63 protein-coding genes, 1 pseudogene and 1 riboswitch (2 of these 65 running past the window's edge) are annotated in these 57,671 nt (G+C 33.2%); of the genes and pseudogenes, 58 read left to right on the forward strand and 6 right to left on the reverse strand.

Features of this window, described 5'->3' with window-relative positions:
• The 16 genes from secY to LQ679_RS03585 form a co-directional block, all read left to right on the forward strand.
• A protein-coding gene (gene secY, locus LQ679_RS03510) for a preprotein translocase subunit SecY (RefSeq protein WP_239740465.1) crosses the window boundary here: on the forward strand, window positions 1-666 show its 3' portion. It extends 636 nt beyond the left edge of the window; only the last 666 of its 1,302 coding nucleotides appear in the window; its start codon lies off the left edge, out of view; its stop codon occupies window positions 664-666.
• Between the two features lie 18 nt (window positions 667-684).
• Window positions 685-1,332, forward strand: coding sequence for an adenylate kinase (locus LQ679_RS03515; RefSeq protein WP_025906780.1), 648 nt, complete (start codon window positions 685-687; stop codon window positions 1,330-1,332).
• Between the two features lie 307 nt (window positions 1,333-1,639).
• Complete coding sequence (gene infA, locus LQ679_RS03520) at window positions 1,640-1,858, forward strand: translation initiation factor IF-1 (protein ID WP_001118443.1); 219 nt, start codon at window positions 1,640-1,642, stop codon at window positions 1,856-1,858.
• 32 nt (window positions 1,859-1,890) lie between these two features.
• A complete protein-coding gene (rpmJ, locus tag LQ679_RS03525; protein WP_003156543.1) occupies window positions 1,891-2,004 on the forward strand; it encodes a 50S ribosomal protein L36 in 114 nt (37 codons plus the stop codon).
• Between the two features lie 20 nt (window positions 2,005-2,024).
• Window positions 2,025-2,390, forward strand: a complete 366-nt coding sequence (gene rpsM / locus LQ679_RS03530) for a 30S ribosomal protein S13 (RefSeq protein ID WP_037589013.1) — start codon at window positions 2,025-2,027, stop codon at window positions 2,388-2,390.
• A 22-nt stretch (window positions 2,391-2,412) separates the two neighbouring features.
• Window positions 2,413-2,802 carry a 30S ribosomal protein S11 gene (gene rpsK, locus LQ679_RS03535; RefSeq protein ID WP_025906484.1) on the forward strand — a complete coding sequence of 130 codons (390 nt, stop codon included), beginning with the start codon at window positions 2,413-2,415 and terminating at the stop codon, window positions 2,800-2,802.
• An 82-nt stretch (window positions 2,803-2,884) separates the two neighbouring features.
• On the forward strand, window positions 2,885-3,829 hold the full coding sequence (locus tag LQ679_RS03540; RefSeq protein WP_025906483.1) for a DNA-directed RNA polymerase subunit alpha: 945 nt from the start codon (window positions 2,885-2,887) through the stop codon (window positions 3,827-3,829).
• A 16-nt stretch (window positions 3,830-3,845) separates the two neighbouring features.
• Window positions 3,846-4,211 (forward strand): 50S ribosomal protein L17, encoded by a 366-nt coding sequence (rplQ, locus tag LQ679_RS03545; RefSeq protein ID WP_037589012.1) that lies wholly within the window; start codon window positions 3,846-3,848, stop codon window positions 4,209-4,211.
• 329 nt (window positions 4,212-4,540) lie between these two features.
• A complete protein-coding gene (locus tag LQ679_RS03550; RefSeq protein WP_239762129.1) occupies window positions 4,541-5,347 on the forward strand; it encodes an energy-coupling factor transporter ATPase in 807 nt (268 codons plus the stop codon).
• Window positions 5,344-6,207 (forward strand): energy-coupling factor transporter ATPase, encoded by an 864-nt coding sequence (locus LQ679_RS03555; protein ID WP_159315442.1) that lies wholly within the window; start codon window positions 5,344-5,346, stop codon window positions 6,205-6,207. Before LQ679_RS03550 ends, LQ679_RS03555 begins: the two co-directional genes overlap by 4 nt.
• On the forward strand, window positions 6,200-6,997 hold the full coding sequence (locus LQ679_RS03560) for an energy-coupling factor transporter transmembrane component T family protein (RefSeq protein WP_196307503.1): 798 nt from the start codon (window positions 6,200-6,202) through the stop codon (window positions 6,995-6,997). The genes LQ679_RS03555 and LQ679_RS03560 overlap by 8 nt, the downstream gene beginning before the upstream one ends.
• Before the next feature lie 10 nt (window positions 6,998-7,007).
• Window positions 7,008-7,811, forward strand: coding sequence for a tRNA pseudouridine(38-40) synthase TruA (truA, locus tag LQ679_RS03565; protein WP_239762093.1), 804 nt, complete (start codon window positions 7,008-7,010; stop codon window positions 7,809-7,811).
• 209 nt (window positions 7,812-8,020) lie between these two features.
• Window positions 8,021-8,458: a 50S ribosomal protein L13 gene (gene rplM / locus LQ679_RS03570; RefSeq protein ID WP_025906474.1), complete on the forward strand. Its 438-nt coding sequence runs from the start codon at window positions 8,021-8,023 to the stop codon at window positions 8,456-8,458.
• Between the two features lie 19 nt (window positions 8,459-8,477).
• Entirely contained in the window at window positions 8,478-8,870 is a 393-nt protein-coding gene (gene rpsI / locus LQ679_RS03575; RefSeq protein WP_025906473.1) for a 30S ribosomal protein S9, read from the forward strand.
• A gap of 209 nt (window positions 8,871-9,079) precedes the next feature.
• Complete coding sequence (locus LQ679_RS03580; RefSeq protein ID WP_239762094.1) at window positions 9,080-10,183, forward strand: ImmA/IrrE family metallo-endopeptidase; 1,104 nt, start codon at window positions 9,080-9,082, stop codon at window positions 10,181-10,183.
• Window positions 10,184-10,286: 103 nt separating this feature from the next.
• Entirely contained in the window at window positions 10,287-10,964 is a 678-nt protein-coding gene (locus LQ679_RS03585; protein WP_239762095.1) for a YjjG family noncanonical pyrimidine nucleotidase, read from the forward strand.
• Window positions 10,965-11,002: 38 nt separating this feature from the next.
• Here LQ679_RS03585 and LQ679_RS14880 read toward each other — a convergent pair whose 3' ends face one another.
• Window positions 11,003-12,727, reverse strand: coding sequence for an ABC transporter ATP-binding protein (locus LQ679_RS14880; protein ID WP_239762096.1), 1,725 nt, complete (start codon window positions 12,725-12,727; stop codon window positions 11,003-11,005).
• A gap of 313 nt (window positions 12,728-13,040) precedes the next feature.
• Between LQ679_RS14880 and LQ679_RS03595 the strand changes: the two genes are divergently transcribed.
• The 4 genes from LQ679_RS03595 to LQ679_RS03610 all read left to right on the forward strand — a co-directional run bounded on the left by LQ679_RS03595 (window position 13,041) and on the right by LQ679_RS03610 (window position 14,671).
• On the forward strand, window positions 13,041-13,520 hold the full coding sequence (locus LQ679_RS03595) for a hypothetical protein (RefSeq protein ID WP_204258949.1): 480 nt from the start codon (window positions 13,041-13,043) through the stop codon (window positions 13,518-13,520).
• A 10-nt stretch (window positions 13,521-13,530) separates the two neighbouring features.
• On the forward strand, window positions 13,531-13,740 hold the full coding sequence (locus LQ679_RS03600) for a helix-turn-helix domain-containing protein (RefSeq protein WP_025906456.1): 210 nt from the start codon (window positions 13,531-13,533) through the stop codon (window positions 13,738-13,740).
• Window positions 13,741-13,820: 80 nt separating this feature from the next.
• Window positions 13,821-14,192, forward strand: a complete 372-nt coding sequence (locus tag LQ679_RS03605; protein WP_239762130.1) for a VOC family protein — start codon at window positions 13,821-13,823, stop codon at window positions 14,190-14,192.
• 17 nt (window positions 14,193-14,209) lie between these two features.
• A complete protein-coding gene (locus tag LQ679_RS03610; protein WP_126477234.1) occupies window positions 14,210-14,671 on the forward strand; it encodes a DinB family protein in 462 nt (153 codons plus the stop codon).
• Window positions 14,672-14,694: 23 nt separating this feature from the next.
• Here LQ679_RS03610 and LQ679_RS03615 read toward each other — a convergent pair whose 3' ends face one another.
• The gene (locus LQ679_RS03615) at window positions 14,695-14,838 is read right to left on the reverse strand and encodes a hypothetical protein (RefSeq protein WP_167739975.1); all 144 of its coding nucleotides are present in this window, start codon (window positions 14,836-14,838) and stop codon (window positions 14,695-14,697) included.
• Window positions 14,839-14,925: 87 nt separating this feature from the next.
• Between LQ679_RS03615 and LQ679_RS03620 the strand changes: the two genes are divergently transcribed.
• The 3 genes from LQ679_RS03620 to LQ679_RS03630 are packed head-to-tail and all read left to right on the forward strand — an operon-like array spanning window position 14,926 to window position 16,612.
• Entirely contained in the window at window positions 14,926-15,129 is a 204-nt protein-coding gene (locus LQ679_RS03620) for a DUF1272 domain-containing protein (protein ID WP_037589002.1), read from the forward strand.
• A 19-nt stretch (window positions 15,130-15,148) separates the two neighbouring features.
• Window positions 15,149-15,589, forward strand: a complete 441-nt coding sequence (locus LQ679_RS03625) for a GNAT family N-acetyltransferase (RefSeq protein ID WP_191836470.1) — start codon at window positions 15,149-15,151, stop codon at window positions 15,587-15,589.
• Window positions 15,590-15,607: 18 nt separating this feature from the next.
• On the forward strand, window positions 15,608-16,612 hold the full coding sequence (locus LQ679_RS03630; RefSeq protein WP_239762097.1) for a zinc-binding alcohol dehydrogenase family protein: 1,005 nt from the start codon (window positions 15,608-15,610) through the stop codon (window positions 16,610-16,612).
• A 202-nt stretch (window positions 16,613-16,814) separates the two neighbouring features.
• On the opposite strand, the gene LQ679_RS03635 is transcribed toward LQ679_RS03630, so the two are convergent.
• Both LQ679_RS03635 and LQ679_RS03640 read right to left on the reverse strand, forming a co-directional pair.
• The gene (locus LQ679_RS03635) at window positions 16,815-18,251 is read right to left on the reverse strand and encodes a YhgE/Pip domain-containing protein (RefSeq protein ID WP_025906449.1); all 1,437 of its coding nucleotides are present in this window, start codon (window positions 18,249-18,251) and stop codon (window positions 16,815-16,817) included.
• Window positions 18,244-18,702 carry a MarR family winged helix-turn-helix transcriptional regulator gene (locus LQ679_RS03640; RefSeq protein WP_025906446.1) on the reverse strand — a complete coding sequence of 153 codons (459 nt, stop codon included), beginning with the start codon at window positions 18,700-18,702 and terminating at the stop codon, window positions 18,244-18,246. Before LQ679_RS03640 ends, LQ679_RS03635 begins: the two co-directional genes overlap by 8 nt.
• A gap of 249 nt (window positions 18,703-18,951) precedes the next feature.
• On the opposite strand from LQ679_RS03640, the gene LQ679_RS03645 reads away from it, so the two are divergent.
• The 28 genes and pseudogenes from LQ679_RS03645 (at window position 18,952) to LQ679_RS03780 (ending at window position 48,955) form a co-directional block, all read left to right on the forward strand.
• Window positions 18,952-20,052 carry an ABC transporter ATP-binding protein gene (locus tag LQ679_RS03645; RefSeq protein ID WP_058611907.1) on the forward strand — a complete coding sequence of 367 codons (1,101 nt, stop codon included), beginning with the start codon at window positions 18,952-18,954 and terminating at the stop codon, window positions 20,050-20,052.
• 41 nt (window positions 20,053-20,093) lie between these two features.
• Window positions 20,094-21,347 carry an extracellular solute-binding protein gene (locus tag LQ679_RS03650; protein ID WP_037588998.1) on the forward strand — a complete coding sequence of 418 codons (1,254 nt, stop codon included), beginning with the start codon at window positions 20,094-20,096 and terminating at the stop codon, window positions 21,345-21,347.
• A gap of 8 nt (window positions 21,348-21,355) precedes the next feature.
• Window positions 21,356-22,624: a sugar ABC transporter permease gene (locus tag LQ679_RS03655; protein WP_107609238.1), complete on the forward strand. Its 1,269-nt coding sequence runs from the start codon at window positions 21,356-21,358 to the stop codon at window positions 22,622-22,624.
• Window positions 22,624-23,466 carry a sugar ABC transporter permease gene (locus LQ679_RS03660; protein WP_025906438.1) on the forward strand — a complete coding sequence of 281 codons (843 nt, stop codon included), beginning with the start codon at window positions 22,624-22,626 and terminating at the stop codon, window positions 23,464-23,466. The genes LQ679_RS03655 and LQ679_RS03660 overlap by 1 nt, the downstream gene beginning before the upstream one ends.
• 15 nt (window positions 23,467-23,481) lie before the next feature.
• On the forward strand, window positions 23,482-24,486 hold the full coding sequence (locus LQ679_RS03665; RefSeq protein WP_037588996.1) for a LacI family DNA-binding transcriptional regulator: 1,005 nt from the start codon (window positions 23,482-23,484) through the stop codon (window positions 24,484-24,486).
• A 14-nt stretch (window positions 24,487-24,500) separates the two neighbouring features.
• Window positions 24,501-26,156, forward strand: a complete 1,656-nt coding sequence (locus LQ679_RS03670) for an alpha-glucosidase (RefSeq protein WP_239762132.1) — start codon at window positions 24,501-24,503, stop codon at window positions 26,154-26,156.
• A 294-nt stretch (window positions 26,157-26,450) separates the two neighbouring features.
• On the forward strand, window positions 26,451-27,416 hold the full coding sequence (gene dhaK / locus LQ679_RS03675) for a dihydroxyacetone kinase subunit DhaK (protein WP_075578131.1): 966 nt from the start codon (window positions 26,451-26,453) through the stop codon (window positions 27,414-27,416).
• A gap of 12 nt (window positions 27,417-27,428) precedes the next feature.
• A complete protein-coding gene (gene dhaL, locus LQ679_RS03680; RefSeq protein WP_239762098.1) occupies window positions 27,429-28,004 on the forward strand; it encodes a dihydroxyacetone kinase subunit DhaL in 576 nt (191 codons plus the stop codon).
• A 2-nt stretch (window positions 28,005-28,006) separates the two neighbouring features.
• Window positions 28,007-28,375 carry a dihydroxyacetone kinase phosphoryl donor subunit DhaM gene (gene dhaM, locus LQ679_RS03685; RefSeq protein ID WP_025906428.1) on the forward strand — a complete coding sequence of 123 codons (369 nt, stop codon included), beginning with the start codon at window positions 28,007-28,009 and terminating at the stop codon, window positions 28,373-28,375.
• 79 nt (window positions 28,376-28,454) lie between these two features.
• Window positions 28,455-29,159, forward strand: a complete 705-nt coding sequence (locus tag LQ679_RS03690; protein WP_025906426.1) for a FadR/GntR family transcriptional regulator — start codon at window positions 28,455-28,457, stop codon at window positions 29,157-29,159.
• 417 nt (window positions 29,160-29,576) lie between these two features.
• A pseudogene (locus LQ679_RS03695) lies at window positions 29,577-31,112 on the forward strand (AbgT family transporter).
• A 173-nt stretch (window positions 31,113-31,285) separates the two neighbouring features.
• On the forward strand, window positions 31,286-32,227 hold the full coding sequence (manA, locus tag LQ679_RS03700) for a mannose-6-phosphate isomerase, class I (RefSeq protein ID WP_025906422.1): 942 nt from the start codon (window positions 31,286-31,288) through the stop codon (window positions 32,225-32,227).
• Window positions 32,228-32,242: 15 nt separating this feature from the next.
• Window positions 32,243-32,473, forward strand: coding sequence for a hypothetical protein (locus LQ679_RS03705; protein WP_159315429.1), 231 nt, complete (start codon window positions 32,243-32,245; stop codon window positions 32,471-32,473).
• Between the two features lie 554 nt (window positions 32,474-33,027).
• The gene (locus LQ679_RS03710; RefSeq protein WP_126477241.1) at window positions 33,028-34,044 is read left to right on the forward strand and encodes a LysM peptidoglycan-binding domain-containing protein; all 1,017 of its coding nucleotides are present in this window, start codon (window positions 33,028-33,030) and stop codon (window positions 34,042-34,044) included.
• Window positions 34,045-34,258: 214 nt separating this feature from the next.
• Entirely contained in the window at window positions 34,259-35,629 is a 1,371-nt protein-coding gene (locus LQ679_RS03715; RefSeq protein WP_126477242.1) for an EVE domain-containing protein, read from the forward strand.
• Window positions 35,630-35,769: 140 nt separating this feature from the next.
• Window positions 35,770-37,143, forward strand: a complete 1,374-nt coding sequence (locus tag LQ679_RS03720; RefSeq protein ID WP_239762099.1) for an alanine/glycine:cation symporter family protein — start codon at window positions 35,770-35,772, stop codon at window positions 37,141-37,143.
• 242 nt (window positions 37,144-37,385) lie between these two features.
• Window positions 37,386-37,745 carry a transcriptional regulator, SarA/Rot family gene (locus LQ679_RS03725; protein WP_037588985.1) on the forward strand — a complete coding sequence of 120 codons (360 nt, stop codon included), beginning with the start codon at window positions 37,386-37,388 and terminating at the stop codon, window positions 37,743-37,745.
• A 127-nt stretch (window positions 37,746-37,872) separates the two neighbouring features.
• Window positions 37,873-39,297, forward strand: a complete 1,425-nt coding sequence (nhaC, locus tag LQ679_RS03730; protein ID WP_126477244.1) for a Na+/H+ antiporter NhaC — start codon at window positions 37,873-37,875, stop codon at window positions 39,295-39,297.
• Window positions 39,298-39,459: 162 nt separating this feature from the next.
• Window positions 39,460-39,867 (forward strand): thiol-disulfide oxidoreductase DCC family protein, encoded by a 408-nt coding sequence (locus LQ679_RS03735; RefSeq protein WP_239762100.1) that lies wholly within the window; start codon window positions 39,460-39,462, stop codon window positions 39,865-39,867.
• 66 nt (window positions 39,868-39,933) lie between these two features.
• Window positions 39,934-40,899, forward strand: coding sequence for a LacI family DNA-binding transcriptional regulator (locus LQ679_RS03740; RefSeq protein WP_025906408.1), 966 nt, complete (start codon window positions 39,934-39,936; stop codon window positions 40,897-40,899).
• Between the two features lies 1 nt (window position 40,900).
• Window positions 40,901-41,782 carry a ribokinase gene (gene rbsK / locus LQ679_RS03745; RefSeq protein WP_239762101.1) on the forward strand — a complete coding sequence of 294 codons (882 nt, stop codon included), beginning with the start codon at window positions 40,901-40,903 and terminating at the stop codon, window positions 41,780-41,782.
• Window positions 41,775-42,164, forward strand: a complete 390-nt coding sequence (gene rbsD, locus LQ679_RS03750) for a D-ribose pyranase (RefSeq protein ID WP_204188446.1) — start codon at window positions 41,775-41,777, stop codon at window positions 42,162-42,164. The genes rbsK and rbsD overlap by 8 nt, the downstream gene beginning before the upstream one ends.
• 11 nt (window positions 42,165-42,175) lie before the next feature.
• The gene (locus tag LQ679_RS03755) at window positions 42,176-43,672 is read left to right on the forward strand and encodes a sugar ABC transporter ATP-binding protein (RefSeq protein ID WP_204188447.1); all 1,497 of its coding nucleotides are present in this window, start codon (window positions 42,176-42,178) and stop codon (window positions 43,670-43,672) included.
• Entirely contained in the window at window positions 43,653-44,591 is a 939-nt protein-coding gene (locus LQ679_RS03760) for an ABC transporter permease subunit (RefSeq protein ID WP_037588979.1), read from the forward strand. The genes LQ679_RS03755 and LQ679_RS03760 overlap by 20 nt, the downstream gene beginning before the upstream one ends.
• Before the next feature lie 24 nt (window positions 44,592-44,615).
• Entirely contained in the window at window positions 44,616-45,530 is a 915-nt protein-coding gene (locus LQ679_RS03765; protein WP_191836466.1) for a D-ribose ABC transporter substrate-binding protein, read from the forward strand.
• Window positions 45,531-45,715: 185 nt separating this feature from the next.
• Complete coding sequence (locus LQ679_RS03770) at window positions 45,716-46,159, forward strand: Dps family protein (protein ID WP_025906400.1); 444 nt, start codon at window positions 45,716-45,718, stop codon at window positions 46,157-46,159.
• Window positions 46,160-46,299: 140 nt separating this feature from the next.
• The gene (locus LQ679_RS03775; RefSeq protein WP_025906398.1) at window positions 46,300-47,709 is read left to right on the forward strand and encodes an FAD-binding oxidoreductase; all 1,410 of its coding nucleotides are present in this window, start codon (window positions 46,300-46,302) and stop codon (window positions 47,707-47,709) included.
• Window positions 47,699-48,955 (forward strand): (Fe-S)-binding protein, encoded by a 1,257-nt coding sequence (locus LQ679_RS03780; RefSeq protein WP_239762102.1) that lies wholly within the window; start codon window positions 47,699-47,701, stop codon window positions 48,953-48,955. The genes LQ679_RS03775 and LQ679_RS03780 overlap by 11 nt, the downstream gene beginning before the upstream one ends.
• Window positions 48,956-49,223: 268 nt before the next feature.
• On the opposite strand, the gene deoD is transcribed toward LQ679_RS03780, so the two are convergent.
• Window positions 49,224-49,934 carry a purine-nucleoside phosphorylase gene (gene deoD, locus LQ679_RS03785; protein ID WP_025906394.1) on the reverse strand — a complete coding sequence of 237 codons (711 nt, stop codon included), beginning with the start codon at window positions 49,932-49,934 and terminating at the stop codon, window positions 49,224-49,226.
• A 112-nt stretch (window positions 49,935-50,046) separates the two neighbouring features.
• Between deoD and LQ679_RS03790 the strand changes: the two genes are divergently transcribed.
• The 5 genes from LQ679_RS03790 (at window position 50,047) to LQ679_RS03810 (ending at window position 54,659) form a co-directional block, all read left to right on the forward strand.
• Window positions 50,047-50,982, forward strand: a complete 936-nt coding sequence (locus LQ679_RS03790) for a sugar-binding transcriptional regulator (protein ID WP_126477248.1) — start codon at window positions 50,047-50,049, stop codon at window positions 50,980-50,982.
• An 84-nt stretch (window positions 50,983-51,066) separates the two neighbouring features.
• On the forward strand, window positions 51,067-51,729 hold the full coding sequence (deoC, locus tag LQ679_RS03795; protein ID WP_159315422.1) for a deoxyribose-phosphate aldolase: 663 nt from the start codon (window positions 51,067-51,069) through the stop codon (window positions 51,727-51,729).
• An 82-nt stretch (window positions 51,730-51,811) separates the two neighbouring features.
• On the forward strand, window positions 51,812-53,113 hold the full coding sequence (locus LQ679_RS03800) for a pyrimidine-nucleoside phosphorylase (protein ID WP_037589816.1): 1,302 nt from the start codon (window positions 51,812-51,814) through the stop codon (window positions 53,111-53,113).
• Window positions 53,114-53,124: 11 nt separating this feature from the next.
• Window positions 53,125-54,309 carry a phosphopentomutase gene (gene deoB / locus LQ679_RS03805; protein ID WP_239762103.1) on the forward strand — a complete coding sequence of 395 codons (1,185 nt, stop codon included), beginning with the start codon at window positions 53,125-53,127 and terminating at the stop codon, window positions 54,307-54,309.
• On the forward strand, window positions 54,309-54,659 hold the full coding sequence (locus LQ679_RS03810) for a DoxX family protein (protein ID WP_025906386.1): 351 nt from the start codon (window positions 54,309-54,311) through the stop codon (window positions 54,657-54,659). Before deoB ends, LQ679_RS03810 begins: the two co-directional genes overlap by 1 nt.
• A 723-nt stretch (window positions 54,660-55,382) precedes the next feature.
• On the opposite strand, the gene LQ679_RS03815 is transcribed toward LQ679_RS03810, so the two are convergent.
• Complete coding sequence (locus LQ679_RS03815; protein ID WP_025904442.1) at window positions 55,383-55,850, reverse strand: S-ribosylhomocysteine lyase; 468 nt, start codon at window positions 55,848-55,850, stop codon at window positions 55,383-55,385.
• Window positions 55,851-55,987: 137 nt separating this feature from the next.
• Between LQ679_RS03815 and LQ679_RS03820 the strand changes: the two genes are divergently transcribed.
• Both LQ679_RS03820 and LQ679_RS03825 read left to right on the forward strand, forming a co-directional pair.
• The gene (locus LQ679_RS03820) at window positions 55,988-56,530 is read left to right on the forward strand and encodes a GrpB family protein (RefSeq protein WP_025904443.1); all 543 of its coding nucleotides are present in this window, start codon (window positions 55,988-55,990) and stop codon (window positions 56,528-56,530) included.
• 43 nt (window positions 56,531-56,573) lie between these two features.
• A riboswitch (SAM riboswitch) is annotated at window positions 56,574-56,673 on the forward strand.
• Window positions 56,674-56,732: 59 nt separating this feature from the next.
• Window positions 56,733-57,671: the 5' portion of a M20 family metallopeptidase gene (locus tag LQ679_RS03825; protein ID WP_037589813.1), read on the forward strand. The gene runs 249 nt beyond the window's last position; only the first 939 of its 1,188 coding nucleotides appear in the window; the start codon lies at window positions 56,733-56,735; its stop codon lies beyond the right edge, outside the window.

Raw genomic sequence — 57,671 nt, forward strand, 5'->3', positions numbered from 1 at the left:
GCTTGGTTAAAAGCGATTGGTTTATTCGTAGGTATGATTTTACTAACTGTTGGTGCAGTTTATGTACTACAAGCAATTCGTAAAATTCCTATTCAATATGCTAAACGCCAAACTCAAGGTGCAGGTGGTTCATTATCTGCAAACGCAACATACTTACCTTTAAAAGTTAACTCAGCAGGTGTAATTCCTGTAATCTTTGCGATGGCATTCTTCATGCTTCCGAAGACATTAACATTGTTCTTCCCGGATCAAGAATGGGCGCAAACAATTACAAATTATGCTGATCCATCACATAATATTGGTATGATTGTATATGTTATTTTAATTATAGCTTTCGCATACTTTTATGCATTTGTTCAGGTTAATCCTGATAAGATGGCTGAAAACTTACAAAAACAAGGTAGTTATGTACCAGGTATTAGACCTGGAGATCAAACTAAAAAATACATTACTAAAGTGCTTTATCGTTTAACGTTTGTGGGATCAATTTTCTTAGCTGTAATTTCTATTATTCCGATTTTAGCAATTAAGTTAATGAATTTACCTCAAGCAATACAAGTTGGTGGTACTAGCTTACTAATCGTTATCGGTGTTGCAATTGAAACAATGAAAACTTTAGAAGCTCAACTCAATCAACGTGAATATAGAGGCTTTAGAAGACGATAAGCAAGTAGGAGGGTTTTTATGAACATCATTTTAATGGGTTTACCTGGAGCAGGTAAAGGTACTCAAGCGAGTGAAATTGTTAAGAAATACCCTATTCCTCATATCTCAACTGGTGATATGTTCCGTAAAGCGATCAAAGAAGAGACTGACCTTGGTAAAGAGGCTAAATCTTATATGGATCGCGGGGAACTTGTACCAGATGAAGTGACTATAGGTATCGTTAGAGAAAGACTAGCTGAAGAAGATGCGAAAAAAGGATTTTTACTAGATGGTTTTCCTCGTACAGTTGAACAAGCTGATGCATTAAATGAAATTTTAAGTGACTTAGATCGTAAAGTAGATGCTGTTATCAACATCGAAGTTGCGGAAGAAGAACTTATGAATCGTTTAACTGGTAGAAGAATTTGTGAAGTATGTGGAACAACTTATCATTTAGTATTTAATCCACCAAAAGTTGAAGGTGTTTGTGATCTTGATGGTGGTAAATTATATCAACGTGAAGATGATAACCCTGAAACAGTAGCAAATCGTTTAAGTGTTAATGTTAAACAAACTAAACCACTTTTAGATTTCTATGAAAATCAAGGTGTCCTTAAAAACATCGATGGTTCTAGACAAATTGATAATGTTACTGAAGATGTTATTCAAATTCTTGAATCATTATAGTAATGACGCTTTCACCCCGAATTCGCCTAACTTTAGGTGATTCTTGAACGCGTGAATGCGTTCAATTTTAAGAATCAAGATAGTATTTAGGTTTTTGAAATACAATCGGAGTGATTACAAGAAGCGATAAGTATTTGAAGTGTTGTCGAATGCAAATCTTAAGTATTAAATCATCCCAATTTTATAAACCTGTGCTTATTCTATGTGATTTAATCACCTAAAGTATGTCTCTAATTTTGGACCAGGTTTTAAAACATGAAATACTTTTGTATTTCACTAGAATGAATAGAAAAAGGGGGAAATGATCATGGCTAAACAAGATGTAATCGAATTAGAAGGTACAGTATTAGATACTTTACCAAACGCTATGTTTAAAGTAGAATTAGAAAATGGACATGAAATTTTAGCACACGTTAGTGGTAAAATACGTATGAACTATATTAGAATTCTACCTGGCGACAAAGTAACAGTTGAAATGTCTCCGTATGACCTAACACGCGGAAGAATCACTTATCGTTATAAATAATCGTCACTCCAAATACAAGGAGGTATACAAAGATGAAAGTAAGACCATCAGTAAAACCAATTTGCGAAAAATGTAAAGTTATTCGTCGTAAAGGTAAAGTAATGGTGATTTGTGAAAATCCAAAACACAAACAAAAACAAGGCTAATAAAAGAGAGGTGTAAATAAATGGCTCGTATTGCAGGTATTGACGTACCACGTGAGAAACGCGTAGTAATCTCGTTAACTTACGTATATGGTATCGGAAAAACAACAGCACAAAAAATTCTTAAAGAAGCAAACGTATCTGAAGACACACGTGTTCGTGATTTAACTGATGACGAATTAGGTCGTATCCGTGAAGTTGTAGATGGCTACAAAGTTGAAGGTGACCTTCGTCGTGAGAAAAACTTAAACATTAAACGTTTAATGGAAATCGCTTCATACCGTGGAATTCGCCACCGTCGTGGTTTACCAGTTCGTGGTCAAAACACTAAGAACAATGCGCGTACGCGTAAAGGACCAGTTAAAACAGTAGCGAACAAGAAAAAATAATAAGTAAAGGAGGCACATATAAATGGCACGTAAACAAGTTTCTCGTAAACGTAGAGTTAAAAAGAATATTGAAAGTGGTGTAGCTCACATCCGTTCAACATTCAACAATACAATCGTAACGATCACTGATGATTTCGGTAATGCATTATCATGGTCTTCAGCAGGTGCGTTAGGATTTAAAGGTTCTAAAAAATCAACACCTTTTGCAGCTCAAATGGCTTCAGAAACAGCTTCAAAAGCTGCTATGGAACACGGTTTGAAAACTGTAGAAGTAACAGTTAAAGGTCCTGGCCCAGGTCGTGAATCAGCGATCCGTGCGTTACAATCAGCTGGATTAGAAATCACAGCAATCAAAGACGTAACACCAGTTCCTCATAACGGATGTCGTCCACCAAAACGTCGTCGTGTATAATTTTTGTTAGTTCTAATGTTCAAGAGTCACTGGATAGAAATTAATAAAGTTTAATCGACGTTTATAAGGAGGATATATTTAAATGATTGAAATCGAAAAACCTAGAATTGAAACAATAGAAGTTAGTGATGATTCTACATTCGGTAAGTTCGTTGTTGAACCGCTAGAACGTGGTTATGGTACAACACTAGGCAACTCCTTACGTCGTATCCTATTATCTTCATTACCAGGTGCGGCAGTTAAAAATATCGAAATTGAAGGTGTACTTCACGAATTCTCAGCAGTTGAAAATGTAGTTGAGGATGTTACTACTATCATTATGAACATCAAGAAATTAGCTATAAAAATCTACTCTGAAGAAGACAAAACACTTGAAATCGATATTAAAGATGAAGGTGAAGTTACTGCGAAAGATATCATGCATGACAGTGATGTTGAAATTTTAAATCCAGATTTAAAAATTGCAACAGTTTCTAAAGGTGGACACCTTAAGATGCGCTTAATTGCTAATAAAGGTCGCGGATATGCTTTAGCTGAACAAAATAACACAAGTGATTTGCCAATTGGTGTCATTCCAATCGACTCACTTTATTCTCCAGTAAATCGTGTGAACTATACAGTTGAAAATACACGTGTAGGGCAAAGTAGTGATTATGATAAATTAACAATCGATGTTTGGACAGATGGTTCATTATCTCCTCAAGAAGCTGTTTCTTTAGGTGCTAAAATCATGACTGAACACTTAAACATTTTTGTTAATTTAACAGATGAAGCACAAAATGCTGAAATCATGATTGAAAAAGAAGAAGATCAAAAAGAAAAAGTACTTGAAATGTCTATCGAAGAATTAGACTTATCAGTACGTTCTTATAACTGTCTAAAACGTGCAGGTATTAATTCTGTACAAGAATTAGCAGACAAATCTGAGGCAGATATGATGAAAGTTCGAAACTTAGGTCGTAAGTCTCTTGAAGAAGTTAAATATAAATTAGAAGATCTTGGTCTTGGTTTAAGAAAAGAAGACTAATAAAGGAGGTTAATTCATGGGTTACAGAAAATTAGGTCGTACTTCTGATCAACGTAAAGCAATGTTACGTGACTTAGCTACTCAACTTATCGTTTCTGAACGTATCGAGACTACAGAAGCTCGTGCTAAAGAACTTCGTAAAGTTGTTGATAACTTAATTACTTTAGGTAAAAAAGGTGATCTAGCTTCACGTCGTAGAGCTGCTCAAACGATTCGTGACGTTAAAATCTTAGAAGATGACAAAACAATTACTGCATTACAAAAATTATTCAATGATGTTGCGCCACGCTATGAAGAGCGTCAAGGTGGATATACTCGTATCATGAAAGTTGGTCCACGTCGCGGTGACGGTGCTGAATCAGTAATTATTGAATTAGTATAATCTATTCTTTATTGGAGTGACGAAAGTCACTTCAATCATTTCTATATAAATACAATTTATTTAACACACACAAAGCAAATGAGTGCAATGATAATGTTTACCACACATAGATATTGTCTAGCTCAGAGTACTCCACCACATTTGAATGACTTATCGCGTGAACTCGTCTATGGTGGAGTGCGCGCTTTTTTATTTTAAATCCGTTTATACGGATTTTTTTTATTGCATTTTATTTTATAATAGGTAATATGTTTAAAGTAATAAATGCTTACAATTTCGTATGTATACTGTAAAATATATAGTAATTAACTTGTTGAAGGATGAATGTTATAGTGCAGGAAAATTTGATAAGGTTCTCGAACGTTACATTTAAATATGATGAAAATGAGCCAGCTGCACTTCGCGATGTTTCGTTTAATATACAAAAAGGCAAGTGGACATCCATTGTCGGACATAACGGTTCTGGAAAGTCTACAATTGCTAAATTAATGATGGGTATTAACCAAAATTATGAAGGTGAAATTGTAGTTGATGGCATCTTACTGTCGAACGATACAATTGATGAAGTGAGAAGACATGTCGGTATTGTATTTCAAAATCCTGATAATCAATTTATTGGTTCAACTGTAGAGTATGATGTAGCATTTGGTATGGAAAATCAAAGTATAGACTATCACGTTATGCATGAGGTAGTTGATGAGGTATTAACAGAAGTTGGCATGTCAGACATGAAGACATTCGAACCAAGTCATCTTTCAGGTGGACAGAAACAACGTGTCGCGATTGCAGGCATATTAGCGATGTCACCAGATATTATGATTTTAGATGAAGCGACAGCGATGCTTGATCCTGAAGGTAAAGAAAGTATTATGAACTTAATTAAATCTATTCAAAGTGAACACCACTTAACAGTTATCTCCATTACACATGATTTAGAAGAAGCTGTTAATGCTGATGAGATTATTGTGATGAATAAAGGTGAAGTTTATAAACAAGACATACCTGAAGAAATATTTAAGCAAGGTGCTTATTTAACTGAAATTGGTTTAGACTTACCTTTTGCTATGAGAATGAACTACTTGCTCAATCATAATTATGAATATACAACATTCGAACAGTTGGTGAATCGAATATGAAAATAGCGTTTGATAAAGTCACTTATGACTACAGTATAAAGACACCATATCAATATAGAGCTTTAAATCAAGTTTCGACGACATTCACAGAATCTAAATTTTATGCCATTGTTGGCCAAACAGGTTCTGGTAAATCAACATTAATTCAGCACTTAAATGCTATATTAAAGCCGACAGAGGGACAATTAACAATCGGTGATACGAATATTACGAAGAAGACGAAATCAAAGAAATTAGCGCCAGTGCGTAAAAAAGTAGGTATCGTCTTTCAATTTGCAGAACATCAATTATTTGAAGATACAGTTGAAAAAGATATTATTTTTGGACCGCTTAATTACGGTATGGATAAAGAAGCAGCTATTCAAAAAGCAGAATCTCTAATGGATTTGTTAAACATGGATCGTAGCTTATTAAAGAAATCGCCATTTGAGCTCTCAGGCGGTCAGAAACGACGTATAGCCATTGCAGGTGTATTAGCTATGGAACCTGAAATACTTGTCCTTGATGAGCCTACAGTGGGCTTAGATCCGAAAGGGCAGCATGATATGATGGAACTCTTCAATGACATCCATGAAAATCTCGGTATTACGGTTATATTAATTTCACACCAAATGGATATCGTACTTAAATATGCGGATGAAGTTAAAGTCATTAAAGCTGGTGAAATCGTTGCAGAAGATAAGCCAGTTAATATTTTTACAAATGAAGAACTTCTGAATCAAACGCATCTTGAACCACCTAATATTATTAAACTTCAACAAGCAGTTGAAGCTAAATATAATATGAAGTTTGATCAAATCGCGACGAGTGAAGAAATGTTTAAAGATATGTATGAAAAGCAGGTGAAGCCTCATGACTGATAAGTTAATAATCGGGCGATACATACCTGGTAATACAATTATCCATCGATTAGATTCACGCATGAAAATGCTATATGTATTTATATTTATGATATTAATATTCTTTTGTAATTCATGGGCATCTTATGGCTTTATGGTGTTAACCGTGTTAATTATTATGTATTTAGCACAAATAAGATTTTGGTTCTTAATTAAAGGACTCACACCTGTTATGCTACTGTTTATTTTTACGTTCATCATGCATTTAATTGTGACGAAAGGTGGACCAGTCATCATTGATTTAAAGCTATTCACAATTGAACAAAATGGTGTTATACAAGGTGCATTTATTGTTCTAAGACTTGCACTTTTAGTGATGATTTCAACAATCATGACGTTAACAACAAGTCCGATAAGCTTAACAGATGCAATAGAATCGATGTTGAGACCGTTAAAAAAGGTTAAGTTCCCAGTACATGAACTTGCAATGATGATGTCTATATCACTTAGATTTATCCCAACATTAATGGATGAATTAGATAGAATCATAAAAGCCCAAACATCAAGAGGATCTGACGTTACGGCAGGTAGTATATTTAATAGATTAAAGGCCATTATTCCACTACTCATTCCGATGTTTATATCGGCGTTTAAACGTGCAGATGATTTAGCAGTGGCTATGGAAGCTAGAGGTTATAATGCTTCAAATCAACGAACAACCTATCGTAAATTAAAATGGAAACTAAGAGATAGTATTGGATTCGCAACAATTATTGTTGTTGCGATAGCATTATATTTATTAAGGAATTGAGGTGCAGACTTTGAGAATGTTAGTGAAAATTTCATATCACGGTGGACAGTTTATGGGATTTCAAATTCAACATCATGAACGAACTGTGCAATATGAATTTGAGAGAATTCTAAAAAGAATGCATCAAACATTTGTAAGAATACATCCTTCAAGCAGAACTGATAAAGGCGTGCATGCAATAGAGCAGTATTTTCATTTTGATACACCATTAAATATTAAACCAGATAAATGGGAATATGCTTTTAATTCAGCATTGCCTAAAGATATACACGTACAAAGTGTAGAACAAATTGATGAAGACTTTCACTGTAGATATGATTGTGTCGGTAAGAAATATCGTTATAAAGTTTATATCGATCCAGAAAGACATGTATTCGAACATGACACAAAAGTACAGCAAAAGAAACCCGTTGATATTGATTTGATGAATCAAGCTGCACAACATTTTATAGGTACACATGACTTTACAAGTTTCTGTTCACAAAAGACTGAAGTACAAAATAAAGAACGTACCATTTATCAAAGTGAAGTCGTTGAAACAGATGACGGATTTGAATTTATCGTTACAGGATCAGGCTTTCTATACAATATGGTAAGAGTCATGGTCGCTTATTTAATACTCGTCGGTGAAGGGAAGAGAAGCGGTGATGATATTCATCAGCTTCTAAAAGACAAAGATCGAAATAAAGTACCACATACAGCACCAGCACATGGGCTATATTTAGAAAAAATTTACTTAGATAAAGCAGAACTTATTGAAGAGTTCGGAAATGATATCAAAATATATAATAAAAAGTCTTCAGAAAATGTTTAAAACCAATTGACAAAAAGACAAATAAATTATATTATAGACAACGGTATTGTTTTATATCACCACCACGATAAGCCCCGGAATCTTATTGTGTTTTAAGATATAGAAGCAGGAATCAGACTAAGGAAATAAGATGTATATATGAAGCTTTGGTACAGGTTAATATATACATCTTAACCCAGAACTTTTTTAAAATTTAGGAGGACACTATAATGCGTCAAACATTTATGGCTAATGAAGCAAACATCGATCGCAAATGGTACGTTGTTGATGCTGAAGGACAAACGTTAGGTCGTTTATCATCAGAAATCGCATCAATCTTACGCGGTAAACATAAAGTAACTTACACACCACACGTTGATACAGGAGATAACGTTATCATCATTAACGCTGAAAAAATCTACTTATCAGGTAATAAAGAACAAGATAAAATTTACTACCGTCACTCAAATCACCCAGGTGGATTAAAATCAGTATCTGCTGGTGAATTAAAAGAGAAAAACCCAGTTCGTTTATTAGAAACATCTATCAAAGGTATGTTACCTAAGAGCAAACTTGGTGAAAAACAAGGTAAAAAATTATTCGTATATGCTGGTGCAGAGCATCCACATGCTGCACAACAACCTGAAAACTACGAGTTACGTGGTTAATTAAGAGGAGGATACTACATTGGCACAAGTTGAATATAAAGGCACAGGTCGTCGTAAACATTCAGTAGCACGTGTACGTTTAGTACCTGGTGAAGGTAACGTAACAATTAACAAACGTGACGTACGTGACTACTTACCATTTGAATCATTAATTTTAGATTTAAACCAACCATTTGATGTAACTGAAACAAAAGGTAACTACGATGTTTTAGTAAACGTTCAAGGTGGAGGTTTCACTGGACAAGCACAAGCTATCCGTCACGGAATTGCACGTGCATTGTTAGAAGCAGATCCAGAATACCGTGGATCATTAAAACGCGCTGGATTACTTACACGTGACCCACGTATGAAAGAACGTAAGAAACCTGGTCTTAAAGGTGCTCGTCGTTCACCACAATTCTCAAAACGTTAATATGCCAAAGTTGTTGCGAACTTGTTCGCTTACAAATTTGGTACGCAAATTGCATATGCAATTTGTGTTCAACAAAATATGCGTTTCAACACTTCTCGAACAACTTCGAGGAGTGTTTTTTGTATGTGGAAATATATGTGGTGGTATAATATATTTAATATAAATAGAGAACTTAATATATTTAATGATAACTAAAAGGGGGGATCGTGATGAGTACAGAATTGGCAGTAAATAATAAAGTTCTATCTCGATACATTCATAATTCTAATACACCTATTGACGCTATAGCTAAACGTATTAAAAGTATAAATCTCATTCTCGATGGTAAGAAAAATCCTACTTTTAATCAGTTATCTACTATTTCAAAAATGATAAATGTACCAGTTGGCTTATTAATTTTAGATGATTATATTGAACCATATGAAGAAAAATTAGATTTTAGGACAATTAATTCATCTGATATTGAAGAGATGAGTAGTGAACTTAAAGATACGATTAAAGAAATGAGAGTTAAGCAAGATTTCTTGAAAGATGAAGTAGAAAATCATTTAGATTTTATAAACAAATTTAGTATCAATGATAATTATCAACATGTAGCAGAAGAGATTAGAAAATATTTAAATATAAATATTAATTACTTTGAAAATATCGATGATAATCCGTTTACTTATTTCCGTAATAAAATAAGTCAGATTGGTGTTTTTATTTTCTTGAATGGTAAGTATAAAGACAATACTCATAGAAATTTGAATATTAATGAATTCAGAGGATTTGTTTTAGCTGATCAAAAAGCACCTATTATTTTTATTAATCAAAAAGATTCTAAAAAAGGACAACTATTCACACTTGTTCATGAGCTTGTCCATTTATTTATAGGCTATGATGAAATATATAATATTAAAGAAATTAATCATAATAAATTTGATAAAGTAGAAGCCTTTGTAAATAAAGTTACAGCTGAAATATTAGTACCAAGTAAAATATTTGAGAATATAGGTAATAAGCCGGTAGATGAATTATTAAAAATTTTTCCGGTTAGCGAATATGTCCTTATAAGAAGACAATATGATTTTAACTTTATTACACATAATGAATATAAAGAACAGGTTAAAGTATTAGAAGAAAAATATAAAGAAATCAAAAATATTGATAGAAATAAAGGTGGAAACTATAAAAATAACTTGAACTTTAGGATGGATAAAAACTTTTTTAATTATGTTGAAAATGCAGTTAAGTCAGATAAAATTTCGTATACTGATGCTTTTAAAATATTAGGAGTAGGATATAAAGGTTATAAAATATTAGAGAACTAACTCTAAATAATGCATTACACTTCTCGAACAACTTCGAGGAGTGTTTTTTTAGGTAATGGTATAATATATTCCATAACCTTACAGACTAAAAGGGGACTTTTCGATGTATAAACATATTTTATTTGATTTGGACAATACTTTATTAGATTTTAATGCTGGTGAAAGGGAAGCGATTAGAGCGGTTTTTGAATCTGAGGGTATTGTGTTTAATGATTTGAATTTTAAACAGTATCAGGATATTAATAAGCGTTTATGGTTAGAGCTTGAGCAGGGCAAGGTTTCTAAGGATGATGTGTTAACGACTCGCTTTAAGGAGTTTTTTGAGTCATTTGATTTAAATGTTGATGCGCGTGCTAAAGAGGCTATTTTTAGAAAGACGTTGAATGATAATCATGAGCTGGTTGATGGTGCGAAAGATATATTAAGTTATTTGAAAGAAGCGGGTTATCATCTTTATAGTGCTTCTAATGGTGTTTATGAAACTCAGATGAAACGCTTGAATGATGCAGGTATTTTTGAATATTTTGATGATCATTTTATTTCAGAGAAAATTGGATTTGAAAAGCCTCATAAACAATTTTTTGAGCATTGTTTAAGTGGTGTTAAAGACGATGATGTGTCACATTATTTAATGATAGGAGATACGTTAACATCTGATATTGTTGGTGCGTATGAATATGGTATTGATTCATGTTACTTTGACCATCAAAATCTTTGTAACGGGGATATTGCGACATATGTTATAAATCATTTAGAAGCGTTAAAGGATATATTGAAATAAGCTGAGACGTATTGTCTCAGCTTTTATTGTGCTTATATTTAGTTCTCTTCGTTGATATACATTCTATAATAGAATCCTTGTTTCTCTATTAGTGTGTCGTGATTACCAGATTCTATAATGCCTTCTTTTGTTAGGACGTATATGTTATCTGCATTTCGGATTGTTGATAATCGATGGGCGATAACGATAGTTGTCCGATTGAGTGTCAGTTGTTCTAATGATTGTTGAACAACTTTCTCACTTAAATTATCTAAAGCACTTGTGGCTTCATCTAAGATGACGACTTCTGGATTTTTTAGAAACATTCTTGCGATACTAAGTCTTTGCTTTTGACCGCCAGAAAGTTTAGCACCTTTTTCACCAATTTGTGTGTGATAACCATTTGGCAGTTGTTGAATAAATTCATGTGCATTGGCTAATTTAGATGCATGAATGATTTCATCCATTGAAGCTTCAGGATTACCATATTTAATATTCTCGTAAACGGTACTTGAGAATATATAGACATCTTGTTGAACGATACCTATTTTTTGTCTAAGTTCTTCAAGAGGGATCGTTCTAATATCTTGATGATTAATCGTTATGGATCCTGATGTGACATCGTAAAATCTTGGTAGCAGATTGGCGATGGTTGATTTACCTGAACCTGATGGGCCAACTATCGCAATATATGCACCGGGTTCGATTGTTAAATTTAAATTATGGATAATATATTCTTGGTCATATTGAAAGTAAACATAATCAAATTGAATAGCACCATTTGAATGTTGTGTTTGTTGTTGGTGAGTATTCTCTGAAGTTATATCCGGTTTAAGTTGCATTAATTTAAAGAAGCGGTTAAAACCTGAAATACCTTCATTATATTGAACAGACAGCTTAACAAGTACTTCAATAGGTGTTGCGATATTACCTACATACAGTACGAATGCTAACAAATCCCCAATAGAAATTTCTTTTTTCATAATTAGTAATGCACCGAGTACAATGATGATGACAGGCATTGCTTGAATGATGGACCCTATAATCTCATTATATAGAGCTTCATATTTATGAACTTTCTTTTTGATTTCAATCGCTTTTTTATTAAGTGATTTATACTGATTACTTTCAAATGATTCATTCGTAAAAGATTTTGTAACTTTGATTCCTGATATTGTATTTTCTAAAAATCCATGAATTTCAGCATTGGTAGCTTTATCTTGTTCATAGATAGAAGAGAGCTTTTTGATGTAGTACCAATAAACCACAATCATAATAGGAATAAATAGCATCATCACAATTGTTAATTCTACATTGATATACAAGAGAATGACGACAGCACCTATAAAACGAATAATGTACATTAAGATATCTTCAGGACCGTGATGATATAACTCTGATAAGTTCTCAAGATCACCCGTTAATCTCGACATTAAGCCACCCGTACTATTTCGGTCAAAAAAGTGATGAGGTTGGCTTTGAATATGTTCATATAACTCTTCGCTCATATCTTTCTCCATCTTTGCACCCATAACATGACCATAATAATCTATAAAAATATGGCACAAAAATTGAATCAATATGAGCAATACCATAGCAGCACCTAGTAAGTAAATTTCTTTAACATGCGCTACAGAGAAATGTTGAATTAAATTCTCTGTGATATAACGAATAATCAATGGTATTACAAGCGTAATAACCGTAACAAGTAATGAACAAATTAAAGTTAAACCGAAAATTCGTTTATAAGGTCTGTAGTATGATATGAATTTTTTAAATTTCACAATAATAGCTCCTTAAGTTTTATTGGTGTCGTTTACCAATAAACTTAATACATTTCACTTAAAGGTAAACGACCTCAGTGGCAGTAGTTAAAAGGATACGATTATTATTTTTTCTCATGGTAATCTTCCTCTCTAGTGTAAAATTACAGTAAAGACTGTTACTGAGAGTATAAGTTAAAATCCAATAAAACACAACGTGGATGAGAATTACTTGATATAACTCTTTTTTTATCGAAAAACAATAATTTTTATTGATAAACAATAAAAAGAATGTTAAACTTTTATTGAAAAACGATAAAAGGGAGAGGTTTCGATGAGTAAAATTAGCAAAACTGAAAAACGTACTTATATGATTACGATAATTACTATGATCATTAATATTTTAATGCTGGGTCTTGTTCTTGTACGTTTCTTTTTCAAAGTACCTGTAAGTACAGCATTTGATTTAAGAGATGGCGTATTCTATTACTTAATATGCTTTACTATTCAATCGTTGTTAACAGTAGTTTTCTTTATATTCGTATTAAGTTTTATAAAAAATATCAATGAAAAAGATTTCTTTAATTCTGGGAATTACAATAAAATATTCTATTCTTCAATCATTATTATGATATATGCTACGTTAAATACTATGAAAAACAATATTGGGGTGGATGTAACATATAAAGAGTTATTAAATACTGCACCATTTACAACGGTATTGTTGTTGAATATTTCTTTAATGATGTTAAATTTCCTTACGATTTATAATGAATCTAAATCAATAAAAAAAGAAAATGATTTGACTGTTTAAGGGTGACAAGATGATAAAAATTAAATTAGATGAAATTTTAAAAGAAAGACATGTTTCTCTGACTGAACTTGCTCAAGAGGTAGATATTACGATCGCAAATTTATCTATTTTAAAGACTGGAAAAGCAAAAGCTGTTAGATTTAGTACACTAGAAGCAATATGTGAATACTTGGATTGTCAGCCTGGTGACATCATGGTTTATGAAAAGGATGCAGAGTGAAATTAAACTTTGTTATTTTTGCACTTGAATCATATATAGCGTATTCTAAATGTAATAAATGAATGAAGGTGATATATATGATTGAAAAGTTACATCAAGTCATGTTATATGTTGATGATCAAGAAAAAGCTGTTGAATTTTGGAAAGATGTAATGAACTTTGTTGTGAAGTCTGAAGAAGAGTTGCCTGAAGGTTTCAAGTCTGTAGAAATTGCACCTAGTGAAGATGCTGAAACGTCATTTGTATTATTTGATAAAGCTTTTATTGAAAAGTACAGTCCTGAAGTGAGTTTAGAAACACCTTCTTTAATGTTTAAAGCTTCGAATTTTGATGAATTATATAAGTCGTTAAAAGAACAAGGATTAACTGGTCATGATATTATAGAAATGCCTGAGGGTAGAGTATTTAATTTTCATGATAAGCAAGGTAATTATTTTGCAATTACTGAGTAAAAACGGAGGGAATTGAAATGATAGAAACGCAGTTCCGAATTTCTTATAGTATGTTATCTGATGTTGTCAAAGATATAGATGAGAAACAAGCGGATTTTCAACTGGAGTTAGCGAACAATAATATTAAATGGCAACTTGGTCACGTAATTGTGGCAAATGAATCATTTGTCTTTGGTACAAGTGAAGAAGGTAATATACTCGGTGAAAAGTTAGGTAAATCATTCTCACCAGGTACTTCACCACAAGATTTTACAGGTGTAGAACCAACTTTCCAAGAATTAAAAGGCATATTAAATCAACAACTAGAAAGAATATTAAATGCACTTGATGAACAAATGGACAAATCAAGAAAAGCACCGATAGCGAATATGGATACTTTTGCAGAAACAATTTCATTTGGCATATTGCATACGAATTATCATACTGGTCAAATTAAGTTGATGAAATCAATGTTAGATAAATTAGATCAAGGCGTATAAAAATATAGAGAGAAAAGAAACGATTATGTTTCTTTTCTCTCTTTTTCATTAGAACAGTCAAAGCATAATAATGTTTTGTCTTCTTGCACGACACCTTCTATAAAGCCACTATTACAATAAATATCTGTTTGGCATTTGGCACATTTACCTACGAATTCTTTTTCCATAGAATCACACCTTAAAATTCATTTTATGTACTTAAAAGTGATATGATAATTATGTATATACTAACATATTTTTATGGAGTGATAGAAATGGCTTTAGAGATGAAACCAAATTGCGAAAAATGCGGATATGAATTTCATAAGAAAAGTAATGCTTTTATATGTGTTCAAGAAACAACATACTGTAGAGAATGTGCGGAAAATTTATATTATGTATGTCCAGAATGTAATGGAGAACTTGTCGTTCGTCCGAAAGCAAAAGCTGATACTAAAACTGTAATGGGAGACCGTTAAGGATAAATGAGGTGATGGATTGAATATTCGAAGATTACAACTCAATGAGATAGAGAAAGTTGTTGCTGTATTTGATGACTATCGTGTTCATTTTGGACAACAATCAGATATAAAGATGACGTATGAATTTATATATAGAAATGTTTCTCGTGAAGATGCTGTTATATTTATAGCTGAAGCGAATGAGCAAGTGATAGGATTTGTACAGCTATACAAGATGTTGTCATCAATGAAAATGTCAAACCTACTTATTATTAATGATTTATTTTTAACAGCAGATGCGAGAGGTCAACGAATTGGTGAGCAATTAATGAACCAAGCATTTACTTATGGGAAAGAAAATGGATATGAGACAATATATTTAGAAACCGAAAAATCAAATAAAGCTGGTAATCGTTTATATCAAAAATTAGGCATGCAAATCGATGATGAACATAACTATTATCATAAACATTTATAAACAAGAGGTGACTTTTAGATGAAAGCAATTGGGTTTAGTAACAGTTTTGATTTGAAAGTATCAAATGAATTTGAAGAAAGAGATATACCAGTTCCAGAAGCTAAAGGAAGAAATCTTTTAGTGAATGTGAAAGCAGCGAGTATAAATCCTATAGATACGAAATCAAGAAATACATCAGATGGAGAATTTAAAATATTAGGGTATGATGCAGTAGGTGTTGTAGAAGCGGTTGGAGAAGAAGTAGAATTGTTCCACGTAGGTGATGAAGTATATTATTCTGGTACAAATACGAAGCAAGGATCGAATGCAGAGTATCAATTAGTTGATGAACGACTTGTGGGCATTAAACCAGAACACTTATCTTTCGTTGAATCAGCAGCTTTACCTTTAACTGCACTAACGTCATTTGAAGCATTATTAGAAGGCCTTAATATTTCATCTAACCCTGAAGATAATAAAGATAAGAAGTTACTAATTATTAATGGTGCAGGTGGTGTAGGTTCTGTAGCTACTCAAATTGCGAAACATTTGGGCCTAACAGTAATCACGACAGCTTCACGTAAAGAAACAAGAAGATGGTCAGAGAAAATGGGTGCTGACATCGTACTCAATCATAAACACCACTTACCAGATGAATTAAGAGCACATAAAATTAATCAAGTAGATTATATCTTTAATACACATAGTAGTGATGCATACTTTAATGTAATGGCAGAAATGATAAAGCCAAGAGGAAAAATCGTAGCACTTGTTAATTTTATGGATAAAGTAGATTTAAATTTATTAAAAGATAAAAGTGTGACATTCTCATTTGAATTTATGTTTACTAGACCAAAATATGAAACAGACGACATGATCGCACATCATGAATATTTGAGAAAGTTAACATATTTATTGGATAGAGGTACGATTAAAACGACAGTAAATAAGACACTAAAAGGATTAAGTGTAGAAACAATTACAGAGGCACATCGTTTAATAGAAGAAGGAAAAAGTATTGGTAAAATAGTTATAGAATATTAACAGTACTAATAGAAATGACGTTACGAACACTTCTGGTCAAATTTGTTCATAACGGGGGAGTTAATTACAAAAGTCGGCGGAAGTGTAACTATGGGGGTCTATAGTAACAAAAGTCGGCGGAAGTGTAACTAACGGCGCCGTCTCCAAATAAAATAATCTACAAAAAAGCACAACCTCACGCGAGGTTGTGCTTTTCTACATCTTAATAGTCGTTTTCGTTTGCGATACGTCTTAAGTGTGGATATTTAGAACGTATTACATATACAAGTAATGTTAGTGCTGCGAATACAATTGCGATAAGTCCTATAATAAGCATTGATTGTCCATAAGTTACGTCGCTTGTGAAGTTAAAGATATTTTCTCTTAATGCTTTAATTACATAACTCATTGGAGAGAATGGGTGTAAGTCTTGGAAGAACTTACCTGATAATTCTATTGGGAATGTACCTTCACTTGATCCTAATTGTAAGATCAATAGTATAATCGCTAAGAATTTACCGATATTACCTAATACAACTGTAAGGAATGTCACAATCATATATGCTGCAATACTCCATAAGATAAGTGTTAAAGTGAAGTGTCCTGGATTAGCGATATCAATTTCAAATCCGTATAAACATAGTACTGCTAGTGCTAATGCTGATCCTAAAGCTTGCATCATGAATATTGCAAACTTACTTAACCACCATTTGAATCCTGTAGAATCACCAATTCTTTTATCGATAGGGTAAACTGCTGAGAATGCAACTGCACCTACATATAAACTTAATGATAGGATATATGGTGCAAAGCTTTGACCATAGTTATTAACTTCTGTTAAATCATCTTCGTTTGATACGACTGGATTATTGATTGCTTTAACATTTTTATCTTCAAAGTATTTATCATCTGATTGTTTAATAGCTTTATCAATATTTGCTTTTAATTTGTCATTATTAGCTTGTAAATCACTTAAACCTTGAGATACTTTCATACTGCCTTGTAAAAGTTGTTGTCCTTCTGCGCCAGCCATTGGAGCAAGTTGTTCTAATCCAGATTCAACTTGTTTATTACCATCAATGAGTTGAGATTCTGCATCTGACATTTGTCCAAGTGCTTTAGAAGTATCTTTATAACCATCAGTTAATTTATTCATTCCTTTAAATGATTCTGAAATATATTTCTCACGAACAGATTCACTTAAATTATCTTCAACAGCTGTAATAGCTTTAGATGCGATTTGTGAACCAGTGTAACTATAACCAGGGTTCGTTTTGACATTTAAGTCGATTTTTTTAGGATTTTTGTCTAACATAGAACCTGCATTTTTAGTGGTTTCAGCTGGTATTGAAATGACAGCATAAGATTCACCATGTTCTAAATGTTTGTCTGCAGTTTCTTGAGAAACAAATTCCCATTTAAATTTATCATTGTCTTTTAATTTATCTACTACGTCTTTACCGATATCTGCCTTTTCACCATTGATTTTTCCACCGTTATCACTATTCACTACAGATATCTTTAATGAATCCGTCTTTCCGTATGGATCCCATAAAGAACCTACAAATACTGAACTATAAATAAGTGGAATAAGCATAATTGCTATAAGTGATACGAGTAGAAACTTATGTGTCCATAAATTTTTTATATCATCAAACATGATTAACATTGTCCTTTCCTGTTATAAGTTTATTTGCTTTCTCTAATTGTTTAACAAACGTTATAATTTCTTCGTCTGAAAAGTGAGAAGACAGTTTACGATTAAATGTTTCGTAAATAACATCTTCAGTACGCTTTACAAGTTCTAAACCTTTATCTGTAAGCAAAACAGATTTCTCTCTCTTATCTTCGCCTTGCTGAATAGCAATGAGGTCTAGATGCTTCAATTTATTAATTCTGTTTGATATTGCAGTCTTAAAGACACCTTGTTTAGAGGCAATAAAACTGTATGTGCATCTAGGAAAATCTTTAATAATTTTTAAAGTTTGATATTGTTCTTTAGAAACAACTTCATCTAACCCAGAATTATTTAAAATCTTTGCAACTTCACTGTGTATATTAATGATGGATTCTTGGAATAGGTTAAAAGCTTTTTTTAATTCTTCTTCCATGATTAGTACACCTCCTGTACTTAATACAAAGAGTATAGTACACCCTATGTACTATAATTGCAAGAGGTTTAACTCAAAAAAGATACAATCGTTTGCATGTAAAGGCTTTCTTTTGAAAATATATGGCTTATATTGTCGTAAATTATTAATGCAATCGTTTGCATAAAATTGTTGACTTTTTAACTTTTTACACATATGATAAATCTATATTAAATTTTGAAAGCGATTACAATTATGGAGGGTTTATCTATGGCTGAAATGAAATTAGAGAATATAAAGAAGACTTACGACAAAGGTAATACTGTAGTACATGATTTTAACTTACATATTAAAGATAAAGAGTTTATTGTTTTCGTTGGTCCATCAGGGTGTGGAAAGTCAACAACTTTGAGAATGATCGCAGGATTAGAAGACATTACATCAGGAAATTTTTTTATTGATGATCGAAGAATGAATGATGTCGCACCAAAAGATAGAGATATCGCAATGGTCTTTCAAAATTATGCTTTATACCCACATATGACAGTATATGACAATATGGCATTTGGACTTAAACTACGAAAAATGAATAAAAAAGAAATAGATAAAAGGGTTCAATACGCAGCTGAAATTCTTGGATTGAAGGAATATTTGCCAAGAAAACCTAAAGCTTTATCAGGTGGTCAAAGACAAAGGGTTGCATTAGGTCGAGCAATTGTAAGGGATGCGAAAGTATTCTTAATGGACGAACCTTTATCTAATTTAGACGCGAAATTAAGAGTTCAAATGAGAACAGAAATATTAAAGTTGCATGAACGATTACAAACTACAACGATTTATGTCACACATGACCAAACAGAAGCTTTAACGATGGCAACACGTATTGTTGTCTTAAAAGATGGCGATATTATGCAAATAGGTACACCACGTGAAGTATATGACGCACCAGAAAATGAATTTGTTGCACAATTCATTGGATCACCTGCAATGAATATTTTTGACGCAAAAGTTAATAAAGACGAGTTAGTGATTGGCAATCAAGTGATTAAATTAAATGAAAGTAAAGCACGCATGTTAAATCATAACGGCTATGATGGCAAGACGATACGATTCGGTATTCGACCAGAAGACATTCATGATGAACCTGTATTTATCAATGCTAATAAGGATGTAACTTTCAAGACTAAAGTACTTGTTAGTGAATTATTAGGTTCTGAAATTATGATTCACGGATTATTTAACGATGAAGAAATATGCGCCAAGTTAGATGCTAGAACAGTTATTCATCCAAATGATGAAATTGAGCTTGCTTTAGATTTAAATAAATGTCACTTCTTTGATAAAGAAACTGGAGAGAAAATTAAAAATTAATTGATTGAGTGAATTAACAATTAATGAAAGAAGGGGATTAGATGAAACATTTACTAAAAATTTGCTCAATATTACTCGTGACATTATTGCTTGCAAGTTGTGGTCCTAATCGAACACAAGAAGATATTGATAAAGCACTTAATGATGATGAAAAAACAGCCAAACCTAAGTCACTTACGATGTGGGTAGATGGCGATAGACAAATGGCTTTTTACAAGAAAGTAACGGAAGATTATACAAAAAAGACAGGTATTAAAGTCATTCTTAAAAATACAGCTCAAGATGATCAAGTAGATAACTTATCACTTGATGGTCCTTCAGGTAATGGACCTGACTTATTCTTCCAACCGCATGACCGTGCAGGAGATGCTTATTTACAAGGATTAGCGGCAGAAATTGATTTTACAGATGAAGAATTAAAAGGTTATTCCAAAGAAGCATTACAAGCTTTAAATTATGAAGGTAAACAGTTAGCATTACCCGTTATCGTAGAATCAACAGCTGTTGTCTATAACAAGAAACTCGTTAAGACACCACCAAAGACGATGGATGATGTTGAAAAAATCGCAAAAGATGTAACGGACAAAGATAAAAAGCAATATGGATTTATGTTTGATGCAAAAAACTTCTACTTTAATTATCCATTTTTATTCTCACAAGGCGGATACATATTTAAAGAAGAAAAAGATGGATTTAATACAAATGATGTTGCTGTAAATGATCCATCTGTCGTGAAAAATGGAGAGAGATTACAATCTTGGTATGACAAAGGTTATATTACGAAGTCAGCTAATCAAGATGTTATTGTAGGACTGTTTAAAGAAGGTAAAGTAGGCATGTTTGTAACAGGTCCTTGGCAAACGAATGAGTTTAAAGAAGCACTTGGCGATGATTTCGGAACTGCAACTTTCCCAACTGATAATGGTAAAGAAATGAAACCATTCTTAGGGGTAAGAGGTTGGTTTATATCCGAATATAGCGAAGAGAAGTACTGGGCTAAAAACTTAATGCTGTATTTAACAAATAAAGATAATATGCAGAAATATACAGATGAAATGCAAGAAATTACAGGTCGTACAGACGTTTCTTCTAAAAATGAATTATTAAAGCCATATGAAGAACAAGCTCAAAATGCCATTCCAATGCCAAACATTCCAGAGATGAGTCAAGTATGGGATCCGATGGGAAATGCAGCGACATTTATGTCCAACGGTAAAGACCCTAAAGAAGCACTTGATGAAGCGAAAAATGGTATTGATGAACAAGTAGAAATTATGAATGCATCTAAAAAATAAAAGAAGGTGTGAAAATGAGAAATCCAAAATTAGCAGCCATACTATCGATTATTCCAGGTATTGGCCAATTCTATAATAAAAGATATATAAAAGGTAGTATATTTATCGTATTTTTTATTAGTTTCATTTCAGTATTTTATCAATTTATGAATATTGGATTCTGGGGATTATTCACTTTAGGTACAGTGCCTAAACTAGATGATTCAAGGGTTCTATTAGCACAAGGTATCATTTCGTTATTATTAATTGCATTTGCGATCACTTTATATGTCGTAAATATCATAGATGCTTATCGTAATGCAGATCAATATAATAAAGGATTTGAAATTAAAGATCGTAAAGGTCGAATGACGGCAACATGGGATAAGACTTTCCCATATTTATTAATATCACCGGGTATCTTTTTATTAATCTTTGTTGTCGTATTTCCACTTTTATTCATGTGTTTTTTAGCTTTTACAAATTACAATTTGTATAATGCACCACCTAGACATTTATTAGAATGGGTAGGATTTGATAACTTTAAGTCTTTAGTTACAGTACCTATTTGGAAGACAACATTCTTTAACGTATTAACTTGGACGATTGTTTGGACTTTAGTAGCAACTACTTTACAAATCGCGTTAGCGTTATTACTCGCTATTATTGTTAATCATCCACTTATTAGATTTAAAAAGCTTATTAGAACAGTATTAATCTTACCTTGGGCAGTTCCATCGTTCGTGACAATATTAATCTTTGCGGCCATTTTTAATGATGATTTTGGTTCGATTAATAATGATATCCTACAACCATTATTCGGCATTGCACCAGCTTGGTTAAATGATCCATTCTGGGCAAAGGTTGCTTTAATCTTAATTCAAGTTTGGCTTGGATTCCCATTCGTATTTGCTTTATTCACAGGTGTTCTGCAAAGTATTTCATCAGATTGGTACGAAGCGGCAGATATGGACGGCGCATCAAGTTGGCAAAAATTTAGAAATATTACGTTTCCACATATTTTATTTGCGACTGCACCATTACTAATTATGCAATACGCAGGAAACTTTAATAACTTTAATTTAATTTACTTATTTAATAAAGGTGGTCCACCTGTTTCTGGTCAGAATGCAGGTAGTACAGATATCTTAATTTCATGGGTTTATCGATTAACATTTGATATGCAAAATTATAATATGGCTGCAACGATTTCATTAATTATTGGTGTGTTTATTGCCATTATTGCATTCTTACAATTTAGAAAGACAAGTACTTTTAAAGATGAGGGGGATATTTAATGAATAAGAAGAATAAAAATATATTAAGAGCGATTATCATGTATGGCATTTTGATTATTATGTTTATTATCATTATTTATCCATTACTGTGGACTTTAGGGTTATCACTGAACTCAGGTTCCAATCTTTATGGTTCTTCGATGATACCGAAAGATGCATCTTTGAAAAATTATATTTATTTACTAACTGATCCTTCAAGTGACTACCTTACTTGGTATAAGAATACTTTAATCGTGGCGACGGCTAATGCATTATTTTCAGTGATCTTTGTTGGTTTAACTTCATATGCATTTTCAAGATATCGTTTTGTCGGTAGAAAATACGGACTGATTGCATTTTTAATTTTACAAATGTTCCCTGTATTGATGGCAATGGTAGCAATTTATATCTTATTAAATACAATAGGCTTATTAGATTCACTATTCGGTCTTACGTTAATTTATATAGGTGGTTCCATTCCGATGAATGCTTTCTTAGTAAAAGGATATTTCGATACAATTCCTAAAGAATTAGATGAATCTGCTAAAATAGATGGTGCAGGACATATGAGAATATTTTTCACAATTATGTTACCGTTAGCTAAACCGATTCTAGCAGTTGTTGCATTATTTAATTTTATGGGACCATTTATGGACTTTATTTTGCCAAGAATTTTATTAAGAAGTCCTGAAAAATACACACTAGCAGTCGGATTATTTAATTTTATAAATGATAAATTCGGAAACAACTTTACAGTATTTGCTGCCGGGGCAATGATGATTGCAATACCAATTTCTATCGTATTCTTATTATTACAAAGATACTTAGTGACTGGTTTAACGGCAGGTGCTACAAAAGGATAATAAAGGAGTGATCTCGTGGTTACAATAAAAGATGTTGCGAAAGAAGCAAATGTTGCACCATCAACAGTATCAAGAGTGATTAGTGGGCATAAAAGTATAAGTGAAAAGACATCAAAGAAAGTAAAAGCTGTGATGAAGCAATTGGGCTATCAACCTAATATTGCCGCGAGAACACTTGTAACACAAAAATCTAAAACGATTGGTTTAATTTTAAAATCAGCTTCTAAAGAAATGACGCAAAATCCATTCTTTACAGATGTTCTGATGGGGATATCAATAGCCTGTAAACAAAGAGAATATTCAACGATTATGACAACGTCTGTTGAACAAGCTGACTTATTAGTTGAAGTAGAAAATCTCATTAAATCTAAATCGATAGATGGCTTTATTATGCTTTATTCAAAAGAGAATGATCCGGTTACACAACTACTCAAAAAATATCAATTTCCGTTTGTTGTTGTAGGTAAACAACTAGGCGAAAGAGAAATTATTCATATCGACAATGATAATGTCGAAGCAAGTCAAATGATTACAGAATTTATGATTGATAAAGGGCATGAGCATTTAGCTTTTATAGCTGAACCAGATTCATATGCTGTTGCATTAGACAGGGTAGAAGGCTTTAAGAAAGCTTGCGATAAACATGGTATTAACCAATATGACATTTACCATGCAAATCCTAACAGAGATGAAATATTAGCAATCATTAAAGAAATGAAAGAAAGTGCGACTTTTCCTACAGCGATTATTACATCAGATAGCATGATCAATATTAATTTATTAAGTGCATTATATGAACTTAATATAAGAGTGCCAGATGAAGTGATGACAGCAACTTTTAATGATTCATTTATTAATACTTTTGCATCACCACCTCAAACGGTCGTGAATATTTATCCTGAACATTTAGGTGAGGAAGCGGGTATAGCTTTAATTAAACTGATTGAGAATCCTAATATTTTAAGAAAAAATACGATTATTCCAACAGATATAATAGAGAGAAAATCAACGATAAAATAAGAGGTGACTGAATGATGGAGGAACGAATTTGGTGGAAAGAAGCGGTATGTTATCAAGTTTATCCTAGAAGTTTTAATGATTCTAACAATGATGGTATTGGTGACATAAACGGTATTAGAGAAAAGTTAGATTACTTGAAAGATCTAGGTATAGATGTGATTTGGGTTTCACCAATATTTAAATCACCTAATGATGATAATGGCTATGATATTAGTGATTATCAAGATATTATGGATGAGTTTGGAACGATGGAAGACTTTGAATTACTTTTAAAAGAGACACACGATAAAGGTATGAAACTCATATTGGATTTAGTCATCAATCATACATCAGATGAACATCCATGGTTTATCGAGTCTAAATCGAGTAAAGACAATCCTAAAAGAGATTGGTACATATGGCAAGAAGGAAAAGACGGCAAAGAACCTAATAACTGGGGAAGTATTTTCAACGGTTCAGCTTGGGAAAAAACTGAAGAAACTGATGAATACTACTTGCATATTTTCAGTAAAAAACAACCAGATTTAAATTGGGAGAATGAAGCGGTTCGCTCTGAATTATATAAAATGATTAACTGGTGGTTTGATAAAGGCATCGATGGTTTCCGCGTAGATGCGATTACACATATTCAAAAATCATTTGAAGATGGCGACATACCAGTCGAACCAGGTGATGAGCAGTATAAAGCAGCATTTGAACGTTATACGAATAGACCAGGTATATTAAATCATTTACGTGAATTGAGAGATGAAACATTCAATAAATATGACATTATGACAGTAGGAGAAGCAAATGGTGTCAGTACTGATGATGCGAATGATTGGGTAGGCTTTGATAATGGTATATTTAATATGATTTTTCAGTTCGAACATTTAGGATTATGGAATACAGAAGATAGTGGATTTGATGTTATTCAATATAAAAATATCATGTCTAAATGGCAAGACCAACTTGAAGGAGTTGGCTGGAATGCGCTATTTATCGAAAATCATGATCAACCAAGGCTCGTTTCAACTTGGGGAGATGATGAGCAGTATTGGTATGAAAGTGCAACAAGTCATGCGACAAATTATTTCTTACAAAAAGGGACACCGTTTATTTATCAAGGACAAGAAATAGGGATGACGAACTATCCGTTTGAATCATTAGAAGATTTTAATGATGTTTCAGTTAAAAATGAAATTAAATTGAAAGAACAAAATGGCGAAGATACATCATCTTTATTAAATAATTTGAGTAAAGTAAATAGAGACAATTCTCGTACAATGATGCAGTGGGATAATCGTGCGTATGCAGGATTTTCAACAACAGAACCATGGTTCCACGTAAATCCAAATTACAAAACGATCAACGTAGCAGATCAGTTAGAAGATGAACATTCTGTATTAAATTATTATAAGCGTTTGATTCAATTGAAAAAAGATTACGACGTGTTTAATTACGGTAAATACGAACTAGTCGATAAAGATCATAAACAAATTTATAGTTATAAGCGCATATTAGATAACGAAGAAGTCATTATTATGAGTAACTTAACAGGCGAAAAAGCTAGTATCACATATCCAGTCAATTTAGAAAAAAGTAAGTTATTATTACACAACTATATAACGATAGAAGATACAAACATATTAGAACCATTTGAAACAAGAGTATATCGAATAGAAGAATAATAAGTTGAAATCCGAGACAACAGGTTTTGTCTCGGATTTTTTATTTGTGTGTGGGAATGTAACGACCATAATTTGGAATAGTGGTAATAAAAAAGCACCCTTGTTAGGGACATTTCTCGGAATTCTGTCCGTAAGCGCCCTTGTTAGGGACATTATTCAGAATTCTGTCCCCAAGCGCCACATACAAGCTCATTCCCAAATTATCATTTCTTATTAACTCATATTGTTAACGCTTACCTATCTAAACGTTTTATAATGGAATAGAAAACATAGAATTCAACGGGAGGTCATTATATGAAGAAATTAATGAATGAAAAAACAAACTTTGTAGCGGATATGCTTAAGGGAATCGAAGTGATGGATAACTCAGTTGAAATTATTAGCGACAATGTTGTCGTTCGTAAAAATGTTAAAAAGAGTGGTGTTGCTTTAGTTTCTGGTGGTGGATCTGGTCACGAACCTGCACATGCTGGTTATGTTGCTGAAGGTATGTTAGATGCAGCTGTATGTGGTGAAGTCTTCACTTCTCCTACACCAGATAAAATTCTCGAAGCGATTAAACATGTCGCGACTGATGAAGGTGTCTTATTAATCATTAAGAACTATGCCGGAGATGTTATGAACTTTGAAATGGCGCAAGAGATGGCAGAAATGGAAGGTATTTCTTGCCAATCCGTTATCGTACGTGATGATATTTCTATTGAAAATGAACAAGATAGAAGAGGTGTAGCGGGTACAGTTCTTGTACATAAGTATGCCGGCTATCTATCTGATAATGGATATAACTTAGCAGCTATTAAAGAAAAAGTAGAATCATTTATTGAAAATATTAGAACGATTGGAATGGCCATTTATCCTTGTTTAGTACCAACAACTGGTCAATACGGATTTGATTTAGATGATAATAAAATGGAGATTGGTATTGGTATACATGGTGAACGTGGTATTTATCAAGAAAATATTGAAACAATCGATAAAATCATTAACCGTTTAATGCATGAACTTGAAAAGGAAGTTTCTGATAAATCATTAATTGTTATGATTAATGGTATGGGTGCGACACCAGATTCAGAACTTGCAATCATCGCACATTATTTTAATGAATATGCAGAACAAAATGAATTAGAGGTTAAAAAATACTTTGTAGGCAATTATATGACTGCACTGGATATGCAAGGATTTTCTATTACATTAGTGCCTTATCAACAAGAAGTTGAAGAAGCATTTAATGCACCGACAGAAAGTAAATATTTTAAATAGGAGGCATTTTAAATGAACGCAGAAACATTGTTAAACAAACTTAAAGATTTAAGTCATACATTTGAACAAGAAGAACAAAATTTAACACAATTAGACAGAGCAATTGGTGATGGCGACCATGGTGTTAATATGTTACGCGGATTTAAAGCAGTAGACGAAAAAGTTACAGGAGATACAGTAAGTGATGTATTGAAATCTACAGGCATGACTTTAATGAGTTCAGTAGGTGGTGCATCAGGTCCATTGTATGGATTTAGCTTTGTTAAAATGGCAGGTCTAGATTATGACGAAATCAGTTCTGATAATTTATTAGAATATATCAATACTTTTAAAGATGCAGTTGCTGCTAGAGGTAAAGTAACAGGTGGCGAAAAAACAATGTATGATGTGTTGTTAAAAGCCTCAGATCATTTATCAAATGGAGAGTCATTATCTGAAGATATGTTGCAACAGTTCGCTGAAGATACGAAAGATTTAGAAGCAACTAAAGGTAGAGCAGCCTATTTCAAAAAAGATTCTATAGGACATATAGATCCTGGTGCTCAAAGTATGGTATACGTATTAAAAGCTTTAAGTGAGGATGTGTAAACATGGCGACAATAGGTATTATTAGTCATAGTAACGATATCGCACAAGGTGTAAAAGCATTATTGGAACAAATGTCTCCAAGTGTTACAGTTATCGCAAAAGGCGGTACAAATGAAGGTGGAATCGGTACAAGTATTGATACAGTTAATGAAGTGATTGATGCATTAACTGAAGATGCATTGTTATTTTATGATATTGGTTCATCTGAAATGAATTTAGAAATGGCGTTAGACTTATATGACGGCGAATATAAATTGTACAAAGTAGACGGTCCCATTGTAGAAGGTGCATTTTTAGCAAGTGTATCTTTATCAACAGGTGCAACATTAGAAGAAGCAATGGAAAGTATTAAAAGAGAATTTCATCAATAATTTAAATTCTTTAAGATGAAATATATTTTAAATGATATAATTGCTCTACTAATGATTTTAACAAGGTGGAGAAAGAAGAATGAAGATATCGAACAAGAAATTATACGAAAAAGTTGCAGATGTCATCATATTAGATATTAATGAAGGTCGTTTGAAAATAGGAGACCGCTTACCATCTATAAAGGCTTTATCTGAAAGTTTTGGGGTAGGACAAGCAACGATAAGAGAAGCATTGAATGCGTTAAGAGCAATGGGATATGTAGAAATTAAACATGGGCAAGGGACTTTCATCGTTGAAAGAGAAGAAGTTTATTTTAATATCGAAGCAATTAATGGAGACGTTAAAGATATTGAAAATTTACTAGAAGTCCGTAAAATTGTTGAAGTCGGTGTATCAAGACTTGCAGCTGAAAAAAGAACGGATGATGACTTGCATGCTATTGAATCTGCATTAAAAGATATGAAACAAGCCATTCAAGACAATGAATTAGGAGAAGCTTCTGATTTGAAATTTCATTTAGCTGTAGTAGAAGCGGCTAAAAATGATATGCTTAAACAATTATTGTTAAATGTATCTGAAATTATGAGACATACAATGAAAGAAACAAGAAGGATTTATTTATATACGAAAAGTAAATCAATCGAGAAGTTATATAACGAGCATAAAGAAATTTTTGAAGCTATTAAATCTCAAAATGCAGAGCTTGCGCAACATAAGATGGCATTTCATTTAGAAGAAGTAGAAAAAGTTGTACTCAGTAATATTAAAAAAACAGAACAATAATACTTGATAATCATAACTGCTATTAATCTCTAACAGAGACATGATAGCAGTTTTTTATTTTATGCAAAATTAAAAGCGATAAGCTTCAGGAGGCTTATCGCTTTAGGGTATGTAACCCCATCCGTTCCATTTCATAATCATATATAAAGACTTCTTACAGTTAATAATAAATTGCATGATGTCTATTCGAAAATGAAGTACATTTATTACAACTTATCATCTGTATACTTAGTATAAGGTCAACGGTGCACTTTATCAATGTTAATTCTTAAAAAAAGATGCCAAATTTACACTTAAATGCGATTTAAAATTTTAAATAAAGACTTGTTATCAAAACATTTGTAAAATTATCAGAACCTTCAAAAAATAAACACAGTTTGATATACTGTTTTTAATTTACTGATGGGAGGATAATATATGAATCAAACAAAAGAAAAAGTTTCAATCATTAATAGATTTCTTAATTTAATAGAAAGAGTAGGGAATAGACTACCCGATCCGAGTATACTATTTTTCTTCTTATGTGCAGCGTTAATATTTCTGTCTTGGTTTATTTCATTATTTCACATAAAAGTGGAAAGTCCTGCAACTGGGAAGACTGTAGAAGTTACAAATTTAATTTCTAGAGAAGGTTTTGGAAAGATTATTAGTGAATCTATCACGAATTTTTCAGAGTTTCCTGCGTTAGGCTTAGTACTTGCTGTTATGTTAGGGATAGGTGTTGCTGAGAAGACGGGTTATTTTGATAAGTTAATGATCCAAGTTGTTCAAAAAGCACCTAGAAAAATTATTGTTCCCATTATTATATTTGTAGGTATTATCGGTAATGCTGCAGGAGATGCAGCACCAGTTGTGTTACCGCCATTAACAGCGTTAGTATTTATAAAGTTAGGTTATCATCCGATTGCTGGACTTGCGATGGCTTATGCCTCAGCACTAGGTGCATTTGCTGCGAACGTTACGTTAGGTATGAGTGATGCGTTAGTATATGCGTTTACGAAACCAGCAGCTGAAATCATTGATAAAGACATCAGTTTAAATGTAGCAATGAACTGGTATTTTATTGCAGCATCAACAATCATCTTATTACCAGCAATTTATTATGTCAGTATGAAAGTCGTTATTCCACGTTTAGGTACATACAAACCTGATGAAGGTTCTGAGGATCAAAGAGATGATAATGAAATTAGTGCAAAAGAAAGTAAAGCATTGAAGTTTGCGAATATTAGTTTCTTTATTGTTGTAGCGTTATTACTTGCTTTAGCAATTCCTGAAAATGGATGGTTAAGAAATCCAAAGACAGGTAGTTTAATTGATAAAGCACCATTGATGGATGGTGTAGGTATCATTATATTAGTTATCTTTTTCGTGCCTGGTTTTGTATATGGTATTCTTTCAGGGAAAATCTCAAATACAAAAGATTTAGGAAAAATGTTATCAGATTCCATGTCCACAATGGGTAGCTTTATCGTTATTGTATTCTTTGCAGCTTAACTTTTAGCATATTTAGAATGGAGTAATCTAGGTATTGTCATTTCTGTAAAAGGTGCAGAATTATTACAAGGTCAAAATGGGGTCATCTTAATTATTGGATTTATCATTCTAAGTAGTTTGATCAATTTATTAATCGGAAGTGCTTCAGCTAAATGGGCAATATTAGCACCAATCTTTATACCAATGTTTATGTTATTAGGTTATCATCCAGCATTTACACAAATGGTTTATCGTATCGGAGACTCTATTACAAATCCGATTACACCAATGATGCCATACTTACCATTATTACTTTCATATGCTCAAAAGTATGATAAAAATATGAAACTAGGTACATTGATTTCAAGTTTAATGCCATATTCAATTGTGTTAGGAATCGTTTGGCCGTTATTCATGATTATTTGGTTCTTACTGGGCTTTCCATTAGGACCAGGTGGAGATATTCATTTGAATAAATAGTATTATACATTTTAATAATTATAAAATTATTAATAGTTATAAATTCAATCTATCTGTGTTATGAGTATTCCACAATATAGTGTCGTTATGGTACAATCACCATTGGTACATTAAAACGATTATAAAAATAAGTGGTATACAATATATAACAACAATTAGAAAAGGATGATTGAATGTCTCCATTAATTTTAAAGCCTGTATTCAAAGAACGTATATGGGGTGGTAGAAATTTAGAAAATATGGGATATAACCTGCCTGAAGGACGAATCGGTGAATGTTGGGGGATATCTGCACATGTAAATGGACCAAACGAAATCGCAAATGGTCCATATAAAGGACAAACTTTAGATGAAGTTTGGTTAAATCACCCAGAACTTTTCGGTAATCCTACAGAAGAAAAGTTCCCATTATTAACTAAGATTCTTGATGCAAATGATCAACTATCTGTACAAGTACATCCTGATGATACATATGCACATGAACATGAAAACGGTGAATTTGGTAAGACAGAATGTTGGTATATTATAGATGCTAAAGAAGATGCAGAAATTATATATGGTACATATGCAAATACAAAACAACAATTAGAAGAATTTATTCAGAACGAAGATTGGGATCATTTATTTAAACGCGTAAAAGTAGAAAAAGGCGACTTCTTCTATGTACCTAGTGGAACAGTTCACGCAATAGGTAGCGGTATTATGATTCTAGAAACACAACAAAATTCTGATACAACTTATAGAATTTATGATTATGACAGAATTGATAAAGACGGCAAGAAAAGAGAACTTCATTTAGATAAGAGTATCGACGTTATAACTGTTGGTGCACAAAGTCCAAATGTACCACCTAAAAAAATTGATGATGAAGACCAAAAAGGGACATTATTAATCGAAAGCGAATTCTTTACAGTTGCTAAGTGGGAAATTAGTGGGACATTTAATTTTAGAAAACCTAGAGATTATTGCTTAGTAAGTGTGATAGCTGGAAGCGGAGAAATCATTACAGATGGTAATGTATTTGAAGTAGAAAAAGGCGATCATTTAATCATGACAGCAGATGATTTAGATAATCACATAAATGGTGAATTAGAAGTCATCATTAGTTATGTGTAGATTGGGGTCTATCAAATGAAAAAATTTCTATATTTATCATTAGTATGTGCAGTTATTGCAGGATTAGGTTTGTTTTTCGGAATGCCTAAGTATCCAACGCCAGTCATTCCATTTATCATTGCGTTAATTGGTTTAGTACTTGCAATCTCTACATTAAAAGACAAAGAAATATCAGCAGGACTCAAAATAGGCGGCATATTAGTCAACTTTATGCCATGCTTAGCAGGGTTATCGTTGATCGTATAAAGCATAATAAATCAACAGTAGAAATTCTGTAAAAGAATTTCTACTGTTTTTATGTATGATAGGGTAATATCGCACGAAGACTCGGAGATATCGTGCGCTAGGGTACAAAATAAGGGTGTAACGCACGAAGACTCGGAGATATCGTGCGCTAGGGTACAAAATCAGGGTGTAACGCACGAAGACTCGGAGATATCGTGCGCTAAGGCACAAAATCAGGGTGCGTCGCACGAAGACTTGGAGATATCGTGCGCTAAGGCACAAAATCAGGGTGCGTCGCACGAAGACTCGGAGATATCGTGCTCTAAGGCAGAAAAACAGGGTGTCTCGCACGAACACTCACACATATTACCTTCCTACCCACGTCCAAATTATCTTGCGCTATTTATAATATGCGATTTATTATATTTGTTCATTTTCTAATTAATCTTTAAAAGTAATATACTATTATAGGATTAATGAAAATGAAATAAAACTGTAATATAAACGGTAAAGATTACGGTGTATAATTAATAAGAATTCATAAATAAACTGTAAGAAGATGGAGGTAAGTTATTTTGAAGAAAAAGACAATAGCGGCATTTGTTGGTGCTTCGGTTGCAGTTGCAGTATCTTCTCATCAAGCGGAAGCAGCAACTTATAAAGTTAAAAGTGGAGATTCTTTATGGCTGATTGCTGATAAGCATAATACGACGATTGCGAAAATTAAAAGCTTAAATAAATTAAGTTCAAATCTTATTTTCCCTAATCAAGTATTACAAGTTCCTGGTACTTCAAATTCATCAAGTACATCGAACACGAGCTCAAGAGCTACTTCAACTTCATCAACGACATATTACACAGTAAAATCGGGAGATACATTAGGGGTTATTGCTGGTAAATATGGTACGACGTATCAAAAAATTATGTCATTGAATGGGTTAAGTAACACGATTATTTATCCGGGACAAAAATTAAAAGTTAATGGAACAGCAAGTTCTAGTAGTAACACGGGTAGCTCTAGTAACAGTGGAGCGTCTAATGCTTCAGGTAGCACTTCTACTTATACAGTTAAGTCAGGAGATTCACTATCAGCGATTGCAGCTAGATATGGAACGACATACCAAAAAATTATGTCATTAAATGGTTTATCAAACTTTATCATTTATCCGGGACAAAAATTAAAAGTAAGTGGAACAGCATCAAGTTCAGGTTCTACTTCTAATTCAAATAACAACAGTGGTTACACATCACCGACATTCAATCATCAAAATTTATACGACTGGGGTCAATGTACATGGCATGTATTTAACCGTCGTAAAGCTATAGGTAAACCAATTAGTACTTATTGGTGGAATGCAAACAATTGGGCAAGTGCTGCTGCTAAAGATGGTTATGTTGTAAATCGTACACCTTCAGTAGGATCAATCCTTCAATCATCAGCTGGCTATTATGGTCATGTATCATTTGTTGAAAGAATTAATTCAAACGGAAGCCTTCAAGTATCAGAAATGAACTTTAGTTCATCACCAGGTGTACTAACATACAGAACGATACCAGCTTCTCAAGTTTCAAGTTATAATTATATACATTAATCATTGAAGAGTCTTGGACATTATGATGTGTCCTCGGCTCTTTTTTTATAATTGTAAACATAGACATGAGTGTGAATGTCTTATACAATGTTAATATTAATGTGTTGTTAAAAAAGTAAATTTTAAGCGTAATTTTTATATGAAAATAAAATTAAGATATCAAAGTAAACATCATTATGAAAATCGATCATTATAGATATTAAGGAGTATACATATGTCTGAAGAAAGAAACTACTTTTGGTTAAATTGTGGATATAATAGGTGGCGTCATACGGAACCATTAGAAGGCCAAACTGCAGTGTTTGAATCAGGTGCAAGCTTTAATCCAACGCAAGGTTATCATGCATTTAAGACAGCTAAACCAGGAGATAAAGTCATTTATTATCAAGTGCAAAATCAAGTCGGCTTACTTGGATTCGGTGAAATCTTACAAGTTCAAACGGGTGGCAATCAAAAAGTAAGTATCCAATTTAAGTTTGAGCAATCTTTAACAATGTTATCAATTGAATATTTAAAGAGAAGTGAACAATTAGAATCTAGAATTAAACAAATGACAGAACAATTGTTTAATCGCATTACGAAAGAAGAATTCGATTTAATTATAGGGTTAGGACAAGGCGCTATAAAAATTCCTAGGTATTTTTTACTTACAGAAGAAATTCAATTTGAACCAGATCAAACATATACAATATTTACACATACTGTAAATGGTATAAAGAGAAATGGTTATACGTACTATACTCAGTTAGAAATAGGAGACCAGATTATATTTTTAAGTAGAAATGCTAATCAGTCAATTATCGGAACTGGGGAAGTATCAGATAGTATACATAAGTTACCACCACAACCTGGTAGAACAGATTCTACATGTATTGAAGTTAAATATCATGAAGATATTAATCCTGTGAATATTGGCGAATTAAATAGACATCAAACGTTAAAGAAATTATATTTCTTACAAGATAGTTCGAAACAATCTATTGCTAATTTAACAAAAGCACAATATGATGCGATGTTAGATATGAGTAACGGGACGTACAAAGAAAGTTCTAGTAATCAATATGAGATGTCTGTTCAACGTGATCAGGAAAATGAACCTAAAAAAGATAAACCTATTATTTTAATGCTCTGTGACAATAAAGAAGACGGTTTGAAAAAAGCGAAACATTATGTTGAACGTGAACTTGCGAAAGGTATATATACAGTAGGTCATCCTGATTTCTCAGAAGAAATGTTATACGGTCGATATTTACCAAATGAAAGTGGCGCTTTATATTATAGAGAAGGTTTCATTACAGGACATATTACGAACTCAGAAAGAGAATGGCTTGTGATTGACCAGTTTGAAAGAATAGATCCAGAAATCTTTCAATTATTCTTAAATGTGCTTGATGGTCATGAAATGACATTACCAAGATATAATCATGAAGGTAAGATGGTGAAGTGGAGTTTAGAAAAAGACTCATTCTATCGTCATAATCCTAAATGGCGCATGATTGGTTTATGTTACGGCTCGATTGAAGACATAAAAGAACAATATTCACATCAATTCTTAAAACATTGTAGAGTATTACATGTAGGATAAAATAGACGGAATAAAATCTTAACACTTAAGATTTTATTCCGTTTTTATTTTTTTAAAGGTTTATAAATTGCTGAATATTCTGTAATATAGAATTATGCTTGGTTAATATTTCACAAATAAAATTGCAAAGGGGTCATTTTATGGAGAAAATCGTAGCATTCTCAGATTGGTTATGGGGGTATCCAATCGTCACACTTTTATTAGTATCAAGTTTATTTTTAACATTGTATTTAGGATTAATACAATTTAGACATTTTGGTTATATGATGAAACAAACTTTTGGAAGTATTAATAAAGAGCCTAAAGGTGATGGTACAATTACGCCGAGGCAAGCGTTAACGTCAGCTTTATCATCAACAGTAGGTGCGGCAAACATTGTCGGTGTACCTACAGCCATTATGATGGGTGGACCTGGTGCAGTATTTTGGATGTTAGTAATCGCATTTCTAGGAATGGCATTAAAATATTCCGAAAACGTACTAGGTATATATTATCGTGAGAAAAACGATAAAGGAGAATTTGTTGGTGGACCTACATATTATATGAAAAAAGGTTTCAAAAATAAAAAAGTCGGATTAGTATTTTCATTTGTATTTGCATTTGCTTTAATGCTTGAACTTATCCCAAGTATTATGGTACAAGGGAATTCAGCTGCAAGTACTGTTCAAGATACATTCGATATTCATATGGGTATAACAGGAATCGTGTTAGCTGTTATTGCTGCTTTAGTTGTATTTGGTGGTATTCAGCGTATTGCAACATTTACCGAAATGATCGTACCGGTTATGGTCGGTTTATATTGTATTATGGGATTCTTGATTATCATACTGAATATTCAACATGTGCCTAGTGTAATTGCGTTAGTTGTTGAGAAAGCATTTAATCCAGATGCAGCATTAGGTGGTAGTTTCGGTGCTGCTTTAGCCACAACAGTACGTTGGGGATTTGCACGTGGTATTTATTCAAACGAAGCGGGTCTTGGTACATCACCAATTGCGCATGCTGCTGCAAAGACAGACCATCCTGTAAGACAAGCATTCTGGAGTGTTAGTGAAATCGTTGTTGATACATTAATTATCTGTAGTACGACAGCATTTGTTGTTTTAGTATCTGATGTTTGGAAAGATAATGATGCTAAAGAACAATCCGCTGCACTTACAGCTCGTGCCTTTAATAATGCATTTGGAACATTTGGAAGTTGGATTGTTTCAATTTCTATGGTCTTCTTCGTATTCTCAACAATCATCGTTGTTATATACTATGGATCAAGAATGGCAGAATATTTATTTGGCTTAACAGCAGGCTTTATTATGAAGATTGTTTATGTACTCTCAATCGCGCTTGGTGCATTCGGTGCAGGTACACAACTTTGGAATTTATTAGATATCGCGCTTGCATGTATATTGATTCCGAATATTATCGCAGTCGTGATGTTAGCACCTAAAGTTAAAAGTTTAACAACAGAATTCTTTACAGGAAAAGAATTCTACTTAAAAGATAAAGCTAAAAAGTAAATATCTTCAATTAATTGAATACAAGAAAAAGATTATAACGATTACAGTTATAATCTTTTTTTATTTGTAAAATTATAGTACTTCTATATACTTTGTGAGTTAGTGATTTCGGTTTGATAATTAACCACGAGAAAAATACATAAATTGTCAAATATATATTTAAATTCCATATTGATGTTATTTAATTTTGTGTTAAAATTATTTTAAGAAAATCAAATTCACGGGAAACAGGAGGTAAAACTATGAAGACTCAATCTTATTCAGAAGCAATTTCAACATGTTCAGAATTTTTCGATCAGCAAAATAAAATTGATAATATCTTTTTAGTTATTGAACAAAAGTATGGTCTAAAGAAGCATGAATTTTTCTTTTTAATGAAATTAAACGAAGTGGAAGAAGTGCATCTTAAAGATGCTATTGAAAAAGGCTATATTAAACAAAATAAATCAGCGAGAGCGATTAAACGTTTATTTGAGAAAAGATACATATTAAAAAATCGCTTAAAATCAGACGAACGAGCAGTAATTTTACGTTTTAACAATGAGTTCAAAGAAGAATTCAATGAAATTATGCAAGAAGTCATATATATGTTAAATGAATAATTATATAAGTTATAAGTATGAGCCTGGTACAAAATAATTGTCCAGGCTTTGTCATTATGGGATTGTAATATGTTGCATAAACTATTAAAATTATAAATGTAAGCGCTTTATTATTAGGAGGTTATCTATGGAGAATAATAGTACATCTAAGAAAGAAATTAGTTTCTTTTGGGCCGTTGTGCCATTTTTATTTATGATTATCAGTATGTTATTTACGGTAGTCGTTTTAGAGCAAGCTCCGCACATACCGTTAATGATAGGAACAGCAATTGCTGCAATTGTAGCTTACTATCATGGGTATAGTTGGCAAGACATCGAAGAAATGATGTATAAAGGTATTAGACTAGCCTTACCAGCAATCGTCATTATCATTTTAGTTGGTTTAATCATTGGTGCTTGGATAGGTGGAGGCGTAGTAGCCACAATGATTTACTATGGATTAAAATTAATAACGCCGTCATTATTTTTAGTAACCATCGCAGTTATTTGTGCAATCGTAGCATTAGCTATTGGTAGTAGTTGGTCAACAATGGCAACAGTTGGTGTAGCTGGTATGGGAATTGGATTAAGTATGGATATACCAGCAGGCATGATAGCAGGTGCTATTATATCTGGATCATACTTTGGTGATAAGATGAGCCCATTATCAGATACGACAAACTTAGCAGCAGGTCTAACAGGTACAGATTTATTTGATCATATTAAACACATGTTCTATACGACAGTACCTGCCGTTATCATTTCATTAATTGTATTTTTTATTTTAGGACAACAATTTTCAGCTGGTAATATGGACCAAGCAAAAATTGATGCCATCAATAATGAAATGCTAGACAAATTTACAATTTCACCGTGGTTGTTGCTCGTACCTGTAATAGTTATTATATTAGTTGCATTTAAAGTACCTGCAATACCAGCATTAGTTGTCGGTATTGTTTTAGGATTTTTATCGCAAATATTTATTCAAGGTGGAAGTCTACATGACAGTGTGAAGACATTACAAACTGGATTTGTATTAGAATCTAAAAATGATTTAGTCAAAGAATTGTTCAATAGAGGTGGATTAGAATCCATGTTCTATACAATTTCAATGACTATCGTTGCGATGACATTTGGAGGCATTCTTGAATATTCAGGCATGCTAAAATCAATCATTACAAAAATCTTAAAAATCGCAAAAGGCACTGGTGGTTTAATAGCATCTGTTATTATTTCATGTATAGGTACTAACGCTTCATGTTCAGAACAATACATATCGATTGTAGTACCTTCAAGAATGTACATTAATACATTTTTAGAAAGAAGACTACATCCGAAAAACTTATCACGTGCACTTGAAGACGGTGGTACAGTAACATCCGTATTCTTCTTGTGGAATACATGTGGGGTATTTATTGCCCAAACATTGAATGTGAACGTATTAGATTATGGCATTTATGCAGTTTTCAACTATACGGTACCAATCATATCTGTCATCTTTGGATATGTAGGATTTAAAATTATCAAAATTAACGAAGAAGAATATAAAGCATTTAAAAAGCAAGCTGTTTAATAATAGAAATGATGAAGTGCTAGGACAGAAAAGTCCTAGCACTTTTTTGTTGTTAGGGACATTATTCAAAATTGTGTCCGTAAGAGCCACCGTTAGGGACATTATTCGAAATTGTGTCCATAAAACTTTTATTTATCATACTGTCGTGTTACGTTTAAGAAAATGATGATTGGAGTGATTGTTATCGCTATTGTTTATTATGATGGGGATTGTGGATACTGTAATCGTGCTGTGATGTGGTTAATTCATCATAAGATTTCACATCGTTTTCAATTTGCTCAACTGGAATCTTCATATGGTGATCATTTATTTGAAGCGCGACCTGATTTGCAAAATATAGATAGTATTATTGTTGTAGATGGCGACAAAGTATGGATTAAATCAAACGCGATTATTCATTTATTAGGCCAAATAAAAGGCTATCAATTTTTAGGATGGACTTTGAAATGGATACCGAAATTTGTACGAGATATTGGCTATGATGCATTTGCCAAAATCAGACATAAAGTGATTTTGAAAAATGCTTGTCGATTACCGACACCTGAAGAAAGAAAATATTTTTTAAATTAATATTGCATAAATAAAGATTGCGTGATATCCTTTTGTGTAAACGGTTACACAAAAGGAAGTTGAATTATGGCAACAATTAAACAAGTTGCGCAACATGCAGGAGTATCTGTTGCTACTGTATCTAGAGCGCTGAATAAAAGTGGTTATGTTAAGAAGGAAACACAAGATAAAATTGATAAAGCAATTCAAGAATTAAATTATCGACCTAATGAAACAGCAAGAACTTTATATAAACGACAATCTAGAATGATAGGACTATTGTTACCAGATATGAGTAACCCTTTTTTTACAGTAGTTGCTAGAGGTGTTGAAGATGAAGCGATGGCGATGGGCTATCATATCATTATTGGAAATGGTGATGGTAATGATGAGAAAGAGCTTGCTTATTTAAATACATTTAACGTACATAATTGTAGTGGTATTATTGCTTCACAATTATCGAGTAAGGAAACTTTTGATTCATTTAAATCTTATAATATGCCTTTTGTTCTATTAGACCGTGTGTACGAAGATCATGAATTTGTTGAAACAAATCATTACAAAGGTGGACAACTTCAAGCTCAGGCAGTGATTAACGGTAAAGCACAATCTGTTCTTATTTTAGAACAAGATTTAAATTACAAATCATTTAGAGAGCGATTCAATGGTGCGAAGTTAATGTTAGATGAAGCGGGTATCACGTATGTTTCAGCTAATGAATTATCTTTAACAGAAGATGATTTGCTTAACTTAATTAAAGAACACGACATTGATAGCATTATTTGTAGTAATGATGTTGGCGCATTTAACGTCATGAGTATTCTTTATAATCATCAATACAAAGTGCCCGATGATATACAAGTGGTTGGTTATGATGATATACCGTTATCACGTACATATTCACCAAGTTTAACAACGATTCATCAACCTGCTTATTTAATTGGTCAAAAAGCATGCCAACAATTAATTAAACAGTTGGAAGGTAAACAAAGAGAACATCATCAAATATTAGATGTTACTTTAGTGGAAAGACAATCAACAAGGAGAGATTAATATGAAGAAAATAACAGTTATCGGAAGTATGTCTATAGATTTAGTTGTATCAGCGTCTAAAAGACCAGGTAAAGGAGAAACAATTCTTGGGGACGATTTCTTTACAACACCTGGTGGGAAAGGTGCAAACCAAGCAGTCGCAGCTGCAAGATTAGGGGATAACGTACATATGATTGGTAGAGTTGGTGATGATGATTTTGGTAAAGAAATATACGAAAATCTTCAAAAAAATCACGTTATTGTGGATGGTGTGGAACCCGTTACACAAATGCCATCAGGAACAGCACATATAACATTATCTGAACAAGATAATAGTATTATTGTCGTACCTTCAGCTAACAATGAAGTGACACCAGACTATGTTAAAAAACATTTAGAAGCATTGTCAGAAGGCGATATCGTTTTATTACAACAAGAAATTCCAAGTGAAACAGTTGAATTTGCGGTTAAATATTGTTCAGAACATGGTTTGATTTCAATTCTGAATCCCGCACCATATAGAGAAGTAAGCAACACTGTTATCGAAAAAGTTGATTACTTAACACCGAACGAAACAGAAAGTGATGAGATGTTTAAAGGTAAATTAGATGAAGCGTTAGCAACTTATCCAATGAAATTGATTGTAACTTTAGGCGATAAAGGTGCAGCTTATCATAATGGTAAAGAAAAAGTTCAAGTACCAGGTTATAAACGTGAAGTGAAAGATACGACTGGTGCTGGCGATACATTTAATGGTGCATTTGCAGTAGCGCTTCAAAAAGAATACAGCTTAGATGAAGCATTAGCATTTGCTAATTTAGCAGCAAGTCACTCAGTAACTGGATTAGGTGCACAAGGCGGAATGCCAACATTACAAGATATTGAAGGAGAATGGCATGTATAAGACAGGGATATTAAACAGTGAAATTTCTAAAGTATTAAGCGATCTTGGTCATACTGATCGTATTGTGATAGCAGATTGTGGTTTACCAGTACCAAAAGGCGTGCGAAAAATTGATTTAGCACTGTCTTTTGGTGTACCAAGTTTTGAAAGCGTTTACGATATTTTGTTAGAACATATGTCTGTACAGAAAATGATTTTTGCAGAAGAAATGAAGTCGGATAATTCAGCACTTTATGAAAAGATTCAAGAAACAGATGTTGAAAGAGAATTTGTATCACACGAAGCATTTAAAAAATTAACACACGATACTGTCGCAATTATAAGAACAGGGGAAGCAACACCATATGCAAACGTCATATTAGAAAGTGATGTTTTATTTTAAGGAGGGATTTCATGCTAGAAATGTCTGGTGTACATAAAGCGTTTGGCCAAAATAAAGTGTTAACTGGTGTAGATTTTAAATTAAAAGAAGCTTCAGTTCATGCACTTATGGGAGAAAATGGTGCAGGGAAATCAACTTTAATGAAGATTCTTGTTGGTATTCATGAAAAGGATGCAGGTCAAATTAATTATCACAATCAAGAAGTTGTCTTTAAAGATGCTCAAATGTCAGAAGAAGCAGGTATTACGTTTATACATCAAGAGCTTAATATTTGGCCAGAGTTAACAGTGCTTGAAAATTTATTTATCGGGAAAGAAATGCGCAATAAATTTGGCATATTAAATGAGAAGAAAATGAAGCAAGAAGCATTAAAAGTCTTTGAAAAATTAAACTTTAATATCTCATTGAAGAAAGTTGCAGGAAAATGTTCAATCGGTGAACAACAAATGATAGAAATTGCTAAAGCTTTAATGACCAATGCAAAAATTATCATCATGGATGAACCAACTGCAGCACTTACAGATAAAGAAATTACACAGTTATTTAAACTTATTAAAAATCTTCAAAATCAAGGCGTTTCATTCGTTTATATTTCACATAGAATGGCTGAGATATTTGAGATTTCTGATGAAATTACCGTTATGAGAGATGGTAAAACTGTATTATACAAACCTACAAGCGAAACCAATTACGATGAAATTGTTAAATCAATGGTAGGTAGAGACTTAACAGATCAGTTTCCAGAAAGAACCGTTGAACCAGGTGAAACATTGATGCATGTTAAATCACTTAATAATGATGAACAAGGCATCAAAGATATTTCATTCTCATTAAGAAAAGGTGAAATATTAGGATTTAGTGGTTTAATGGGCGCTGGTAGAACTGAGATTATGAGAAGTCTGTTCGGAATTGATAAAGGTCATAAAGATATAGACATTAATGGTAAATCCGTATTGATTAAGTCACCGGAAGATGCGATGAAACATGGTCTAGGCTTAATTACTGAAAATAGAAAAGATGAAGGACTGATTCTCGATTTCTCAATCGAACATAATATGGTTCTACCATCTCTTGAAAGCTTTTCAAATAAAGGATTTATTAAAGAACAAGCGACGCATGTGTTTGCAGATCAAATGAGCAAAAGGCTCAATATTAAGACGCCACGAAAAGCGCTAGTATCATCACTTTCAGGTGGTAACCAACAAAAAGTAGTATTAGCAAAATGGATTGGTACAGGTGCTCAAATATTGATTTTAGATGAACCGACAAGAGGAATAGACGTTGGTGCTAAGCGAGAAATTTATCAGTTGATGAATGAGCTAACTGAACGTGGTGTGTCGATTATTATGATTTCTTCAGAGTTACCTGAAGTTATCGGCATGAGTGATCGCGTTATTGTAGTTCAAGAAGGCAATATTAAAGGTGAAGTTGAAGGCGAAAATATAACAGAAGAAAATATTATGACATTAGCTACAGGAGGGGAATTACATGCAACAACTAACAGCTAAGACTTCATTAGTCGAAAAAATTATTCCATTTATAGGACTTATATTATTAATCGTCGTGATTAGTATTATGAACTCAGCATTTCTAGATTTATCGAATTTATTAAACTTATTAAGACAAGTTTCAATTAACGGGTTAATTGCTTTTGGTATGACATTTGTTATTTTAACTGGCGGCATAGACTTATCAGTCGGTTCGATACTCGCATTATCAAGTGCATTTACTGCAATCTTAATTACAAGTGGTTTAGATCCAATCGTAGCATTGATTGTCGGAGTACTTGGTGGCTTCTTATTAGGTGTATTTAATGGTGTATTAGTAACATTCGGGAGTATGGCACCATTCATCGCAACACTTGCAACGATGACAATATTTAGAGGTTTAACACTCGTTGTAACAGATGGTAACCCTATTACTAATTTAGGTGATAGTTATATGTTCCAACTATTTGGTAAAGGTTATTTCTTCGGAATTCCAGTACCAGCAGTCACAATGATTATTGTATTTATTATATTGGCGATTATTTTACAAAAAACAACATTTGGTAGACATACATATGCTATCGGTGGTAATGAAGTCGCTTCAAAAATTTCTGGTATTAAAGTAAACAGAGTGAAAATTTTAATTTATGGTATTTCTGGTTTAATGTCTGCATTAGCAGGTGCAATTTTAACATCACGTTTAAACTCAGCTCAACCTACAGCTGGTACTTCATATGAGTTAGATGCTATCGCTGCAGTTGTATTAGGCGGAACTTCTTTAACAGGCGGTAAAGGTAGAATTGTTGGAACGCTTATTGGTGTACTTATTATTGGTGTACTTAATAACGGTCTAAATTTATTAGGAGTATCATCATTTTACCAACAAGTCGTAAAAGGTATTGTTATTTTAATTGCTGTATTAATAGATAGAAAAAAATAATCAATTAGATTGAGGGGAAAACAAATGAAGAAATTATTAATACTATTAATGACAACTGTGTTATTTTTAGCGGCATGTTCACTTGAATCGCCTTTGAAAAAAGATAATGAAGGTAAAACAAATAAGAAAAAATCTGATATAACGATTGGTGTCAGTGTTTCAACATTAAATAACCCATTCTTCGTTTCAATTAAAGAAGGTATTGAAAAAGAAGCTGAAAAACAAGGTATGAAAGTAAAAGTAGTTGATGCAAGAGATGATTCAGCTAAACAAACAAATGATATAGAAGATTTAGTTCAACAACAAGTTGATTATTTAGTAGTCAATCCTACAGATTCTAGTGCAATTTCTAGTGCCGTTCAGTCAGCAAATAATGAAGGTATACCTGTTATTACATTAGATAGATCAGTTGATAAAGGTGATGTTGCAACATTTATCGCTTCAGATAACGTTGAAGGCGGTAAAATGGGCGGACAATTTATTTTAGATAAATTAAGTAAAAATGCTAAAGTTGCTGAATTAGAAGGTGTTCCAGGTGCAAGTGCAACAAGAGAAAGAGGAGAAGGCTTCCATAAAGTTGCCGACAAATCACTTGATGTCATTGCTAAACAAAGTGCTAAGTTTGATCGAGCAGAAGGATTAAACGTGACACAAAATATCTTACAAGCACATCCAGAAGTAGAAGCGATATTCTCACACAATGATGAAATGGCACTTGGTGCTATCGAAGCAATTGGTGATAAAGATGTAATCGTAGTTGGATTTGATGGTAATGAAGATGCAATGAAAGCAATTAAAAGTGGCAAATTAGATGCAACTGTCGCGCAACAACCTGATAAGATGGGTAAAGCTTCAGTAGACTCTATCAATAAATTGATGGACGGTAAGAAACTTGAGAAAGAAATTAAGATTCCACTTAAGCTTGAGAAAGCAGAATAAATGTTTATAAAACGATAAAGAAGGTATAAGTCTAATGTAGGCTTTACCTTCTTTTTTATGTAGATTTAAACTCTTATTTATAATTATTATAAATAAGTTGCTAAATATCGTTGACAGATTAGAATGATTATAATATAATAATTAATGTAATCAAGAAAAGATAACTACAGAGGAGTGTAAAATAAATGACAAATAATAAAGAAGTAATCGAAGCGTTAAATAAACAAGTAGCAGAGTGGACAGTATTATATACTAAATTACACAACTATCACTGGTATGTTAAAGGACCAAATTTCTTCTCACTACATGAGAAATTTGAAGAACTTTACAATGAAGCAAGTGTGTATGTTGACGATTTAGCTGAACGTATTTTAGCAATTGAAGGTAACCCAATCGCTACTTTAAGAGAAGCATTAGAATGGTCAGTTATTGAAGAAGCTGAGAAAAACTTAACTGCAAACCAAATGGTTGAACAATTATCTAAAGACTTCACAACTGTAATTGCTCAATTAGAAGAAGGTATTCAATTAGCAGAAAAAGTTAATGACGATATGACTGGTGATATGTTATTAGCAATGGTAACAAGTCTTGAAAAACACAACTGGATGTTAAAATCATTCTTAAAATAATATTGAATTATAAATACCTAATCCATGAACATATTGGATTAGGTATTTTTTAAATCATAAATGTAAACGTATTCACTTGAAATGAAAATTAAAGTAAACAGTGCTATCATGAATATAATTTCATATTGAGGGGGGATAACATGGAAGAACTCTATCATGCTTTAAAGAAACATTTAGATAATGGGCGCGTTTCTAAAGAAGTAGCGGATCTTTCAAGTTATAGTTTTGATGCTTCTTTCGGTGAATATATGCCTGATATTATTTGTCAGCCAATGTCTACTGAAGAAGTCGTGCATATTGTAAAGTTAAGTAATCAATATGACGTACCAATTTATCCGAGAGGTAGTGGTACAAGTTTAAGTGGGGGACCACTTGCTGTTCATGGTGGCATTGTGTTGGATTTTTCAAGATGGGACAATGAAATAACAGTTTACGAAAATGATTTAATGATGGAAGTTTCACCAGGCGTTATCACTGAGAAAATTCATAAAGTTGCTGAATCATATGGACTGATGTATCCACCTGATCCATCCAGTTCTCGTGTTTCAACAATTGGGGGCAACTTGGCTGAAAATGCAGGTGGACCAAGATGCTTAAAATATGGTGTCACGAAAGACTATGTTGTTGGATTAGAAGTTGTAACGGCCAACGGAGACATTATTCACTGTGGTGGACGCACAGTAAAAAATGTAACAGGTTATGATATGACGAAATTAATCGTAGGGTCAGAAGGTACGCTCGGTATTATTACAAAAGCTACTTTACAATTGATTCCTAAGCCGATTGATACAAAGACGGCAATGTTGCAGTTTGATGATTTTATTACGTCAGGTGAAGCGGTATCCAAAATTTTAAGATCAGGTATATTACCTTCTAAAATCGAAATTATGGATAAATATTGTGTTGATGCTGTATTGTCGACACACCCAATTGAGAATGTGACGGCTGATGCTGAGTCGGTATTGTTAGTCGAATTAGATGGCCATCCTTTAGCACTTGAAGCAGAAATGAAGATAATTGAAGAAACATGTGCTGCGTTACCTGGCTGTAAAGTCATCATTGCTGAAGATGAAAAACAGGCATCCGAACTTTGGGAAGTGCGTAAACTTGTGTCACCAGCTATCGTGAAATTTGGACCGACAAAGATAAGCGAAGATACAAGTGTGCCCGTCAGTCAAATTCCAGCTTTCTTTGAAGAAATTGAAAGAATCCGACAAACTTATCAATTAAATTTAGTTGTGTTTGGGCATGCTGGAGATGGCAATTTACATCCTAATATCATTACTGATAAACGTAAGCCAGAAGAAATGAAACGAGCTGAAGAAGCAGTTGCTGAAATTTTTAAAGCTTCACTGAAATTAGGCGGTACATTAAGTGGTGAACATGGTATTGGATTGTTTAAAAAGCCATTTATGTATAACGAATTTGATGAAGCAGGCATGAAATTTATGAAAGATGTAAAACAGGCATTGGACCCTAATAATCGTCTGAATCCAGGTAAAATCTTTCCAGACGAGCATGAAAGGTTTGTGTTAGTCCATGACGAATAATCTAATCGAAAAATTAGCTTATGATGCGACTTTTGATTGTGTTCAATGTGGCTTTTGTTTACCGTCTTGCCCTACATATTTAACGATGAAAGAAGAAAAACATTCTCCACGAGGTAGAATCAATCTTGTTAAATATGCAGTTGAAGGTAAAGCTGAACTTAAAGATTTAGAAGAAGCGATTGATTTATGTTTAGGCTGTAGACAATGTGAAACAGTTTGTCCAACGAATGTTCAGTATGGAGACATTTATGAATCGGCAGTCGAAGTATTACGAGAAAAGCGAAATAAAAAATTAGACACGCAAATTATGTCTGTATTTTTAGAACGTCAATATATGATAGATGCGATGTATAAAGGCTTGAAGCTCTATCATACGTCATTTGTTTCAGGGATTTTAAGTAAGACAAATGCATTGAAATTACTACCTGAAAGATTAGGGAATATGGCAATGATTTTGCCACCAGTTCAAAAAGATAAACGACCTTATCAAACACCTTTTAGAACGAAAAAAACAACAATTGGCTTTTTCAGAGGTTGTATGATGGATTCATTTTTCTCACATATCAACGATCTTGCGATAAAAATTTTAGAAGCGCATAATATTCAAGTTGTAGAAATTAAACAACAAACTTGTTGTGGCGCACTTCAACATCACGCAGGAGAAATGGATAAAGCAAGAAAATTAGCCAAATTAAATATTGAAGCGCTAGAAAAATACGATGTAGACTATTATGTCAATGCTATTGGTGGTTGTGGTGCTTCGTTAATAGAATATGATCATTTGTTGAGAAATGAAGCGGAGTGGAAAGCTAGAGCAGAACAGTTTGTTGATAAAGTGAGAGATATTTCAGTTATGTTAGAAGATATTGACTTGAACTTAGAACACCCGATTAATATACAAGCCACATATCAGCCATCATGTCATTTGCAAAACGTACAACATGTATTCAATGAACCTGAAAAAGTAATCAATCAAATAAAAGGATTAACATATAAAGTATTACCTGAAAAAGACATCTGTTGCGGTTCAGCAGGAATATATAATATCGTGAATTATGATGCATCGATGGAAATTTTAAATCGAAAAATGAGTCACGTAAAAGAAATAGAACCACAATTAATCATCACGTCAAATCCAGGATGTCACTTGCAAATGTTGCTAGGTGTTAAAAATGAAGGATTAGAAGATAAAATACAAGTCAAACATATTGTGGAAGTCGTTGCAGAAGCGTGTGGTATAGAATAATGAGGATGTCGAGATGAAGGTGAGAGATAATTGGTGCGGGTGTTAGGGACAGAATTCTGAGAAATGTCTCTAAGTGAGCGCCCACCTAATTACCAGAATTCAGAATAATGAAAGTTACAGCATTCTAACTACCACAATTCGAAATAATGGAAGTTAGCGACATCTAATTATCTAAATTCTGAAACCTAACGCAATCTATATTACTCCTTCACTTTCACAAATGAAAAGAGCTGAGACGGTAATCATCGTCTCAGCTCTCTTTTTATAATTATTCTGCGATTTCTAATGCAATTTCCATCATTTGTGTAAATGAATTTTGTCTTTCTTCTGCTGTTGTTGCTTCATCTCTTAATAAGTGGTCACTTACTGTGAAGATACCTAATGCTTTTTTACCAGCTGCTGCGGCATTTACATATAATCCTGCTGATTCCATTTCTACGCCTAAGATACCTAATCTAGCCCATTTGCTTGTTACTTCTGAGTCTGCATTATAGAAAATATCACTTGAGAAGATATTACCTACGTGAGATGTTGCGCCTATTTCGTCTGCTTTGTTTTTAGCGCTTGCTACTAAACCGAAGTCTGCGATTGGTGCGAAGTAACCTGGTACGTTGAATTGGTCAACATAACGAGAGTTCGTAGATGCACCTTGAGCGATAATAATATCGTATAAGTTGATATCTTCTTGCATAGCACCACATGATCCGATACGAATAATTGTGTCTACGTCAAAGAAATTATAAAGTTCATAAGAATAAATTCCGATTGAAGCGATACCCATACCTGAACCCATAACAGATACTTCTTTACCTTTATAAGTTCCTGTGTAACCTAACATATTTCTTACATCGTTGAATTGTTCTACATTTTCTAAAAAGTTTTCAGCGATAAATTTAGCACGTAATGGATCTCCCGGCATTAGTACTGTTTTTGCGATTTTTACACCATTTGGTTGAATATGTGGTGTTCCTTGAGTCATAACTATCTTCTCCTTTAAATAAAATAAAAGTTTTTTCATCTTAAAGATAACATTTGTTTAAATTTTTTGCGAATTTTTGTACGATAAGAGTGAAAGAAAGTGGTGAATAGGGATGGATTTACAAAAGAACAAGGATAGTATCAAGATTGCAAAGCTTTATTATCAAGAAGGTTTGAGCCAAGAAGCGATTGCGAAAAAGTTAAATATTTCAAGACCAACGATATCAAGATTATTAAATCATGCTAAAAATCAAGGCTTTGTGACGATTAAAATAGATGACCCTTATCAAGATGCAGAAAGTTTAGCTTCACTTTTAAAGGCGAAATACAATTTAAAAGATTGTGTTGTTGAACATGCATCTTATAACGATTATTCAAATATTCAAACGGCTATTGGTAAAAAGACTGCTGAATATTTAAATAAAATTGTGAAAAACGGGGATAATATTGGTATAAGTTGGGGTAAAACGATGTATCAAGTTTCTCAGTATCTAGAACAAAGTCATTTTAATGATATTGGTATTATCCAGTTGAAGGGTGGCATTAGTTTTTCAGATGTTGATACGAGAAGTCATCAAATTCTAGAAAGATTTGCTCAAGCTTATAATGCGACACCGAGAGATTTACCGTTACCCGTTATTTTTGATGTAAAAGAAGTTAAAGATATGGTTGAAAAAGACCGACATATTAAATCCATACTCGATCAAGGTAGACAAGTTGATGTTGCGATTTTTACTGTAGGAACAGTAAGAGATTCTGCCCTATTATTTAAACTTGGATTTTTGAGTGAAGAAGAAAAAGACCGACTTAAAAAATCAGCAGTAGGAGATATTTGTTCAAGATTTTATAATAGCAAAGGTGAAGTAGCAGACGAAGCTATTAATAATCGTACAATAGGTATTGATCTTGATGCGTTGAAAGGCATAGAACATTCAGTATTAGTTGCTGGAGGTGAGCATAAAGTCGCTTCTATTAGAGGTGCACTTGAAGGTAAATTGAGTAATATTTTAATTACAGATCAATACACTGCACAGGCGTTATTAGATTAGTGAACAATATTTCAGTTATCGTTTTACAAATGTTCAACAACGTTATATAATAGAGTTAATCAAAAAATATTAGGAGGATTCAACATGTCATTAGCTAAATATATCGATCACACAGCACTAAAACCAGATACGACTTTGGAACAAATTGATGCTTTATTAAGTGAAGCGAAAGAATATGGATTCAAATCAGTATGTGTCAATCCTACACACGTTGCACATGCCAAGAAAGCATTAGAAGGGACAGATGTACTTGTATGTACAGTAATCGGATTCCCTCTTGGAGCAAACACAAGTGAAGTTAAAGCATTTGAAACAGAAGATGCAATTAAAAAAGGTGCTCAAGAAGTAGATATGGTTATCAACATTGGCGCATTAAAAGACGGCAGAGATGAAGATGTTAAAAAAGATATCGAAAGTGTTGTTTCAGCAGCTAACGGTGTAACAACTAAAGTTATCATTGAAACTTCTTTATTAACAGATGCTGAAAAAGTGAGAGCATGTGAACTTGCTGTTGCAGCAGGTGCTGATTTTGTTAAAACTTCAACAGGATTTTCAACTGGTGGTGCAACTGCAGAAGATATTAAATTAATGCGTGAAACAGTTGGTCCTGATTTAGGCGTAAAAGCTTCTGGTGGTATCCGTTCATACGAAGATGTTAAAACAATGATAGATAATGGTGCAACACGTATCGGTGCTTCAGCAGGCGTTAAAATTTTAAAAGGTGAAGCGTCAGATTCAGATTACTAAAAATTAATGGTACTTGAAATAGTACCTTTAATTTTTCAAATTAAGGTAAGCGTATTCATACAAAAATTGGAGGGTATTAACGATGAGAATGGTTGATGTAATTGCAAAGAAACGTGACGGGAAAGAATTAACGAAAGAAGAAATTGAATTTTTTGTTAAAGGATATACTGCAGGCGATATTCCGGATTACCAAGCGTCTAGCTTAGCAATGGCTATATATTTTCAAGATATGACAGATGAAGAACGTGCAAACTTAACAATGGCTATGGTTGAATCAGGCGATCAAATTGATTTATCTGAAATTGAAGGCATTAAAGTTGATAAGCACTCTACAGGTGGTGTAGGTGATACAACAACACTTGTACTTGCACCTTTAGTAGCAGCATTAGACGTACCAGTCGCAAAAATGAGTGGACGTGGTTTAGGTCATACAGGTGGTACAATTGATAAACTTGAAGCGGTTGAAGGTTTCCATGTTGAAATCAGTGAACAAGAATTTATCGATTTAGTGAATAAAGATAAAGTAGCAGTAATCGGTCAAACAGGTAACTTAACACCTGCAGATAAAAAGCTATATGGCTTACGAGATGTTACAGGTACAGTCAATTCAATTCCATTAATTGCATCTTCAATTATGAGTAAGAAAATTGCAGCAGGTGCAGATGCGATTGTCTTAGATGTTAAGACTGGTGCAGGTGCATTTATGAAGACGATTGAAGATTCTGAGTTACTTGCGCATGCAATGGTTAAAATCGGGAATAATGTAGGTAGAAATACAATGGCAATTATTTCTGATATGAGCCAACCTTTAGGAAGAGCAATTGGTAATGGCTTAGAAGTGAAAGAAGCGATTGAAACATTAAAAGGTGAAGGTCCAGAAGATTTAACTGAACTTGTATTAACTTTAGGTTCTCAAATGGTTGTATTAGCTAAGAAAGCTGAAACTTTAGATGAAGCGAGAGAAAAACTTTTAGAAGTGATTCAAAATGGTAAAGCATTAGAAAAATTCAAAGTATTCCTTGAAAATCAAGGTGGAGACGGTTCTGTAGTAGATGACGTTACGAAGTTACCACAAGCACAATATACTTTTGAAGTTAAAGCTGAAACTTCAGGTTATGTATCACACATCGTTGCAGATGAAATTGGTGTTGCTTCAATGCTTTTAGGTGCAGGTAGAGCAACAAAGGATGATATAATTGACTTGGCAGTTGGTTTAGTATTAAATAAAAAAGTTGGCGATAAAGTTGAAGCGGGTGAATCGTTAGTAACGATTTACGCAAACCAAGAAGATGTTAAAGATGTAGAAGCTAAAATTTTAGAAAACATCACAATTTCTGACGAACAAGTTAAACCAACATTAATTCATAAAGTGATTACAGATTAGGAGTGTGTCAAATGACAAACCGATTTAAACGTATTCATTTAATCGTAATGGATTCAGTAGGTATTGGTGAAGCACCAGATGCTAAAGCATTCGGTGATGAAGGTTCTCATACATTAAAACATACACTTGAAGGTTTTAATGAAACATTACCAAACTTAGAAAAGTTAGGTTTAGGTAATATAGCAGACTTACCAGTAGTTCAAAAAGTTTCAAATCCAGAAGCATTCTATACTAAATTAAGTGAAGCTTCAGTTGGTAAAGATACAATGACAGGACATTGGGAAATCATGGGTCTAAATATTGATAAACCTTTTAAAGTCTATCCAGAAGGTTTTCCAGAAGAATTGGTAAAAGAAATTGAATCAATCACTGGTAGAAAAGTTGTTGCAAATAAACCAGCATCAGGTACTGCAATTATCGATGAATATGGTAAGCATCAAATGGAAACTGGAGATTTAATTGTATATACATCTGCAGATCCAGTGCTACAAATTGCAGCACATGAAGATATCATTCCTTTAGAAGAATTATATGATATTTGTGAGAAAGTAAGAGAGCTTACGAAAGATCCTAAATATCTAATAGGAAGAATTATTGCACGTCCATACGTTGGCGAGCCAGGTAACTTCACTAGAACATCAAACAGACATGACTATGCATTGAAACCATTTGGTAAAATAGTTATGAATACTTTAAAAGATGCGGATTACGATGTCATTGCAATCGGTAAAATTAATGACATTTATGATGGCGAAGGTGTTACGAAAGCTATTAGAACGAAAGATAACATGGACGGTATGGATCAATTAATCGATGTTGTGAAAAGTGATTTCACTGGAATCAGCTTCTTAAACTTGGTTGATTTTGATGCATTGTATGGTCACAGAAGAGATAAAGAAGGTTACGCACAAGCTATTAAAGACTTTGATAACCGATTAGAAGACTTACAAGCAGTATTAAATGAAGATGACTTAGTCATTATTACAGCAGACCACGGTAACGATCCAACTGCTCCAGGTACAGATCATACACGTGAATATGTACCATTATTAATGTATAGTCCAAGCATTAAAGAATATCATGAACTATCAGGTGATGATACATTTAGTTCAATTGGTGCAACAATTGCAGATAACTTTAATGTGACGCTACCTGAATTCGGTAAAAGCTATTTAAATGAGATGGGGATTAAGTAATGAATATAGTTAGACGATTATTTGGAATAGGATTTTCATTTGCAGGTGTGATGCATTTCGTAAGATCAGAAGGTTTTGAAGCAATCGTTCCAAACTATTTACCATTTAAAAAAGCGATTGTTTGGATAACAGGTGTGATGGAAATCGTATTTGGTATCATGTTAATGATCAAAAAGCCAAGTAGCTTAATGAAAAAATTAATCGAATGGTTCTTAGTAGCTGTATTTCCAGCGAATGTTTATATGGCGCAAAAGAACATCCCATTAAACGGTAAACAATTACCAAAATGGGCGTTGTGGGGTAGATTACCACTACAATATGTAATGATTAAACTAGTAAGAAAAATGTAATTTTTATATAGAGAGAGTTTGGGATATCGTATCCCAAACTCTTTTTTAATTTGTGGGTGAGCGTGATGGAGGGAATAGATGAATATTATGTTGGGGGAGTTGGGTGTTAGGTGTCGTTATTAGCAAGTTTGGCTGAAGGTGCAAATAGTGGGTGCGTTATTAGCAAGTTTGGTAAGAAGTGCAAATAGTGGGTGCGTTATTAGCAAGTTTGATAAGAAGTGCAAATAGTGGGTGCGTTATTAGCAGTTTTGGAGAGAAGTGCAAATAAGGAGCTCCTTGTTTACAGTTCAGCCGAGATTTGTAATTAAGGCGGCCCATAGTAACACTTCGGGCGAGTTTTGTAACTAAGGCGGCCCATAGTAACACTTTAGACGAGTTTTGTAACTAAGGCGGCCCATAGTAACACTTTAGGCGAGTTTTGTAACTAAGGCTATCCATAGTAACACTTCGGCCAAGATTTGTAACTAAGGCAGCCCATAGTAACAGTTCAGCCGAGATTTGTAACTAAGACTGTCCATAGTAACACTTCGGGCGAGTTTTGTAACTAAGGCGGCCCATAGTAACACTTCAGGCGAGTTTTGTAACTAACACCCCCGTTATGAACAAGTTTGGGCGAAAGTGTTCGTAAGACCCCCGTTATGAACAAGTTTGGGCAGAAGTGTTCACAACGCCCAGCGCCATTCCAACATAAAAAAGCCCAGGTCATATCCTGGGCTCTCCTTATTAATCTTCTTTAAAGATATTTTTCCAATTATCGCGTTCTGCTAAAAATTCTGTTGCTAGTTGTTGTGCGCCTTCTAATGAATGGCTTGCTGCCCATCCGCATTGTACTTCGTTACATGCTGGGACTTCTGTTGCTTGTTCTACGTCTTTAAGTGTTGCTTCTAATATAGCAAGTACGTCATCATAATCGTCATGATTGATGAATGAAGCATAAAATCCTGTTTGACATCCCATTGGACTTACGTCTACCACTTTGTCTGTATGGTTTCTAATGTTCTCAGCCATTAAATGTTCTAAGGAATGTAATGCAGGCATTTCCATATGTTCTTTGTTAGGTTGTTTAAATCGAATATCATATTTATGAATAACATCACCATTTAGTCCTTCTTTGATTCCCGCAAGTCTCACAAATGGTGCGTCTACTATCGTATGATCTAAATTAAAACTTTCTACATTCATTTTTGTCATGAAGATTCCTCCTTTGATTTCGGCATCATTATATCAAGTTAATTTTGAAAAAACAATCAATTCAGATTTCTTTTACTTTCTTTCTATGTTACTTTATAAGATAATATTAATAAATTATTCTGAAATTAGGTGATGAGATGGAGCGTTTACGTGTAGTCCCTTACGACAGTATATGGCAACACCTTTTTCTTGAAGAGAAAAAATATTTACAGTCGTTATTGAAAGAACATAGTATCAGCATTGAACATATAGGATCAACGGCTATTCCTGGATTATCTGCGAAGCCGATTATAGATATATTAATAGTTGTCAAAGATAGTAAATCAATTGATGAATTTACACATGAATTATCAGCTTTAGGATATGAATCTAAAGGAGAACGTGGTGTTATTGGTAATCGATATTTCAAAAAATATGATCATTACGGTGCAGTTTCTCACCATTTACATATTTATGATGAAGGTAGCCCACATATTTTAAGATTATTGTCCTTTAGAGATTATTTAAGAGCTTTTAATGGAGAAAGAGAAAGATATAGTCGTCTCAAGCATGACTTAGTCATTGAATTTCCTGATGACAGTGAACAGTACTATAAAGGAAAAGACAGCATGATTAAAGAATTCGAGAAAAAAGCAGAAAAATGGTACTTAAATTCCAATGATATTGCAACAAATCATTGACATATCCGAGTTAGACAGTTAGAATTAAATTCAAATTTCATACGAATTATCAAGAGAGACTGAGGGAAGGGCCCGATGAAGTCCAGCAACCTCCCATAATGGAAAGGTGCCAATTCCTACAGTTTGTTACTGGAAGATAAAAGAACGATTGGCGCACTCCTTACAAAGTAGTGCGCTTTTATATTGGAAAGGTGAATCATTAATGAGTAACTTATCGCAAAATATTATTAATTATATAGAACAAAATAGACATTTATATTTATCAATGAGTCATCAAATTCATGAACGTCCTGAGTTAGGAAATGAAGAAGTATTTGCATCACGATTATTAAGCGATCAATTAAAGAGTCATCATTTTAAGATAGAGAAGAATATTGCGAAACATCCAACAGGTTTCATTGCAACGTATGACTCAGGAAAAGAAGGTCCAACTATTGCATATTTAGCAGAATATGATGCATTACCAGGTCTCGGTCATGCGTGTGGTCATAATATTATTGGGACATCAAGTGTGTTAGCAGGTATCAGTTTGTCTAAAGTGATTGATCAAGTCGGAGGAAAAGTTGTCGTATTAGGTTGTCCTGCTGAGGAAGGGGGTATTAATGGTAGTGCAAAAGCAACTTATGTGAAAGCTGGTATTATCGATAATATTGATATTGCACTAATGGTCCATCCTGGCCATGAGACGTACGTGACAGTGCCTTCATTAGCTGTAGATGTATTTGATGTTAAATTCTATGGACGAAGCGCTCATGCCTCTGAAAATGCTTTTGAAGCGGTTAATGCGTTAGATGCTATGTTATCTTTCTTTAATGGGGTGAGCATGTTAAGACAACAAATTAAAAAGACAGATAAAGTGCATGGTGTCATATTAAATGGTGGTGAGGCAGCGAATATTATTCCTGACTTTACTCATGCACGTTTCTACACGCGTGCCACTTCTCGAAAAGAACTAGATATTCTTACTGATAAAGTGAGAAAAATAGCTGAAGGGGCAGCTATACAAACAGGCGGTACATATGAATTAAGACCAATCCAAAATGGTGTAAATGAATTCGTGATTAATAAACCACTAGACGAATTATTTAGAAAGCACGCTGAACAAGTTGGGGAAGAAGTAATTGATGACGATTTTGGTTTT

This window comes from Mammaliicoccus sp. I-M35 (genome assembly GCF_022386455.1).
GTDB lineage: Bacteria > Bacillota > Bacilli > Staphylococcales > Staphylococcaceae > Mammaliicoccus > Mammaliicoccus sciuri_A.

What these genes read in the sequence shown, in the direction of transcription:
- LQ679_RS03515 (WP_025906780.1), top strand. Translation starts at nt 685, where the DNA reads ATGAACATCATTTTAATGGGTTTACCTGGAGCAGGTAAAGGTACTCAA.
- infA (WP_001118443.1), top strand. Translation starts at nt 1,640, where the DNA reads ATGGCTAAACAAGATGTAATCGAATTAGAAGGTACAGTATTAGATACT.
- rpmJ (WP_003156543.1), top strand. Translation starts at nt 1,891, where the DNA reads ATGAAAGTAAGACCATCAGTAAAACCAATTTGCGAAAAATGTAAAGTT.
- rpsM (WP_037589013.1), top strand. Translation starts at nt 2,025, where the DNA reads ATGGCTCGTATTGCAGGTATTGACGTACCACGTGAGAAACGCGTAGTA.
- rpsK (WP_025906484.1), top strand. Translation starts at nt 2,413, where the DNA reads ATGGCACGTAAACAAGTTTCTCGTAAACGTAGAGTTAAAAAGAATATT.
- LQ679_RS03540 (WP_025906483.1), top strand. Translation starts at nt 2,885, where the DNA reads ATGATTGAAATCGAAAAACCTAGAATTGAAACAATAGAAGTTAGTGAT.
- rplQ (WP_037589012.1), top strand. Translation starts at nt 3,846, where the DNA reads ATGGGTTACAGAAAATTAGGTCGTACTTCTGATCAACGTAAAGCAATG.
- LQ679_RS03555 (WP_159315442.1), top strand. Translation starts at nt 5,344, where the DNA reads ATGAAAATAGCGTTTGATAAAGTCACTTATGACTACAGTATAAAGACA.
- LQ679_RS03560 (WP_196307503.1), top strand. Translation starts at nt 6,200, where the DNA reads ATGACTGATAAGTTAATAATCGGGCGATACATACCTGGTAATACAATT.
- rplM (WP_025906474.1), top strand. Translation starts at nt 8,021, where the DNA reads ATGCGTCAAACATTTATGGCTAATGAAGCAAACATCGATCGCAAATGG.
- LQ679_RS03580 (WP_239762094.1), top strand. Translation starts at nt 9,080, where the DNA reads ATGAGTACAGAATTGGCAGTAAATAATAAAGTTCTATCTCGATACATT.
- LQ679_RS03585 (WP_239762095.1), top strand. Translation starts at nt 10,287, where the DNA reads ATGTATAAACATATTTTATTTGATTTGGACAATACTTTATTAGATTTT.
- LQ679_RS03595 (WP_204258949.1), top strand. Translation starts at nt 13,041, where the DNA reads ATGAGTAAAATTAGCAAAACTGAAAAACGTACTTATATGATTACGATA.
- LQ679_RS03600 (WP_025906456.1), top strand. Translation starts at nt 13,531, where the DNA reads ATGATAAAAATTAAATTAGATGAAATTTTAAAAGAAAGACATGTTTCT.
- LQ679_RS03610 (WP_126477234.1), top strand. Translation starts at nt 14,210, where the DNA reads ATGATAGAAACGCAGTTCCGAATTTCTTATAGTATGTTATCTGATGTT.
- LQ679_RS03615 (WP_167739975.1), bottom strand. Translation starts at nt 14,838, where the DNA reads ATGGAAAAAGAATTCGTAGGTAAATGTGCCAAATGCCAAACAGATATT.
- LQ679_RS03620 (WP_037589002.1), top strand. Translation starts at nt 14,926, where the DNA reads ATGGCTTTAGAGATGAAACCAAATTGCGAAAAATGCGGATATGAATTT.
- LQ679_RS03630 (WP_239762097.1), top strand. Translation starts at nt 15,608, where the DNA reads ATGAAAGCAATTGGGTTTAGTAACAGTTTTGATTTGAAAGTATCAAAT.
- LQ679_RS03635 (WP_025906449.1), bottom strand. Translation starts at nt 18,251, where the DNA reads ATGTTTGATGATATAAAAAATTTATGGACACATAAGTTTCTACTCGTA.
- LQ679_RS03640 (WP_025906446.1), bottom strand. Translation starts at nt 18,702, where the DNA reads ATGGAAGAAGAATTAAAAAAAGCTTTTAACCTATTCCAAGAATCCATC.
- LQ679_RS03645 (WP_058611907.1), top strand. Translation starts at nt 18,952, where the DNA reads ATGGCTGAAATGAAATTAGAGAATATAAAGAAGACTTACGACAAAGGT.
- LQ679_RS03650 (WP_037588998.1), top strand. Translation starts at nt 20,094, where the DNA reads ATGAAACATTTACTAAAAATTTGCTCAATATTACTCGTGACATTATTG.
- LQ679_RS03660 (WP_025906438.1), top strand. Translation starts at nt 22,624, where the DNA reads ATGAATAAGAAGAATAAAAATATATTAAGAGCGATTATCATGTATGGC.
- LQ679_RS03670 (WP_239762132.1), top strand. Translation starts at nt 24,501, where the DNA reads ATGGAGGAACGAATTTGGTGGAAAGAAGCGGTATGTTATCAAGTTTAT.
- dhaK (WP_075578131.1), top strand. Translation starts at nt 26,451, where the DNA reads ATGAAGAAATTAATGAATGAAAAAACAAACTTTGTAGCGGATATGCTT.
- dhaL (WP_239762098.1), top strand. Translation starts at nt 27,429, where the DNA reads ATGAACGCAGAAACATTGTTAAACAAACTTAAAGATTTAAGTCATACA.
- dhaM (WP_025906428.1), top strand. Translation starts at nt 28,007, where the DNA reads ATGGCGACAATAGGTATTATTAGTCATAGTAACGATATCGCACAAGGT.
- LQ679_RS03690 (WP_025906426.1), top strand. Translation starts at nt 28,455, where the DNA reads ATGAAGATATCGAACAAGAAATTATACGAAAAAGTTGCAGATGTCATC.
- manA (WP_025906422.1), top strand. Translation starts at nt 31,286, where the DNA reads ATGTCTCCATTAATTTTAAAGCCTGTATTCAAAGAACGTATATGGGGT.
- LQ679_RS03705 (WP_159315429.1), top strand. Translation starts at nt 32,243, where the DNA reads ATGAAAAAATTTCTATATTTATCATTAGTATGTGCAGTTATTGCAGGA.
- LQ679_RS03715 (WP_126477242.1), top strand. Translation starts at nt 34,259, where the DNA reads ATGTCTGAAGAAAGAAACTACTTTTGGTTAAATTGTGGATATAATAGG.
- LQ679_RS03720 (WP_239762099.1), top strand. Translation starts at nt 35,770, where the DNA reads ATGGAGAAAATCGTAGCATTCTCAGATTGGTTATGGGGGTATCCAATC.
- LQ679_RS03725 (WP_037588985.1), top strand. Translation starts at nt 37,386, where the DNA reads ATGAAGACTCAATCTTATTCAGAAGCAATTTCAACATGTTCAGAATTT.
- nhaC (WP_126477244.1), top strand. Translation starts at nt 37,873, where the DNA reads ATGGAGAATAATAGTACATCTAAGAAAGAAATTAGTTTCTTTTGGGCC.
- LQ679_RS03735 (WP_239762100.1), top strand. Translation starts at nt 39,460, where the DNA reads ATGATGATTGGAGTGATTGTTATCGCTATTGTTTATTATGATGGGGAT.
- LQ679_RS03740 (WP_025906408.1), top strand. Translation starts at nt 39,934, where the DNA reads ATGGCAACAATTAAACAAGTTGCGCAACATGCAGGAGTATCTGTTGCT.
- rbsK (WP_239762101.1), top strand. Translation starts at nt 40,901, where the DNA reads ATGAAGAAAATAACAGTTATCGGAAGTATGTCTATAGATTTAGTTGTA.
- rbsD (WP_204188446.1), top strand. Translation starts at nt 41,775, where the DNA reads ATGTATAAGACAGGGATATTAAACAGTGAAATTTCTAAAGTATTAAGC.
- LQ679_RS03755 (WP_204188447.1), top strand. Translation starts at nt 42,176, where the DNA reads ATGCTAGAAATGTCTGGTGTACATAAAGCGTTTGGCCAAAATAAAGTG.
- LQ679_RS03760 (WP_037588979.1), top strand. Translation starts at nt 43,653, where the DNA reads ATGCAACAACTAACAGCTAAGACTTCATTAGTCGAAAAAATTATTCCA.
- LQ679_RS03765 (WP_191836466.1), top strand. Translation starts at nt 44,616, where the DNA reads ATGAAGAAATTATTAATACTATTAATGACAACTGTGTTATTTTTAGCG.
- LQ679_RS03770 (WP_025906400.1), top strand. Translation starts at nt 45,716, where the DNA reads ATGACAAATAATAAAGAAGTAATCGAAGCGTTAAATAAACAAGTAGCA.
- LQ679_RS03775 (WP_025906398.1), top strand. Translation starts at nt 46,300, where the DNA reads ATGGAAGAACTCTATCATGCTTTAAAGAAACATTTAGATAATGGGCGC.
- LQ679_RS03780 (WP_239762102.1), top strand. Translation starts at nt 47,699, where the DNA reads ATGACGAATAATCTAATCGAAAAATTAGCTTATGATGCGACTTTTGAT.
- deoD (WP_025906394.1), bottom strand. Translation starts at nt 49,934, where the DNA reads ATGACTCAAGGAACACCACATATTCAACCAAATGGTGTAAAAATCGCA.
- LQ679_RS03790 (WP_126477248.1), top strand. Translation starts at nt 50,047, where the DNA reads ATGGATTTACAAAAGAACAAGGATAGTATCAAGATTGCAAAGCTTTAT.
- deoC (WP_159315422.1), top strand. Translation starts at nt 51,067, where the DNA reads ATGTCATTAGCTAAATATATCGATCACACAGCACTAAAACCAGATACG.
- LQ679_RS03800 (WP_037589816.1), top strand. Translation starts at nt 51,812, where the DNA reads ATGAGAATGGTTGATGTAATTGCAAAGAAACGTGACGGGAAAGAATTA.
- deoB (WP_239762103.1), top strand. Translation starts at nt 53,125, where the DNA reads ATGACAAACCGATTTAAACGTATTCATTTAATCGTAATGGATTCAGTA.
- LQ679_RS03810 (WP_025906386.1), top strand. Translation starts at nt 54,309, where the DNA reads ATGAATATAGTTAGACGATTATTTGGAATAGGATTTTCATTTGCAGGT.
- LQ679_RS03815 (WP_025904442.1), bottom strand. Translation starts at nt 55,850, where the DNA reads ATGACAAAAATGAATGTAGAAAGTTTTAATTTAGATCATACGATAGTA.
- LQ679_RS03820 (WP_025904443.1), top strand. Translation starts at nt 55,988, where the DNA reads ATGGAGCGTTTACGTGTAGTCCCTTACGACAGTATATGGCAACACCTT.